This window comes from Saccharibacillus alkalitolerans (genome assembly GCF_011090185.1).
Classification (GTDB): domain Bacteria; phylum Bacillota; class Bacilli; order Paenibacillales; family Paenibacillaceae; genus Saccharibacillus; species Saccharibacillus alkalitolerans.
Genome location: NZ_JAAFGS010000003.1, coordinates 515,511 through 573,181, shown reverse-complemented (window position 1 = coordinate 573,181; position 57,671 = coordinate 515,511). Strand labels below are relative to the sequence as shown.

Below are 57,671 nucleotides of genomic sequence, written 5' to 3'. Positions count from 1 at the left end.
CGAAGCTCGGGAACGCCGTCCTCTGCTGCAGGGATTCGGGCGTCCGGCCGCTTATTCGCTGCTGGAAACGATGTCGGTCTATGCCCCTGCCGTGCTGCTTGCGCATTATCTGCTGAAACTGCCGGATCTGCTGCTGCTTCTGCCGCTGCTTGCGCTGCATCTCTGTGCCAGCCTGATCGGCTTGAGGCAGGCGGAAAATCGGCTGGCCGGCTGGGCGACCCTGCTGCCTTTCGCGGCCGCTCTGCTGCTTGGACTGTTTCTGCCGGGCGGCACGCTTGTTCGGGGGATCGGCGCCGCCGTGCTGCTGCTGGCGGCTTTGCGAGGGCTGATGACGGGGCGCAGGCAGCTGTGGGACAATATGCAGCTGCGGATTCCGCTGAGCGGGATTGCCGCCCTGCTGATCCTGTACGTATATGCGGGGAATACGCCGGATCTGGAAAATTATCGTCCGCTGCTCTATACGGTATCCGTTTTGCTGCTTGCGCTGACGCTGCTTCTGGTCAACGGCGACCGGGTCAGGGACGCCGCCGGACAGGAAACGTCCGCGCTCGGCAGCGTGCTGACGGCGAACCGGCGCCTCACCTGGATCGTAGCGGCGCTTGTCGTCGCAGCCGGCTTGGTCGGCGGCCCGACCGGCATCCTGAACGCCATTCGCGAATGGTGGATGTCGATCTTCGCCGGCCCGCCGGCCCAACCGGATTTTGCGCCGGATTCGCCGCTGCCGGCCGCGGACTATTCGCAGCTGGGGCAGCTTGGAGAGAGCGGAGAAACGCCGTTATGGCTGAAAGCGGTCGGGTACTCGCTTCGAATCCTGTTCTTCATTGTACTGGTGATCGTGATCGGCTGGCTGCTCTATCGGCTGTTCGGACGCTGGCTGCCGAACGGTCTGCGCAATCTCATTCGCAAGATTGCGGCAAGATTCGGACTGATGCGGGAAATTCGGGCTTCGCAGGACGGCAAGAATTATACCGATAAGGCGGAGAAGCTGGCCGAAGAGAAGACGGGATCGAAAAAGCGCCGCTTCCGTTTCGGCCGCCGCGAACCCGAATATGTCGGCGAAGACCCCAGACTGCGTTACCGCAGTGTCCTTATGAATGCGGCGAGGAAGGGATTTCCGTTTCTGCCGAGCCGCACGCCGGCAGAAAACGGCCGGGAGCTCTCCGCGGGGAAATACACCGAGCTTTCCGCGGAGGAACTGGACCGGTTGGTCGAGCGGTATAATCATGCGCGTTACGGACACGGGGAGAAGCGCGAATAGCGCTTCTCCTTTTTTGGTTTCGGACGCGTTCGGGATGTGGCATAAGCAAGCTTACATGCCTTTGCCAGTAGACCGGTTAGAAGGTTATAATGGAGAGATAAGGAAATAAAGGGCGATACATTGTCCCGACGAAAGAGGGGGAAGCTTTGGCTTTATTAGGAATGATTCTGGCCGGTGTGCTGCTGGCCGGCCTGCAGAGCGTAGTAATCGGCCGCGCCTCCATGCGCCGTATTCGCTACAACCGAAGCTTCAGCCGAGCTTCCTGCTATGCGGGCGAGGACTTGGAACTGATCGAAGTGATCGAGAACGATAAGCGGCTGCCGGTTCCCTGGCTTAAGCTGGAAGCGGAGTTTCCGGCCGTGTTCCGCTTTCGCGGCCGGAAAGGCGCGGAGACGCCCAAACTGAATTTGGGCAGCGTCTACCAGACGCATACCAGCGGGTTTGCGCTGATGCCCCGGCAGCGGGTGACGAGAAAACACTTCGTCGTATGCGAGAATCGGGGCATCTACCGGCTGTCCACCGTGTTCATGACTTCCGGCGACCTGCTCGGCTTTGTAATGCGCTCGAATTCGGTGCATGTGGAGAGCCCCCTGGTGGTATACCCGCGTCTGCTGCAGGAGATGAAGATGCCTTCGGATTGGCGCAGCTGGCAGGGAGAATTTTCGGTACGCCGCTGGATTTTGGAAGATCCCTTCCTGATCGAAGGGTCCCGGGAATACGCGCCCGGAGATCCGATGAACCGGATTCACTGGAAATCGAGCGCCCGCACCGGCACTCTGCAGGCGTACCGGCAAGGTCATTCCGCCGATCCGCAGGTTATGATCGTCCTTGACATCGGACGCGTCGTTCTCGGCCTTCAGGAGGGAAGCGGCGAAGAAGAAGCGGAACACGCAATCAGCGTGGCGGCCACCGGCGCCGAAGGACTGATCCGGCAGGGCATTCCCGTCGGACTGATCCATAACGCGCACACGCTGTCCGCGGAGCGGATTGCTCCGGCCGGCGGCGCGGCGCAGCGAGGGGCAATCATGGAGGCGCTGGCCGGAATACGATTGAAGTCTCGGCAATCGCTGGAGGAATGCCTCCTGCAAGAAAGCAGACGGACAGAAAGCCCGCGAGATTACGTGGTCATCAGCGCCGCCGGTTCGGCCGGGATCGGTCAGGCGGTCGACAGGTTGGAAAGCCGGGGGCACAAAGTGAGCGTTATTCATCCGGGAAGTCCGCCGCCCGCCCGGGGAATGGACGAACGACAAGCGGAAGACGCGGAACGCGAGAACCGCGCGGAGGAGGTGGGCGCATGAAAAAACAGTTGGCCGAATCGGCCGGTGCCGCCTTTCAAACGACGGTGATGAGCTATCCGCTGGTCTTGGCCTTTTCCGTATACGTTACGGAGATCCAACCTTACGTATCGGCTTTGCTGGTTTTTCTGTGTTTGTTCGCGGGCGACTATGCGGGGCGCCGTCTTCGCCGGGAGCCGGCTTATCTGGCGGGCGCGTTCCTGCCGGCCGCCGTGTCCATACTGGCGGTCGCGGCGGGCGGAATCGGAGCCCGCGGCATTCCGCTTTTGCTTCTGCTGCTGGCTGCGGGGGAGGCGGGCGCATACGGAGGCATGCGGGCGACCCGGAGCCGCCGCGAGACGTTTATCTTCTGCGTCTGGCTGCTGGCCGGACTTATTCTGTACGCGGTCTCCCTGCGTCCCGGCCCGCTGTATCCCTATTCGCTGTCTCTTTATGCCGCCGGCACGCTAACGGGCATGCTGCTGCTTCTGCGCTGGAACTCGCGAAGGCTGCGAGAGGCGGGGGGACTGGCGGAAGACGAACCGATTCCGAAAGACCGCCTTCGGCGTATCAATCGAGGCTTTATGTCCGGTCTGCTGCTTCTGATTCTGCTGGTCGGCGGGGCAAGCCGGCTGCCCGTCCTGCTCGCGGAATTGTTCCGGCTGCTGAAGCGGCTGCTTCAATGGGACGTTTCCGGGGACCGGGAAATGCCTCCGCCGTCTGTACCGGAATCATCGGACCCTGAATTAGCCGACGTTCCCAGCGAGCAGGGAGACGTCATTTCCCGCAATCAAGAATTGGTGGTCATCTGGCTCGTTCGGGTGGCAGTGATTCTGATGATCGCGGCCGCAGTAATTATCGTCCTGCGCATCTTGTACGTGCTGCTGGCGCGCTGGCTGCCCGACTGGTTCAAACGGCTGCTTGCGAATCTGCGGATTACGGCGCAGCCCCTGCGGCGCAAGGAACCTGAAGCTTATGTCGATATGACGGAGAAAATGGAGCATCGACCCAAGCGGATCCGGAAACGGGCGGTTCTGCCGCCCGAGCCGCCCGATGGGCCGAGAAAAGACTATGTTCGGTTGGTACGCGAAGCGGTGCGCCGCGGTTACCGGTTTCGTCCCGAGCTGACGCCGACCGAGACGGGAAGGGAAATCGCGTCCCGTCCTGCTTATCGCGAATACGATTCCGCCGAGGTGGACGAGTTGATCCGGGACTATAACCGAAGCCGTTACGCGAAAGACCGCGGAGCCGACCGCTAATAAGGAAAAGTTTCGATTTGCCCCGGCCGCGGCATGAACGGTCAAAACCCCGAAGTTCCGGCTGCCGGAGCTTCGGGGTTTTTGGGATGCCATCAATCTATCGGCCGGTCAGGCGCGGCGGCTTCGTATCGCTTCCAGCGCTTCCTCCGACAGGCCGGAAGCGCAGCCGGGACAGCCGGCGGGAGTCTGTCCGCCGGCTTGGACCGCACAGCCCGCGCAGGCGCCTCTTTTGCTTTTTTTCCAGAAACGAACGAGGACATAAACGGAATAAGCGAACGCCAGTCCGATGATAATCCAGTTGATCATAAGGAATCTTCCTTTCTGCCGGGATTCAGACGAGACCGACCAGTCTGCCGCCCTGGTAAATGATCAGCGCGACGATGTAAGCGAGCACCAGCGAATAGCCCATCGAGAAAAAGGTCCAGCGCCATGAAGCCGTTTCTTTACGGATTACGCCGACCGTCGCCAGGCAGGGGATGTACAGCAGAATGAAGGCGATGAAGCTGAACGCCTGCAGCGGAGTAAAAGCCATGGCGACCTGGTGTTCCAGCCCGGCCATGTCGGGAACCTGATAAATGATATTCATAGTGGAAACGACGACTTCTTTGGCCATGAATCCGGTAATAAGAGCCGCGCCCGCCTGCCACGTACCGAAGCCGATAGGCTTCAGCAGCCCGGCCAGCGCGCCGCCGATGGAGGCGAGAAAGCTCTCGTTCATATCGACGCCTACGCCGCCCGGCCCCGTATTCGAAAGGAACCAGATGATGATCGAGCCGGCCAGAATGATCGTGCCCGCCTTGCGGAGAAATCCTTTGACTTTCTCCCATGTCATGCGCAGCAGCGACAGCGGCTGCGGCATGCGGTAAGGAGGAAGTTCGACGATGAAGAGGGACGGTTCGCTTTTCAGCAGAGTGCGGGAAAACAGCTTGGCCAGCGCAAGAGCGAGTACCATGCCCAGCAAATACAGTCCCATGACGACAAGAGCGCGGTTCGAAGCGAAAAACACGCCGGCGAACAGCGCATATACCGGAAGCCGGGCGGAGCAGGACATGAGAGGCACGAGCATCGTCGTCAGCAGCCGGTCTTTGCGCTGTTCCATCGTTCGAGCGGCCATAATCGCGGGCACGTTGCAGCCGAAACCGATAATGAACGGAATGAACGCTTTGCCGCTGAGTCCGACGGCTTCCATCGTCCGGTCCATCAACAGCGTGATCCGGGCCATGTAGCCGGAGTCTTCGATGAATGAAATCAGCAGAAACAGAATGCAGATCTGCGGCAGGAACACCAGCACGCCGCCGACTCCGCCCACGATGCCGTCGACGACGAGCGCATGCGTGAACGGCGAAGCGCCAAGCCAGGTCAGCGCGGTTGAAATCGCGCCGCTGAGAGAGCCCGAAATAAAGCCGTCCAGCACGTCGGACAGCAGGCTGCCCAGCCAGTCGAACGTCAGCTTGAAGATCAGGAACATGAGAGCCAGAAAAAGAGGAATGCCGAGGATCCGGTGGGTCACGATCGCGTCGATCCGCTCGGTTGCCGTATGGAGACGCTGCCCGGAACGGTCCAGGGCGCTCCGGCAGATCTGCGCGATGCGTTCCGTGCGTATTCTGCGCAGATAGGAGGGGATGTCGCTTTCAAGGCCCGAAGATTCCAGTTCTTCCGCGGTCTGCTCCAGAATCGAATCGACTTCGGCCGGTCGAACGGCCGCCGGCAGCGAAGCGCGTACCGCTTCGTTGCCTTCCAGCAGCTGCAGCGCCGTCCAGCGGGGATCCGAAGCGGAGGCCGTCCCTCCTGAGCTCAGCAGAGCCGCAAGGCGCGCCGCTCCCGCTTCGACTGCGGGACCGTAGTCGATCCGGAAGCCGCCGCTTCGAGAAGCTTCGAGCCCGCCCAGAGCGTGCAGGACTTCGGCGCAGCCCGTTCCTTTGCGGGCGACGATGGGCACGACGGGAACGCCCAGTTCGCGCTGCAGCGCGCCCGCGTCGACCGCGATGTTTCGGCTGCGGGCCACGTCGACCATGTTGAGTCCGATCAGCATCGGACGCCCGCATTCCAGCAGTTGGATCGTCAAGTACAGATTGCGTTCCAACTGCGAGGCGTCAACGATATTAAGAATGGAAGAAGGCGTTTCTTCCATTAAAAAGCGAGCGGCTACGCCTTCGTCCGGGGTAAGCGGCAGCAGCGAATACAGTCCCGGCAGATCGATGAGCCGGCCGCCGCGTCCGCGCAGCGTGCCGACTCTTTTCTCGACCGTCACGCCCGACCAATTGCCTACCGTCTCGTACGAACGGGTAAGCGTGTTGAACAGCGAAGTTTTCCCGGTGTTGGGATTGCCGACGAGAGCGAATTGATTCATAGCGGGGCGACCTCCATGCGTCCGGCTTCTTCCCTGCGAATGCCGATATGCTGTCCGGCGCATTCGAAGGTCAGCGGACCGCCGAACGGTCCCAGGCGAAGCACCGTCAGCACGCTTCCCTCCGCAACGCCCAAATCGCGCAGCCGGCGGCGCAGCATAGGGCTGATGCCGTTCAATCCGCGGACTTCGGCGGAATCGCCGGGCTTTACGCTTGCCAGCGCCTGGCGCCGGCCTTCTACTGCCTGTTGTCGAAACATTGGATTCCTCCTATAAAATAGCGGTGTCCGATACCGGTCGATCCCGCGGTTGAATGAGAATGAATATCAGTTAGTTTTTTGTAATGTATCATTATATCCCGAAAAGCAGCTGTGATATTTGTCATACAAAAGCGGTATTTCCGCTTTACTTTGCAAGTTGCCTTAAGTATGATGAAAAAGCTAAAAAAACGGCCTTTTCCGCTCCGGGTCCGTCGGGCGGCGAACAAAGCATAAGCAGAGAAAACGGGTTCCGGAAGAGAAACCTGTTTCTCCGCGCATAAAAGAAATTTGTCTCATTTTGACGAAGCGCGGCAGGAGTTAGCTGGCCGGCGTAGAATCTAAACGAAGGTGAGAATGATCCGATTATATGACATCCCAGCAGGACGGAAGTGAATTCATGAACCCAACTTCAGCGACGCGTCAACTGACTCTCTATCTTCTTTCCGTCTTTGTTCTCGTCCTTGTATCCGAAGTGATCGAAACCGTTTATTATCCCGTGGGGGCGGGCAGCCGCTGGGCTTCGGCTCTGCTGCTGCTGACCGCCTGCTTCTCGGTTACGGCCTGTCTGACGGTCTATTTCCACGCGACGCCGCTGTTCGATCGAAGGATCGGAAGCTACAGCAAGCGAATGGTCAAACTGATGGGAGCCGCAGGTTCGATCGAGCTGCTCTATCTGCTGACCAACCTGCGGCATTTCGTAACGGCTTCGGCACCCGGCCGCGCCGGCAGCGAATGGCTGCTGTCGTTGGCCGCGCTCGTGTACGCGGCCGGCCTGCTGCTGCTGTTCCTCCTGCCGAACCGTCCGGGCCGCGTCCCGAATCCGCTGCTGTATTTCGGCCTTCCGCTGTCGACGGCCGCGCTGGCGGGCATTTTGTTCTTTGTGCGTGCCGAGCTGTCTGCCGCCGGGGCGGCCGGCGTCGAACTGGCGCTGAGCGTGCTTGCGCTCGGCGCGTCGTTGTTCGCCGCGGCGAATTTGTTTGTTCGTTACCGCCGCAAACGGATCAAAGCCCTCTGGGTCGCGTCGCAATCGCTGGGACTTGTTGCGGCCGGCCAGCTGCTGCTGCTCCAGGCCGGAAGCGTCTCGGGCGTTCCGCTGCTTTTGGCCTCGGGCCTGCACGCGCTGGCCTACGCCATTTTGGTAAGCCAGGGGCTGCGTATGGCGATTGCGGAGCCGCTGCGCGAACGGCGCGAAGCGGAGGACCGGATCGAGTTCCTGGCCTACAACGACGATCTGACCGGCCTGCCGAATCGCAGAAGCCTGCATGCGAAGCTGGATTCGCGTTTCGACAAAGCTTATTCCGGCAAGACGGCGCTTATGGTGCTGAACATCAACCGGTTCAAGACGATCAACGATTCGCTCGGGTACGAGGCGGGGGACCGTCTGCTGGGAATCGTCTCCGAAATGCTGCAGAACCATATGAAAGAACCCGAGGAAGTATTCCGTACCGGCGGAGACGAATTCGCGGTCGTGCTTCCCGACAGCGGCGGGGAAGAGGCCATGAAAAGGGCGCATGCGCTGCTCGAAGAATTCGAGCGTCCGGTCAATGTGGGCGGAATGGAGCATTATGTGGCTCTATCGGCCGGCATTGCGGTCTATCCCGAAGACGGGCTTGCCGCTGACGGCCTGCTGCAGAGCGCGGACGCAGCCGTGCATCTGGCCAAAGAACAGGGGGCCGAAGTCAAACGGTTCTCCAAGGGAATGACGACGATCGCCCGGGAAAAGCTGGTTCTTGAAAGCGATCTGCGCAAAGGGCTGGAACGGGGCGAATTTTACTTGGAATATCAGCCCAAAATGTCGATCGAAAACGGAGCGGTTCTGGGCATGGAAGCGCTCGTGCGCTGGAATCATCCGCAGCGCGGCCCCGTGTCTCCCGGCGAATTCATTCCTCTCGCGGAAGAAAGCGGCCTGATCGTGCCGCTCGGCGAATGGGTTTTGTACGAAGCCTGCCGCCAGAATAAGGAATGGCAGGACAAAGGGTACGCGCCGCTCTGCATGTCGGTCAACCTGTCGATCCGCCAGTTCCGCCAGCCGAGACTGGCCGAGCAGATCGGACATATGCTGGAACGGATCGGACTTGAGGCGAAATACGTGGAGCTGGAGATTACCGAAAGCATGACCGTGGATAAGGATGCCGCTTTCGAACAGCTGAAGCGGTTCAAGCAGCTCGGCCTGCATATCAGCATCGACGATTTCGGCACGGGCTACAGCTCGCTGCATTACTTGAAAAACATGCCGATCGACCGGCTGAAGATCGACCGCTCGTTCGTCAGCGAAGTCATGAACGGACAAAGCGACGCCGCGATCGTGTCCACGATCGCCTCTATGGCGCATCACCTGAAGCTGAAAGTAACGGCGGAAGGGGTAGAGAACGAAGAGCAGCTCGCATTTTTGCGCAGTCAGCGATGCCATGAAGCGCAGGGGTTCTTGTTCAGCAGGCCGGTGCCTGCGGAGCGCTTCGAACGAATGTTTTTGCGCAGGGAAAAGCTGGGCTAAAGCTCGGAAATCCGCGGACAGAAAAAGCGTTTTGCTTAAGTCGAACGGCGAAACGCTTTTTTTTTGAAATAATGCTTGCAATCTTTTTTGATACATGGTATATTATTTCTTGTCCTCAAGAGGACGCAGTAATCAAAAGGCAACATCTTCTGCACAATGTCGGGACGTAGCTCAGCTTGGTAGAGCACCTGGTTTGGGACCAGGGGGTCGCATGTTCAAATCGTGTCGTCCCGACCATTTTATTTTTCCACTTACATATGCGGGTGTAGTTCAATGGTAGAACTCCAGCCTTCCAAGCTGGTAGCGTGGGTTCGATTCCCATCACCCGCTTATCGAATGTTAAGAGAACCGCTGCGCTGCAGCGGTTCTTTTTTTGCGTTGGCTGCCCTTTCGAATCTTACGGCGGGATAACGGCAAGAAGCACTGGACGTTTGCTTGTTCGCTTGGTACAATGCAATTACCGAAAGAATCGGCCTTGCCCTGGGACATCAGGCAGGGCCGATTTTGCTTTGCGAGGAGGCTCGGACAGGAGGCGGAGTAAGGAATGAACGATACATATAGGGAGCTGCGCAGCGATGCGGACCTGCTGGCGGCCGCGCTGCTGCAGGTGCTCGTTTATGTCGTGGACGCGCATGATACCGATGAAGTGGTCGATTTTGGCGGAGTTGTCGAAGCGTATACGCTGCTGCAGGTGAAGATCAACGGCGAATGGCATGGACGTCACGATCATTCCTTCCGTGTCGATCTGTGAGCACAATTGAAAATGACGCAAAAATCCCGCCGGACACGCTGCCGGCGGGATTTTTTTGGCTTGCTGTGAAATTCGGAATCGGAGAACCGAACGCGTTAAGAAGGCGCGACGGCAGAGTGGCGAATGCCGAGCACGGCCTGTCCTCCCGCGGATACCGAACCTTCGCTCATGGGAACGACGTCCAGGACGGCATCGACGCCGTCAGGCACGAGAATCGGCGTAACGGACGACAAGCCCGCTGTCCGAATCGCGTCGAGGTCGCATTCCAGCAGCGTTTGACCCGCACGAACGCGGTCGCCCGTCTGCACGTGCGCGGTAAATCCTTCGCCTTTGAGCGATACGGTATTGATTCCGACGTGGATCAGCAGCTGGGCGCCGCTGTCGTGCTCCAGAATAACGGCGTGGCGGCTCTTGTCCATGACCAGCGCCACCGTGCCGTCGAACGGCGCGAGGACTCGTCCTTCCGAAGGCTCGATCGCGATTCCCCGGCCCATGTGCCCTTCCGCAAAGGCGGGGTCCGGCACTTCCGACAAAGGAACGACTCGTCCGCTCATCGGAGCCTGGACTTCCAAAAGTTCGGAAGCTTCGACGTCGACGAACGTTTCGGCCTTCCCGGGCGCGGCGGAAGTTTCCGGAGCGCTCTCGGCGGAAGAGGAAGTGAGGGCCGGAGCCGGAATTGCGGGCTGACGGGAAGCTTTCGCCGCATTTTCGGAAGCGCCGGCGGCGTTCTCGACTGTCGTCTGCTCGTCTTTATAACCGAACAGCCAGGTCAGGGCGAACGAGACGGCCGCGCCGGCGACGTTGCACAGGATGTACAGCGGCAGCTGGTTGTTCAGGTACAGCAGCGTGCCCGGGATAACGGTAACGGCCATGCCGGTACCGGCCAGGTGCAGCAGGGACGCCAGGAACCCGCCTACGCCGCCGCCGATCAGACCCATCACGAAAGGCTTCATATAACGCAGATTGACGCCGAAGATCGCCGGTTCGCTGATACCGAGGAAAGCGGACAGCGACGAAGGCAGCGCGAGCGCCTTCAGCTTGGTGTTTTTGGTCTTCAGTCCGACCGCGAGGCACGCCGCGCCTTGTGCCGCCATCGCGCATGTGATGATCGCGTTGAACGGGTTGGCGCCCGTTCGCTCAAGCAGCTGGATCTCCAGGAAGTTGAAGATATGATGCACGCCCGTCACGACGACGATCTGATGGAAGAATCCGATCAGCAGGCCCGCGATGCCGAACGGCAGATCCAGCAGGAAGGTCGTGCCGTGCAGGACGACGTTTTCCAGCGAGTGGAACACCGGCCCGATCGCGAACAATCCGAGCGTAATCATGACGAGCAGCGTAATGAACGGCGTCAGGATAAGGTCCAGCGCTTCGGGCACTCTTTTGCGCAGGAACTTCTCGAATTTGGCGCCGATCAGTCCCACGAAGAAGGCGGGCAGTACCGAACCTTGGTAGCCGACGACCGGAATAAAGCCGAACATCGTCAGCGCCTCGGCGCTGCCGTCTGCGACGCTGTAAGCGTTGGGAAGCGCCGGGTTGACGAGCATCAGGCCGAGCACGATGCCCAGCACCGGACTGCCGCCGAAGACGCGGAACGCGGACCAGGCGACGAGCGCGGGCAGGAAAGCGAACGCCGTGTCGGTGAGCACTTCCGTGAACAGCAGGAAGTTCGGCGAGATGCCGTCTTTGGTCATGCCGAACCAGGCCAGCACCTGATCCTGGGTCAGCAGGCCGCGCAGGCCCATGAACAGGCCGGTCGCGACGAGAACGGGGATAATCGGAACGAAGACGTCGCCGAACGTGCGGATGGCGCGTTGGAAGGCGTTGCCCTGTTTTTTGCCCTGGCTTTTGATGTCTTCCTTGGACGTGCTTTCGATGCCGAGCTTCTCGACTTCCTCGAAGATCCGGTTAACGGTGCCGGTGCCGAAGATGATCTGATACTGCCCGGAATTGAAAAAGGCGCCTTTGACCTTGTCGGTATTTTCGATGCGTTTCTGGTCGATCTTTTCGTTGTCGTGCACCATGATGCGGAGCCGGGTCGCGCAGTGCGCGAACGAGGCGATATTTTCGCGGCCGCCGATGGCTTCGACGACTTCGAGGGCGATATCGCGGTTTTCGGACATGTCGTTCATTCCTCTCTTTAATGGAAAATGCCGGTTAAGCCGGAGCGTGCTGCGAGTCCATGAGCTTTTGGATATCTTCGATGGTCGGAAGGGCGGAGATAGCCCCCTTTTTCGTGGTGGTCAGCGCTCCGCTCGCGTTGGCGAACCGGAGCATTTCGCCGTGATGCTGTTCCAGCACGGCCGTCAAATTATCCGGCGAAGCGCCCTGCTTCAGCAGATGGAACAGGAACCCGCCGACGAAGGCGTCGCCTGCGCCGGTCGTGTCTTGAACGTCGACTTTGTATCCCGGCGACACGCAACGGCCGTTAGCCGTGTACAGCTCGGCTCCGTCGCCGCCGCGCGTATAGACGACCGCTTTCACGTCGCCGCGCAGCAGGGAGTGGAGCGCCGTTTCGGGATCCGCGATGCCGGTCACGAATTCCAGCTCTTCGTCCGAGATCTTGACCAGATCCGCTTTCGGGAGAAACTCCAGGATGGCGCGCCGGCAGCTGTCGGCGTCGTCCCACAGCGGAAGGCGTACGTTCGGATCGAAGCTGACCAGGCCGCCGGCCGCTTTGACGGCGCGGATCGCTTTGCGGTGCGCCTGCTTCATCGGGCTGTCGACCAGATTGACCGAGCCGAAATGCAAAATGTCGCCGGCTTTGAACAGAGCCGGATCGATCTCCTCCTCGGACAGCAGCAGATCCGCCGACGGATTGCGATAGAAAGAAAAGTCGCGTTCCCCGTTCTCCTTGAGCGAGACGAAAGCGAGCCCCGTATTGGCGTCGTTCGTTCGCGGAATATGCGCCGTGTCGACGCCCGCCCGCTCCAACTCTTCCAGCAGGAAGTCGCCGAAGGCGTCGCGTCCCAGCTTGGTCAGCAGGGAGGAAGGAGCGCCGTATTTGGCGGCGGCCGCCGCCACGTTGGCGGGGGCTCCGCCCGGCGCCCGTTCGAACGCCGTAACGTCTTTGAGCGCGCAGCCTTTTTGCAGAGGGATAAAGTCGATCAGCACTTCGCCGATCGCATACAGCCGGTTCATGGCGTCACCTTCCCGTAATCGATAATGTCGGCCGGCAGTCCGCGCGGAATCGCGCCGCCGCCGTACGGCCAATATGAAGCTTCGAATGCCGCGCTCCCGCCGTCCGCGAAGAACGAAATTCCCGTGCTTGCGGGATCGGGGAAAATGCGGGCCGTAAACACTTCTTCGCCGTCTCCGACGAATACTTCGACCGACGATACGTCGACGAACAGCCGGAATTCGATCGTTCGGCCGTTATCGCCTTCGACGGCGCAGCTTCGGGTCGTGCCGTATTCCGGGGCGACGGGAGCTCCGGAGCGGGAGCGGTCCAGCGCAACCGCGCGCCGGCCGGCGACGTAGGTCAGCACGGTGCGCTCCGTTTCGCCGGTGCGGAATTCGATGCCGAAGACGCCGCCGCCGGAAGCTTCGGACGGCTCGATCGTGCAGCGCAGCTCGTAAGCGTTGCCCTCCGCGCCTTCGAAAGCGCGTCGTTCGTCGTTCAGCACGGCGGAGAAGGAACGTTCCTCCCCGCGCAGGCTTTCCAGGCCGGCCGCCGGCCGCTGAACCAGCCGGCCGGCGCGGACGGACAGCTCTCTCGGCAGCGTCAGGCAGTGCGCCCAGCCTTTGCCGTCCGTCGGATATTCCAGGTCGGGCAGTCCCATCCAGCCGACAAGCAGCCGCCTGCCGTCCGGACCTTCCGTCGTCTGAGGCGCATAGAAATCGAAGCCGCGGTCGAGCTCGACGAACTCGCCGTGTTCGAATTCTCGGGTCGCCGCGTTCAGCGGGCTGCCCAGCAGGAAGCCGGATTGGTAAACGTTGCGGAAGCGTTCGCCGTCCGGTTCCAGGCCCTGCGGACAGAGCAGCAGCACGCCCGCGCCGTTCAGCTCGAAGTAGTCCGGGCATTCCCACATATAGCCGAAATCCGGCAGGGAGGTGCTAATTTCGCCTTCGAACTTCCAGTCGACCAGGTCCGGCGAGCGGTACAGCACGGCCGCTCCCGTCAGGTCGGCGCGCTGCGCGCCGATCACGCACAGGTACGAATCGCCGTCGCGCCATACTTTCGGATCGCGGAAATGATCCGTATAACCTTCCGGCACTTCGGCGATAACGGGCAGTTCGCGCTTGACGATGCTGCCGTTTGCGTCCATCACCGCCAGGCACTGATACGGATGGCGAATCCACTCGCCGTCCCGCGTGTTGCCGGTGTACATCAGATGCAGCAGTCCGTCTTTTTCGATCGCGCTGCCCGAGTAGGCGCCGTGCGAATCGTAAGGGCCGCCCGGCTCCAGTCCGATTCCGGCGTCTCTCCAGTGCGCCAGATCGGAGGAGACGACATGGTACCAATATTTCATGCCGTGATCGGTACCGAGCGGAAACCATTGATAAAACAGATGGTATTCGCCGCCGTAGTAAGCGAAGCCGTTGGGATCGTTCAGCAGTCCGGCGTGCGGCTGGATATGGTAGGTCTGTCTCCAGGCGCAGCTGTCGGCAAGTTCGGCCAAACGCCGGAGCTCGCCGGGTTCCGCCTGCCGGATCAGCCGGTATTTTTGTTGTCGCGTCATGTTCATCAAACTGGCCTTCTTCCGGTCATTATTTTTCGGAACCGGTTCCGAAAAAGATTAAAAATAGGAACCGGTTCCAAAAGAATGCAAACAATAATCGTTCCGTCTGATCGGTCGTTCCCGGTTCCTTTGTCCGCTCCGTATCGGAGAACAAAAAGGAACCGGTTCCGATTGCATTATACCGAAGCTGTGTTCAAATTGTCAACGCTTTCTTGAGGCAGTAGCTCGACGTCGATGACCGTAAGCCGCTTCACTTCTTCGCCCGCCGTCAGCCTGAGCATGCTGCGCGCCGCAAGCCTTCCCGCCTCGTAATAAGGAAAGCGGACGGTCGTCAGCGCGGGGTGGATGATCCCTGTTACTTCGTAGCCGCCGAAGCCGGTGATCGACAGTTCCGACGGGACCGACAAGCCGCGCATATGGGCCGTTTTCATGACGCCGAGCGCGATATTGTCCGTGGCGCAGACGATCAGCGAAGGGAGGCATTCGTCCAGAATCCGCTCCGCGGCCAGGCGGGCGTCTTCGATCTTGAAGCTGCTCTCGTAATAAAATATTTCGCAATCTTCGCATTCCTGCGCGGCGGCCCGGAAGCCTTCCTTGCGCCGCAGGCCGACCGCCTCGTCCTCTTCGGTTACCCCGAGGTAGGCGATGCGCCGATGCCCCATATCCAGCACGTGGCGGCCCATCAGCAGTCCGGCGCGGTAATCGTCGTACACCAGGCTGTGCAGCGCCGGATTGCTCTGACCGATCAGCAGCACGGGAATGCCCGCGGCTTCGGCGGTCCGCAGATGCTCCTCCGTCACCTGGGCCGGCATCAGAATGATTCCCGATACTTTTTGCCGCGCCAGATCGGTCATCGCCTCGAGTTCCCGGGTTCGATCCTGCCCCGCGTTGTACACGAGCATGCGTCCGCCCGCTTCGCGCAGCTCTTCGTCGATTCCGGTCATCGTCTGGGCCGCGGCGAACGAGTCCAGCCGGGGTACGATAGTGCCGATCAGGTTGTTGCGCTTGGCTTTGAGGCTTTGGGCGAACGTGTTGGGCACATAGCCGGCTTCCCGGGTGATGCGTTCCAGTTTTTGCTTCGTTTTGGCGCTGACGGAGCCGCCGTTCAGGTAGCGGGACACCGTGCTTTTGGCGACGCCCGCCATCCGTGCGATATCCGATATGTTTTTGTTCATGTCCGCTGATTCTCCTTACGTTTCGCTACGCCGATTTTACCACGTTCACAGAACTTTTGCAGAAAAGGGTATCGGTAGAGCGAAGGGATGCCGATAAAGAAAAGGAAGGGCTTTTTAGCCGGGGAGAGAATCACAAGGCGAAAGCTCCATCGGAGAAACGGGGAGTGGTACCGGTATGGAAAACCGCATGCACGGAAAACGGGGAAACGGAATCGGATTGGCGCTGATCGCGGGGATCGGCCTGTTGACTTATCTGGCTTTTGTAGGGGGCGTGCTGGTTCTGGCGGGGACCGGACTGCATGCCGTATGGGGCTTTTTATTCGGCTGATCGGGAAAAAAGGGTTGTCCGGAGCTGGAAGTTCCGTTATACTGGCCGTGTCGGCAGAGTCCGGCCATTCTGTAGAATTCGAGAGGTAACCACTATACGATGGATAACAAGATGTACCACCTCATCTAACTCGGCATATCCGCGTTTTTTCGAACGATTCGAAGAAAGCGGACCACGACAGGCGGACGCTCGATCGTTCGGCTGCGGCATGAGTGCGAGAGGGATACGTCTGTCTTCCGTCGGGAGCCGGCTGCCTTTTTTTGCGTACCCGCTTATCGGGATACGATCGCAAGCTCCGACGCAACCATACGTTTCTTTTTCCATCCGACTCGAAGTCCGCAGCGGCGATTGCCGTCCTGCGGACTTTTTTTGTCTGCGACTTTATCGGATAGAGAGGATGAAGCGTGTATGCGTACATGGATCACGGTCAAAGATTTGCGGAAGGAATGGGACGGACGGCCCGTGTTCGAAAAGGTAAACCTGGAAGTGACGGAAGGCGAGCGGCTGGCGCTGTTCGGACGCAACGGCTGCGGGAAAACGACGCTGCTGCGCATTCTGGCCGGTATGGAGGAAGCGGGCGGCGGCACCGTCGAACGGATGCTGCCGCTCGAAGAATGGGGCATGATGAAGCAGCAGGAGGAAGTTCCGCAGGGGATGACCGCATTGGAGCGGGCTTACCTTGAAAACGGCAGGCTGCATGCGCTCAAGGAACGGCTGGACCGATTGACGGCGGAGATGAGCGCGGGCGACGGGCGCGCGGCGCAGGCGTTGGAAGCCTACGGACCGGCGCTGGAAGCTTACGAGGCGCAAGGCGGTTTCGGTTGGGAAAACGAGGTCGAGAAGCAGCTGCGGCGCATCGGCATGCCGCGGGAGGCGTGGGAGCTGCCGTATGCTTCGCTCAGCGGAGGGCAAAAGACGAGAGTGCGCCTCGCGGCGCTGCTCGCCAAGTCGCCGAAGCTGCTGATCCTCGACGAACCGACCAACCATTTGGACGAAGAAAGTCTGCATTGGCTGGAAGAGCAGCTTAAAAGCTATGCCGGCACGCTGCTGTTCGTCTCGCACGATCGGCAGTTTATCGACGAGGTGGCGACGGCGGTCTGCGAACTGAATCCGGACGGGATCGTCAAATACCGCGGCGGCTATACCGATTACAAAGGCCATAAGGAGCGGGAACTGCGGGAGCACGAAGCGCTGCACCGCAAGCAGGAGCAGCAGCGCAAAGCGCTGGAAGAATCGATCCGCAACTACCAGCAGTGGTTTCTTCAGGCCCACAATTCGGCGGCGCATCAAAGCGAAGTCAAGATCACGCAGAGCTACTACAAAGCCAAAGCGAAAAAGAACGTTTCCCGCTATCACGCCAAGCAGAAGCAGCTCGAGCGTCTGGAAGCCGAAAGCGTGGGCAGCGTGCGCAAAGCGCCGCGGATGAAAATGAATCTGAAAGACGAAGGGTTCGAAGCGCGGACGCTGCTGCGGTTCGAACATGCGGATTTTTGCTACGGGGAGCGGGTCATTCTGAAAGATGCGCATTTCCGGCTGGATCGCGGCGATCGGCTGGCGGTGCGCGGGCCGAACGGAAGCGGCAAAACGACTCTGCTGCGTCTGGCGACGCAGAGGCTTGAGCCGACCGACGGGCGGGTAACGCTGCATCCCGGCGTGAAGATCGGCTATTTTTCTCAGGAGTTGGAAGGGCTGCCGCTGGAAAAAACGCTGCTGGATACCCTGCTGGAGATGCCCAATATGACGCAGACGGAAGCGCGCACGCTGCTCGGCTGTTTCCTGTTCTCCCGCGAAGACGTGTTCAAGACGATCGGCGATCTGAGCATGGGCGAAAAATGCAGGGCGGCGTTTATCCGACTGTACTTCGGCGGCGCCAATCTGCTGGTGCTCGACGAGCCGAGCAACTACCTCGACATCGATACCCGCGAAGTGATGGAAGACGCGCTGACGGGATATCGGGGCGCGCTGCTGCTCGTCTCGCATGACCGGATGCTGGTGCGCAGGGCTGCCAACCGGATCGCGGAGCTGGACGGGCAGGGCGGATTGACGCTGTTCGAAGGAACGATGGCCGAGCAGGAGGAGAGACGCAGGCTGCGGGAAGAAGAGCCGGAGAGCCGCGAGGAGAACGAACGGCGGCTGAGACTGGAATTGAGGCTGGCGGAGCTGCTGCGGGGAGAAGCGGAGAATCGGGCGAACGAAGGCGAAGAGGAGCCGGCAGGCGGCGCGCTGCGCGGAGCGGTGTCCGCCGAAGTCATGGCCGAGATCCGCGAGGTGAAAAAGGAATTGGCGGAGCTGGCCGTGAAGCGATCGGACGGGAGCACATCCTTTGGTTGACGCCGCCGCCGATTTTTTAGTAGAATGGATAGGCATCTTGTATTCGATTGACCATATTGAACATCGCGATGATGGAGAAGAGTAAGCGACGCCGCCGTACAGGGAGAGAATGCCGTGGATTGAGAGCATTCCCACGATCACGCCGCCGCCGAAGTTCGCTCCGGAGCCGCTTTCTGAACCGGGCGCCTGCCGCTCCGCATTAGGGAAGCCGGATTGACGACCCGATATCCTCGTCTCCGAGAGAAGCCCGGCCGCTGCGGCCGCGTCGTTTCCCCTGCCTGCGGGCCGGAGGGAAGGTTTCTGAATTAGGGTGGTAACGCGATCTTTTCGTCCCTTGGGGCGGGAAGATCTTTTTGTTTTACGGAGAAAACCGAACCTGCAAGCCAACCATCAATACTTCCCCGGGCGGGAAAGGAGTCTGCGAACGATGAGAGAACGTTTGGAACAATTGAAAGCCGAAGCGCTCGAAGAACTTCAGGGCGTGACGGACGCGAAGCATCTCGACGAGCTGCGCGTTAAATATCAGGGCAAAAAGGGCAAACTGACCGAAATTCTGCGCGGCATGGGCGGACTGTCGGCCGAAGAGCGTCCGATCATCGGGCAGCTGGCGAACGAGGTGCGCGACGCGATCGACGCGGCCGTGACGGCGCACGCCGAACGGTTCGAACGCGAAGAGACGGAGCGCCGTCTGGCGTCCGAGACGATCGACGTGACGCTGCCGGGACGCAAGCTGCCGCGGGGCGCCGTGCATCCGCTGACGAGGGTCATCGAGGAGATCGAGCAGATCTTCATCGGCATGGGCTATCAGATCGCGGAGGGGCCGGAAGTGGAAACCGACTACCACAACTTCGAAGCGCTGAATCTTCCTAAGGATCATCCGGCGCGCGATATGCAGGATTCCTTCTATATTACGGAAGAACTGCTGCTGAGAACGCATACGTCTCCGGTTCAGGTGCGTACGATGCAGCGCATGGCCGGCGAAGTGCCGGTTAAAGTCATCTGCCCGGGCAAAGTGTACCGCCGCGACGACGACGACGCGACGCACTCGTTCCAGTTCCATCAGATCGAAGGACTGGTCATCGGCAAAAATATCCGCATGAGCGATCTCAAAGGCACGCTGCTGACCTTCATACAGAAGCTGTTTGGCGAAGAAGCACAGATCCGCATGCGGCCGAGCTTCTTCCCGTTCACCGAACCGAGCGCGGAAGTCGACGTGATGTACAAGAAAAAAGGCGCGACGGAGCCGAGTTGGCTCGAAATCCTCGGCTGCGGCATGGTGCATCCGCGCGTGCTGGAGATGAGCGGCTACGATCCCGAACAGTACAGCGGCTTCGCATTCGGCATGGGCGCCGAGCGGATCGCCATGCTGAAATACGGCATCGACGATATCCGGCATTTCTACAATAACGACGAGCGGTTCCTGGAACAGTTCGCGCGCCAATAACGATAAAAAACAATCCATAACGAATAAGGAAGTGAGCGGGCAGTGAAAGTATCTACGCAGTGGTTATCCGAATATGTAGGAATCGAAGACGTGACGCCTGAGCAGCTGGCGGAAAAAATCACGCGCGCCGGCATCGAGATCGACGAGATCGAACAGCGCAACCAGGGCGTGACCGGCGTGGTCGTCGGCTATGTCAAACACAAGGAGAAGCACCCGGACGCCGATAAGCTGAACGTCTGCACCGTCGACGTGGGATCGGGCGAAGATCTGCAGATCGTCTGCGGAGCGAAAAACGTCGATGCCGGCCAAAAAGTTCCCGTCGCGGTCGTCGGTGCCGTTCTGCCGGGCGATTTCAAGATCAAAAACGCCAAACTGCGCGGCGTGGCTTCGCAGGGCATGATCTGTTCGGCCAAAGAGCTGGGCATGAACGACAAGCTGCTGCCGAAGGATCAGCAGGAGGGCATTCTCGTGCTGCCGGAAAACACGGAAATCGGTCTTCCGATCGTGCAGGTGCTCGGACTGGACGACGCGGTGCTGGAATTCGATCTGACGCCTAACCGTTCCGACTGCCTCAGCATGATCGGCGCGGCTTACGAGACGGCGGCCATTCTCGGCCGCGACGTGAAGCTGCCTTCGATCGATCTGATCGAAGCCGGCGGAACCGCTTCGGAGCATGTCGGCGTCTCGATCGAAGACGGCGAACTGTGCTCGCATTACGCCATCCGCTACATTTCCGGCGTCAAGATCGGACCGTCGCCGCAGTGGATGCAGAACCGCCTGATGGCGGCAGGCATTCGCCCGACCAACAACGTGGTCGACATCACGAACTACGTGATGCTGGAATGCGGCCAGCCGCTGCACGCGTTCGATGCCGACAAGCTGGGCAAAGAAATCGGCGTGCGTCCGGCGCGCGAAGGCGAAACGCTGACGACGCTCGACGGCCAGGAGCGCAAGCTCGATCCGTCGATGCTGCTCATCACCGGCGACGACCGTCCGGCCGCCTTGGCCGGCGTGATGGGCGGACTGGAGACCGAAGTCACGGAAACCACGGTCAACATCGCGCTCGAATCCGCCAAGTTCTCCGGCTCTTCGGTACGCAAGACGTCGAGAAAGCTCGGCCTTCGTTCCGAAGCGAGCCTGCGCTTCGAAAAAGAAGTCGATCCTTCGGCGGTCATCGCCGCGCTTGACCGCGCCGCGCTGCTGCTCTCCCGCCATGCCGGAGGTTCCGTCGCGCACGGCATCGCCGAGCAGGGCGGCGGCAAAATTCAGGAGAAGACTATTCCGCTGTCGCTGACGAAGCTGAACGCCTACCTCGGCACGGACATCTCGATGCTGGAACTCAAAGCGATCTTCGCGCGCCTGAACTTCAAATGCGCGGACAGCGCGCAGGGTATGCTGGACGTGCAGGTTCCGACGCGGCGCGGCGACATCACTCGCGACGTCGACCTGATCGAGGAAGCGGCGCGCATTCACGGTTACGACAACATCCCGACGACGGTCATCGAAGGACCGACGACGCCGGGCTCTTATACGAAATCCCAGGCGGTCCGGCATGCGATCCGCCGTACGCTGACCCGCGGCGGCTTCCACGAAGCGATTACCTACTCGTTCACCCGTCCGGAAAACACGCGCAATTTCACGTCGTTCTCGGCCGGCACGCATGCGGTGCCGCTTGCGATGCCGATGAGCGAGGAACGCAGCGTGCTGCGCACCAGCCTGGTGCCGCTGCTGCTTGAATCGGCGCAGTACAACCTCAACCGCAAAAACGCCGACCTGTCGCTGTTCGAGATCGGCAAAGTCTTCCATGCCAGCGAACAGAAAGTGACCGTGCAGCCGGTGGAGCTGACGATGCTGGGTCTGCTGCTGACCGGAAGCCGCGCGGACGGCGCGATCGGTTCCGCCGCTCGCAAAGTCGACTTCTTCGATCTGAAAGGCGCGGTCGAAAGCGTGCTCGAGGATCTGGGGCTGGAAGCCGAATTCCGCGCCGATTCGCCGGACGGCTTCCATCCGGGACGCTCCGCGTCGCTCTATCTGGCGAGCGCGCCGGATAAACGGATCGGGGCGCTGGGTCAGCTGCATCCGCAGCTTCAGCGCGATTACGATCTCGACGACACGTACGCGGCCGAGATTTTGCTGGACGAATTGTACGCGGGCGCGGCGCCGGAGATCGAATACCGGGATCTTCCGCGCTATCCGTCCGCGCAGCGCGATATCGCCGTCGTGGTCGACCTGGCGGTCGAAGCCGGGGCGCTGATCCGCGTCGTGCGGGAATCCGCCGGCGAACTGCTGGAAGACGTCCGCGTCTTCGACGTGTATACGGGAGACCGGGTCGAGGAAGGCAAGAAGAGCGTGGCGCTTGCGCTGACTTACCGTCATCCGGAACGTACGCTGACGGACGAAGAAGTCGCCGCGGCCCATCAAAGCGCCGTCTCGCGTCTTGAACAAACTTTCGCCGCGGAATTGAGAAAGTAAGCAGATTCCGGCAGGAGATGGGCAAAACCGCATCGAATTCTTTAGGACACCGGTCCGCTCGGCGGACCGGACTCCTGAAGAGGGATGCGGTTTTTGGGCGTAGACCCGAAGAATGCGGAGCAGAAGCGACGAAAGAGCAACTTTCCGGTTCGGAAGGCGTCAAAACCGAATAGGCGCGCTTTGGAAGAAAAATATGCCGGCAGCCTGTTTTCGAACTTTTATTCGCAACGGCAGGGAAGGAACGGCTCGATGCCGCAGCGAACCCACATAACGACTTGAACATGCGACTGAACGCACGGGCGACGGCATAAGCCGAAGCCGAATAGATGATTTATTTATGGAGAGGAGCGGGCGAACATGGCTGAAGAACGGAAAACAGTCAGCGTGGAGATATACGGAACGTCCTATAAAATTTTCGGAAGCAGCCAGGAATACGTGAAGCGGGTAGCCCGGCTCGTCGACGAGCGCATGACGGCGATCGCGACCGGACATCCGCGTCTGGATACGGTACGGATCGCGGTCCTCGCCGCGGTGAACATGGCGGAGATCAATGTATCCAACCAGGATCTGCAGCGGCAGTTGGACGAAGCGTCGATGCGCTCTCTCGCGTTGGAAGCGGAAATGGCCGAGCTTCGGAAGCGCGGCGAGGCTCAGGAAGCCGCGGAGGCCGAACTTCGCGCGGAAAATGCCAGACTGGCCGAAGCGGAGAAAGAACTGGCCGCTCGGCGCGAGGAGTTGAAGCGGGCAAGCGGCGAACTGGAACGGCTCGGCGGACAGAAGAAGCAGCTCGAAGCGAAGCTGGCGGAGTCCGAGAAATCCGGCGGCGAAACCCGCAGCGCGCTGAAGGAAACTTCGCGGCGTCTGGATTCGGAGCGCGCGGCGAACGAAGAACTGACCGGCGAACTGGAAGCCGTGCGCCTGGAACTGCGCCGCGGCGAAGAAGCGCTGGCCGAGAGCCGGGAACATGCGGGCAAGCTGGACGCTGAAGGCGTCGAGCTGCGCGCAAAGCTGGAAGAGAGCGAATCGAAACGGGAAGAGCTTCAAATGGAGCTGGACCTGCTGCGCGAAGAAGAAACCCGCCTGAACGATCTGAGAAGCGGATTGGAAGCCCGCGCCGCTGAGCTGGAGCAGGCGTCCGAGCGGACGGCGGAGCAGAACCGTACGCTCGGCGAAGAATTCGCCGCCTTGAAGACGCGCGAAGCGAAGCTGCGCGAAGATCTGTCGGAGGCGCAAAGCCATGCGGCGGTGCTGGAAGAGAACGGCCGGACGCTGGCGGAGCTGCGCGCGAAGCTCGAAGCGCGCGTGAGCGAGCTGGAGGAAAGCGAAGGGATCTGGAGCGAGGAAAATACCCGCTTGGAATCGGAACTGAGCGAGACCCGGCAGCGCGAACACGAACTGTCGGAACGCTACGAGGATGCCCGCGCGCTGCTGGAGGAGCTGCGCGGCCGCGAGGCCGAGCAAGAAGAGCGGCGCGGCGCTCTGGAAGCCGAGCTGTCGGACGTGCGCGAGACGGAACGCGATCTGCGCGAGGAGCGGGAGCGTCTGCGCCTTGCGATCGAAGGCCAGCGCGAAGAGCAGGCGGCGCTGGAGCGTCGAATGGAGGAGCTGGCGGAGACGGAATCGTTCCGCGCCGCGGAAAACGCCGAGCTGTCCGCCGAACTGGAAGCCTGGACGGAGCGCGAACGCGGCTGGCGGGAAGAGAAGGGGACGTTCGAATCGCTGCTCGAAGACGCGGAAGCGGTCCGAGTTCAATTGAACGGAACGCTGGCGGAACGCGAAGCGGAGATCGCCCGCCTGGGCGGCGAGCTGGAATCGCTCGGAGCCGTCAAGGCGAGCCTGGAAGGCGAACTGGAACGCGCCGCGGAAGAAAAGCTGCGGCTTGAAGCGGAGCTGGAAGCGGCGGCTGAGACGAAGCGGCGCCTTGAAGCCGAATCGGTAGCGGCCGGCGAGGAAAGAGCCGGCCTGCAGGGCGAGCTGGAATCCGCATCGGCGGAGCGGCTTCGTTTAACCGGCGAGCTGGATGCCGTGACGGCGGAGAAATCCCGCCTGGAAAGCGAGTTTGCGTCCGCTTCCGAGCAGCGGGAACGACTGGAAGGCGAACTGCGCAGCGCTTCCGCCGAGCGGGAACGTTTGGCGGCGGAAGCCGAGGCGCTCGCCCGTGACAAGCGCCGCCTGGAGAGCGAACTGGAATCGCTCGCGGGCGAGAAAGCCGCACTGGAGGGCGAGCTGTCCGGACTGCGGACAAGCTTGTCGGATCTGGAAGCGCGAAGCTCCGAATCGGACAAGGTTCGCGCCGGATTGGAAGAGCGCGTCCGCGAACTGAGCGGCAGCGAGGAGTATTTGACCGGCGAAGCGGTCCGCCTGGAAGAAGAGCTGACCGAGCTGATGGGGCGCGAACGCGAACTGGAAAGCGAGCTGCGGCAGCAGGTCCAGGCGGCGGGCGAGCTGCGCGCCCGGATCGAAAATCTGGAGAGCGAGCGCGGAACGCTGCGAAGCGAGCTGGACGGCGAGCGCGAGAAAGCGGCGGCGCTGGGCGCGGATAAGGCCGAACTGGAAGCCGGACTGGAGTCGGCGCGCGCCGAAGGCGAGTCTTTGAAGGCGGACAATGACGGACTGGCCGCCGAGCTGGCCGCGGCGCGAGAGGAAAGCGCGCGGCATGCGGAAGCGGAAGCTTCGCTGGAGCTGCGTCTTGCGGCGCTGACCGAAAGCGCCGAAGCTCTGCAGGCCGAGAAGGAGGCGCTGGAGACCGGATTGGAGGCTCTTCGGCGGGAGGCCGCGTCGCTGGCGGACGCCAAAGCCGGGCTGGAATCCGGATTGGAACGCTCGGCCGCCGAGATCGAATCGCTGCGCGGCGGGACGGATTCGCTTGAAGCGCAGCTTGCCGCCCGAAGCGGAGAACTGGAAGAAACGCGTTCCCGTCTGGAAGGCCGCGTGCGCGAATTGAGCGACAGCGAACAATATCTGACGAGCGAGGCGATCCGGCTGGAGGAAGAGAAAGCGCGGCTGGAAGCCGAGCTGTCTTCGGCCCGGGACAGTTTGGATGCGGCCGAACGGGCGCGGCAGGAGGCGGCAAACGAGCTGCGCACGCTGCGCGAACGGGCGGCGGCTTCGGAGTCGGAGCGCGAATCCCTCGCCGGCCGTCTGGGAGAAGCGGAAGAACGCGAACGGGAACTGGGCGCGCTGCGGGGAAGTCTGCAGTCCGAGCTGGAGCTGGCGCGCGGCGAACACGATTCCGCCGTTCGGCAAAACGGCGAGCTGAGCGCGGAACGGGACCGGCTGCGGAGCCGGCTGGGCGAACTGGAAGGCCGGTTGTCGGAACTGTCCGCCGAACTGGACGGTTACGCGCGGCGCGAAAAGGAATGGAACGGCGAGCGCGAACGCCAGGAACGTCTGGTGGCGGATCTGGAGGAACAGGCTCGCGGCCTGCGGGGCCAAAAAGAAGAGCTGGAAAGCGGCCTCGAAGCGCTGACCGCCGGCCAGGAAGAGCGCGCCCGGGAATACGCGCGGCTCGAAAACGAGCTTGCCGCCGCCGTCGTCAGGGAAGAGGAAGCCGAGACGCGTGCGGCAGAGCTGCTGGCTCAGCTTGAAGAGGCACGCCGCGCCGCGGATGAACGGAACGAACGCGCGGGTGCGCTCGAAGCGCGGCTTGCCGCTCTAGAAGCCGAACTGGAAGAGACGCAGCGCCGTCAGATTCAGGCCGTCGAGGCGCTGAACGAGGCGGAGAGCGAAGCCGAGCGTCTGCGCGGCGCGGAAGCCGAATGGCAGGCCGAGCGCGACAGGATGTTCTCCCGCGTGGCGGAATTCGGCGGACGCGAAGCCTCCTGGCGGATCGAGACGGCGCGCCAGCGCCGCGAACTGGAAGAAGCCGGAGAACGAGAGCGGGCATTGACCAAGTCCAAAAATGCCGCGGAGCGCAAACTGGAAGAAGCCGCGGCGCGCGAGGCGCGGATATCGGAAGAAAACGGGAACCTGCACAGCGAGCTGCGCGCCGCGCAGGAAGCGAGCCGAGAATTCGAGATGCGCAGCGTCCGCTTGAACGCCGAACTGAACGCTCTTCAGGAGCGCCGACGTTCCTGGGAAGCGGAAAAAGCGCAGCTTGAGGAACGTCTGACGGCCGCGGAACACGCAAGCCCGAAAGAAGATTCGGCAGCAGAAAAACTGCAGGACGAATTGAGGCAGGTGACGGAGCAATATGAAGTTCTTTCCCACCAGCTCCGCATCCTTCATGTCGAGAGGGAAATGGAGAAGGATAAGCGCGAAGAGACCGACCGGGAATACTCGCGCCTTCGGGAACAATACGCCGCGCTCCAGAAGGAATACAATGAATGGATGGAAATGCTGGAGCAGGAACAGAGGCACTAGGGTGAGCCATGGGTAATGTCGACTACCTGAACCGGCAAATTTTATACGCCTATTGGATCGTGGCGGGAATGGTGTTCGCGGTCGAACTCTCCTATTTTCTGTTCGACAGCGAAGACCATCGCCAGACGCTTTCTTCTCTGGCGGGCAGAAGCCTGCTGGTTATTGCGATAGCGGGACTGGGAGAAGTGCTGTACGCCTCGTTCCGCCGCTACGGTCGTCAGATCGTCGTCGGCGTGAGCTTGACTTTGGCTTACGTCAATTATTTGAATATGGGATTGTATACCGAGAACGCCCCCGGCATTCTGCTGATTTTTCCGATGTTCGTGCCTTTGATTTATTTTGACCGAAAGCTGCTGGACCTGTTCGGCGCTTTGAATATCGGGCTCTACGCCGCTTTTTACTTTGCGGTCGAGCGCGTGTTTTACGGCCGGGAGATCGAGGACTTCCTGCTGATGGAGTTCATGCTGGCGGCCTCGATGCTGCTTGGACGGACCGTGCTGATCCGCGCGATCGAGATCGGGCGGCAGGTGGAACACTTGACGCAGTCCCAGCAGGACTTGATCGTCGACAAAGCGGTGTCGCAGCGCCTGCTCAAGACCGACGCGCTCACGCAGCTGTACAATCACGGAACGTTCTACGAGTACCTGGAAGACCTGGTCGACCAATGCCGGCGCAACGGCCTGCAAATTCAGGTGGCGGTGCTCGATATCGACAATTTCAAAAAGATTAACGATACCTACGGCCATCTGATCGGCGACCTGGTACTGAAAGAAGTGTCGATCCGCGTGGGGATGACGATTTCGCCGAACGATTTTGCCGCGCGCTACGGAGGCGAAGAATTCGCGATCATCTTCACCGAGAAAACGATCGAAGAAGCCGCGGAATATGCCGAACGTATCCGGGCCGCCGTGGAAGGGGCCAATTATTCTTATATGGGCAACCACCCGGTGACCGTCAGCGCGGGATTGAGCGGCTTCGAGCCGGACGATACGGCGGAGACGCTGTTCGGCAAAGCCGACGCCGCGCTGTACCGCGCCAAGCGTTCGGGAAAAAACCGGGTCGAGCGGTTCGACGGAAACCGGGATGCCGTCAAGCTGCGCAAATAAGCGTTTGCCGGCGCAAGGCCGCTCCTGCGGCATGTTCGAGAAAACGGAGACCGCCTTCCCGAACCGGGCTGCAAACGTACCGGTCCCGGGAAGGCTTTTCGTCTGCCGATCCCCCGAGATCATCGGATGCGAACATGGTTTCCCTTTCGGAAATCCGGTATAATTAAGGGACGGAGCGCCGCAGCGGCCTCCAGAACCGATAAGGAGTTGTCACGTTCTTGAACGATAAAATATTTGAAATTTTACAATATGCGAGCATCTCGAACGCGCTGGCCGATCAGGCGCAGACGTCGCTCGGCAAGGAGGCGGCGCGGGCGCTCAAGCCCGATACCGATCTTTCGTCGGTGCAGCGCCTGCTTCAAGCCACGCACGAGGCGTTCGACGTCGATCGGCTGAAAGGCTCGCCGCCGTTCGGCGGCATCGTCGATATCCGCCCTGCTGTGCAGCGTGCGCGGATCGGCGGCATGCTGAATCCGCACGAGCTGCTGGGCATCGCGACGACGCTGTACGGATCGCGGCGGTTGAAGCGGTTTATCCAGACGCTGCACGAAGACCATCCGATCGAGCTGCTGGACGGCCTGGCCGACCTGATCTCGGACCAGAAGGACCTGGAGCGCCTGATCAATTCCTGCATCGGCGAATCCGCCGAAGTGATGGATTCCGCCAGCCCGACGCTGGCGTCGATCCGGCGCGAGCTGCGAGGGGGCGAATCCCGCATCCGCGAAAAACTGGAGTCGATGATCCGTTCCTCCAGCGTGGCCAAGATGCTGCAGGATCAGCTGATCACGATTCGGGGAGACCGCTTCGTCATTCCGGTCAAATCGGAATACCGTTCGCACTTCGGCGGTATCGTGCACGATCAGTCCAGCTCCGGGGCGACGATGTTCATCGAACCGGAAGCGATCGTGGCGATGAACAACAAGCTTCGCGAAACGAAGCTGCGCGAGACACGGGAGATCGAAATCATCCTGCAGAAGCTGACGGCGGCCGTCGGCGAGCAGGCGGAACTGCTGGGATACGACGTGGACGTGCTCGCGCAGCTCGACTTCATCTTCGCCAAGGGGCGATTGGCCCACCGTATGAAGGCGACGGAGCCCAAAATGAACGACCGGGGCTACCTGCGCATCCGCAAGGGGCGCCATCCGCTGATCGACCAGAAGTCCGTCGTGCCGCTCGACGTCGAACTCGGCGGCGAGTTTTCCAGCATTATCGTGACCGGTCCGAATACGGGCGGCAAGACGGTGACGCTGAAAACGATCGGGCTGCTCAGCATGATGGCGATGTCGGGCCTGTTCGTGCCGGCCGACGAGGGCTGCGAGCTGTGCGTGTTCGACGGCATTTATGCCGACATCGGCGACGAGCAGAGCATCGAGCAGAGCCTCAGTACGTTTTCGAGCCATATGACGAACATCATTCGCATTCTGAGAGACATGACGCCGAAAAGTCTCGTGCTGCTCGACGAAGTCGGAGCGGGCACGGACCCGGCCGAAGGCTCGGCGCTGGCAATCGCGATTCTGGAGTATATCCATCAGTTCGGCTGCCGCATGGTGGCGACGACCCACTACAGCGAGCTGAAGGCGTACGCTTACGAGCGCGCGGGCGTGATCAACGCCAGCATGGAGTTCGACGTGGCGACGCTGAGCCCGACTTACCGGCTTCTCGTCGGCGTGCCGGGACGAAGCAACGCGTTCGCGATCGCGGAACGGCTCGGTCTGCCGGGCACCATTCTCAGCTTCGCACGCGGCGAAGTCAAGGAAGAGGACCTGCGCGTCGAGAACATGATCAGCGCGCTGGAAGAGAACCGGATCGGCGCCGAGGCGGAACGCGAAGAAGCGGAGCGGCTGCGCCGCGAGATGGAAGAGCTTCGCGCGCGGCACGAACGCGAGCTCGAGAAGCTGGAGTCGCAGCGCGACTCCAGGCTCGAAAAAGCCGAGAACGAAGCCCGCGAGATTATTGCGAAGGCGCGCAAGGAAGCCGACGAAGTCGTATCCGAACTGCGCCGTCTGGCGATGGAAGAGGGAGCTTCGGTCAAGGAGCATAAGCTCATCGCGGCCCGCCGCCAGCTGGACGAAGCGGAACCGGCCGCCCGCGCCAAAAAGCCCAAGAAGACGGCGGCCAAATCGCCGCAAAAAATCGAGCCGGGCGACGAAGTGATTCTGTCGAATCTCGGCCAGCGGGGCCATGTGATCGAATTGGACGGCAAAGAAGCGCTCGTCCAGGTCGGCATCATGAAAATGAAAGTGCGGCTCGATTCCCTGGAGCGCGTGCAGACGGCTCCCGTGACCGCGCCGAAGCAGAAGCCGGTGACGGCGGTCAAGCGCACCAAGGACGACAGCACCCGCTCCGAACTCGATCTGCGCGGCGCGAACCTCGAAGAGGCGCTCATCGAGACGGACCGCTTCATCGATGAAGCTTTCCTGTCGAATCTCGGCCAGATCTATATCATTCACGGCAAAGGAACGGGCATCCTCCGTACGGGCATTCAGGAACATCTGCGCCGGCACAAGCTGATCAAGTCATACCGCCTGGGCAACTACGGCGAGGGCGGCAACGGCGTAACCGTGGCCGAACTGAAGTAACGGAAGGAGCGAGCTCGAAAAAAGATGAATACGGTAATCGATCCTTTGCTTGAGACCCCGATCGGTTCGGCTGTCGCTTATTTTTCGGTGGCCGTCCTGGAACTGGTCGTCTTCTTGGCCATTTTCGAAGCCATTACCCGCTACAAATGCTGGGACGAGATCCGCAGGGGCAATCTGTCGGTCGCGATGGCAACCGGCGGGAAGATTTTCGGAATCTGCAATATTTTGCGTTTTTGCATCGAATCCGGTTCTACCATCTACGAAAGCATGCTGTGGTCGCTGGTCGGATTCGTGCTGCTGCTGTTGGCTTACTTCCTGTTCGAGTTCGTCACGCCGTTCTTCAAGGTGGACGAAGAGATCGGGAGGGATAACCGTGCGGTAGGCTTGATTTCGATGGTGCTGTCGGTCGCCCTCTCTTACGTCGTCGGGGTTTCGGTGCTTTAAAATCCAACGGCCGTTCGGCTTTGACCGCATTGTCCTTTTTGCGTCTTTCCACCCCCGCTTCCGGCAGAAGCGGGGGTTTTAAGCATGAAGAAGGTCGGAGCGAAGAGAGCGCCCAAAGCCGCCCCAAGGTCTTTTTCGTGCGCCGGCGGTATGCTCGGATTGCCCGGGAGCGGTAGCACACTGACGTTTTTTCGGGTAAGATGGGGTACAATAAAGCAAGTCGAAGCTGACTCAACGAGTCGCTTATCAAGCGAATCTTCTGGAGGCCTGCCAAGTGAAAGAAACGAACAAACTCAAGTTGGACATTCTCGAACTGCTCGAGGAAGACGCGCGCCGGACGCCCGAGCTGCTGTCGACCATGCTCGGCGCGCCGGAACAGGAAGTGCGCGAAGCGGTCGAAGAGCTCGAAAAAGACCGCGTGATCGTCAAATATGCGACCGTCGTCAACGAGAGCAAAGTGAACGACGAGAAAGTAACGGCGCTGATCGAAGTACAGATTACTCCCGAACGGGGACGCGGCTTCGAAGGCATCGCCGAGCGTATCTATCTGTATCCCCAGGTCAAGTCGGTGTTCCTGATGTCGGGCGCTTACGATCTGCTGGTCGAGGTGGACGGTCTGAGCCTGAAGGAAGTGGCCAGCTTCGTTTCCGACAAGCTGTCGCCGATCGAGTCCGTTCTGTCCACGAAAACGCACTTTATTCTCAAAAAATACAAACAGAACGGGATCATCTTCGAAGAGCACGAAGAAGACCGCCGTCTGATGATCTCGCCGTAAAGGATGCGAAACGATGATTACTAACCGGGAAGTCAACGAAAACAGTAACCTCCAGCCTTCGGATTCCGAGCACGGTTCGATGGAACGCTACCTGTCGCCTCTGGTGCGGGATATCAAGCCTTCGGGCATTCGCAAGTTTTTCGACCTCGTCAGCGCGAGCAAAGACATTATTACGCTCGGCGTCGGCGAACCGGACTTCGTGACGCCGTGGCATGTGCGCGAAGCGTGCGTTTATTCGCTGGAGCGCGGCTATACCCGGTACACGTCCAACGCCGGCATGCCGGAGCTGCGCGAAGCGATCTCCTCCTACTTGGCGGGATCGTTCGGCACGTCGTACGATCCCGAGAAAGAAGTGCTGGTTACGGTAGGCGGCAGCGAAGCGATCGACCTGGCGCTGCGGGCGCTGGTCCGTCCGGGCGACGAGGTGCTCGTGCCCGAGCCCTGCTACATTTCGTATTCGCCGATCACTTCGATCGGAGGCGGTGTGCCGGTCGGCATCGAGACGTTCGCGAAAGACGGCTTCAAGCTGACGGCCGAAGCGCTCGAAGCCAGCATCACGCCGAAGTCGAAAGTGCTGATTCTCTGCTATCCGAGCAACCCGACGGGCGCGACGATGACGGCCGAGGATTGGCTGCCGATCGCCAAAGTCGTCGAAAAGCACGACCTGATCGTCATCTCCGACGAAATCTATGCGGAACTGAGCTACGGTCAGAGCAAGCACGCCAGCTTCGCCGCCGCGCCGGGCATGAAGGACCGCACGATTCTCGTCAGCGGCTTTTCCAAAGCGTTCGCGATGACCGGTTGGCGGATGGGCTACGCCTGCGGTCATCCGGAGCTGATCTCCGCGATGCTGAAAATTCATCAGTACACGGTCATGTGCGCGCCGGTTATGGGCCAGATCGCCGCGCTCGAAGCGCTGACGAACGGTCTGGGCGAAAAGGACAAAATGGTCGAGTCCTACAACCGCCGCCGCCGGCTAGTCGTGCAAGGGCTGCGCGACGCCGGGCTGGAATGCCATGAGCCGGAAGGCGCGTTCTACGCGTTCCCGAGCATCCAGTCCACGGGTCTGACTTCGGAAATTTTCGCGCAGCGTCTGCTGGTCGAAGGCAAGGTGGCCGCCGTTCCCGGCGACGTATTCGGGCTGGGCGGAGAAGGCTTCATGCGCTGTTCTTACGCGACTTCGGTCGCCCAATTGAACGAGGCGCTGGACCGGATCGGCCAATTTGTTTACAAAGTGAAGCGGGAAGGCGCATAACGGCGCAAAGGCAAGTAAAGATTCGGAAAAGGGGAACATTCCTCTTCCTTGAAGAATTTGCTTTTAATGAGGACCTTTTATATAATGGGGACTCAAAACAGGGAATTTTTTCAAGGAGGAATGCTTTTTGGCGGCTGCTTCGTTCCAACGGCCGATCCATGAACACGCGGCTGTACGGTCAGGTTCGCAGCGAGGTTCCGACGTTCCCGGCCATGCGGCGGATCGCGAGCGGCTTCTGCAGGAAGAGATTCGCGCTTTGCGCGCTCTGATGGAAGAGACGTTCAGGCGGGAACGGTCGTTCACCGCGGCCGCCGTCGTCGATATCAGCAGCCGGCTGGATCTGAAGATCAACGAATATATGCAGCTGTCCAGATCGTGACCCTCATACGGATACGGAATCGCATACAAGCGGAAAAGGAAGAGACTTCGCGGGAGAAGCTCTTCCTTTTTTGTTTTCCGCGCAAGGCGCGCGGAGGGAAATGCTTGCGGCAGGCGAGTATGATATATTGGAGAGGAGACTTTTATTACGGGCACTCATGCGGAGTCGAGATCGGCGCAGCCGACGGGCCTGCATAAATGCCGGGGGAAACGTTCAAGGAGGAATAAGAAGTGAAGGGGAAAAAAGCGGGGATCTGGATGCTGCTGATCGCGACGATCATGCTGCTGGCCGGATGCGGCAAAGGCGATGACAACGTTTTGATCTTTATGTCGGACAAGGCATCCGCCAGCCGGGAAGCGATCGACCAGATTCAGGAAAAGCTGAAGACGGATTCGCCGGATTTGAAAGCGGAATTCAATTACTCGCCGCTGTTCGACCTGCAAAAAGTGCTGGTCGAATACGCGGCGGGGGGAAACGCGATCGTGATTCTGCCGGAAGATACGATCAAGACGTACGGCAAGGACGGCGCTCATATCGTGCTTGACGATTATTTCGACAAATCCGAGTATCCGGAAGGCGTATTCGAGAACGGCGTGCTGAAAGACGGCGAGAAAGATCCGGTCACCGAAGAGCATCTGTTCGGGATCCCGGTCAAGGACATGAAGATGTTCCGGGATGCCGGTTATGCGCCGGAAGGCCTGCTCGCCTGCGTGCTCGTGAACGCTCCGGACAAGGACGCGGCGATCAAGGTGCTGCAGAAGCTGACGGAAGGCTGAGTCTGCGCTTTTTAACGGAATACAGAATGGGAAGGGGGCGCGGACATGCGCATTTATACGAAAACGGGAGACGGCGGACAAACGTCGGTGATCGGGGGAAGGGTGCGCAAAGACGATGCCCGCGTCGAGGCTTACGGAACGATCGACGAGCTGAACAGTTTTGTCGGTCAGGCTTCCGCGCTGCTGCAGGACGATCGGTTCAAAGACCTGCGCGAGCAGCTGTCCGTCATCGGCCAGGAGCTGTTCGACTGCGGGTCCGATCTTGCTTATACGCCCGCGGCCCAACAGCCGTACAAGACGCACGCGGCGATGACGGAGCGGCTGGAGCTGTGGATCGACAGGCTGGAGGCGGACAATCCGCCGCTCGAGCGGTTTATTTTGCCCGGCGGAAGTCCGCCGGCCGCCGCGCTGCATGTCTGCCGCACCGTCTGCCGGCGAGCGGAACGGCGCGTCGTGGCGCTGACGGACGAGGCGGAGATCAATCCCGAGGTGCTGCGCTATCTCAATCGGCTGTCCGATTATTTTTTCAGCGCCGCCCGAACGGCCAATCTCATATTGAGAGTGGACGACGTGGAATACGTGCGCGGAGCCCGGGTGTTTTCCGGAGACAAAGACCGTCAAAATGAACAAGAGCAGGGTGAATGAAAAATCGAACCGACAGAAAACAGACCTCATCATTTTCCGACAGAAAAAGGAATCGATCCGGAGTACGGCTACTGCGATCCGATCGTGTATACCGTGTCCGAACGCGAAAACGGCTGGACGCTGAAGACGCTGCTGCATAATCGGCTCGGCGTCTCGCGCAAACTGACTTCGCGGCTCAAAATGACCGAACGCGGCATTATGCTGAACGGCAAGCGCGTCTACATCAGCGTGCATCTCAAACCCGGGGATATCGTCGAACTCCGGATGGAAAGGGAAGTGTCGGACGACATTTTGCCGGAAAAGATGCCGCTGGATATTCTGTACGAGGATCGCGATCTCTTGATCGTCAACAAAGCGGCTGGGGTGATCGTTCATCCCACGCACGGCCATTACACCGGCACGCTGGCGAACGGGGTCGTGCATCACTGGCGGGAGCGGGGCGAGCAGGTCCGCTTCCGTCCGGTGCACCGGCTGGACCGCGAGACGTCGGGCGTGCTGGCGATCGCCAAAAACCCTTACGTGCATCAGCATATCTCCGAGCAGATGATCGCGGGCACCGTCGACAAGACGTACCGCGCGTTCGTCCACGGCTATCCGCAGCCGGAGAACGGCCGCGTCGAAGGACCGATCGACCGCGATCCGGACAATCCGCATATACGGATCGTGACGTCGTCGGGTTATTCCGCCGCGACGCGCTATCGGACGCTGGAACGCTATCTTCAGGCCCGCGCTTCGCTGATCGAATTGGAACTGGAGAGCGGACGCACGCATCAGATTCGGGTGCATATGACCCATATCGGCTGTCCGCTGCTCGGCGACGAGATGTATAAATACGCGCCGGACGCGCCGCTGACGCCGGACGAATTCGCTTCGTCCCAAACGTTGGACGAAAAGATCGGCCGGCAGGCGCTCCATGCGTTCCGCCTGGCGTTCGTCCATCCGCTCTCGGGCGAACGGCTGACGTTCGAAGCTCCTTTTCCGCCCGACTTGGAAGAACTGGAGCGGACGTTGAGCGCCGGCGCGCGAGGCAGTGAAGCTTAAACGAAGAAACGCCGTCATGAAAACGAAGAACCGAAGAAAGAGATGTGAGCGACACCGATGACTACACTGAACGTTTATCATTATGCCAAATGCAGCACCTGCCGCAACGCCATCAAATGGCTGCAAAACGAAGGGTACGAGCTGGAGCTGATTCCGATCGTGGAACAGCCGCCTTCCAAAGAAGAAGTGCTGGACCTTATCGCCAAAAGCGGATTGGAATCGAAGAAATTTTTCAACGTCAGCGGCGAAGTCTATAAAGAGCTGGGGCTGAAAGACAAGCTGGCCGCCCTGAACGAAGAAGAACGCGCGGAGCTGCTGGCTTCGAACGGGAAACTGATCAAGCGTCCGGTCGTGACCGACGGGCGTCGCGTCACGCTCGGCTTCAAACCGGAGACGTACGAACAAAGCTGGGGCAAAAAGGAGGAAGGCGAATGAGCGAACACGGCGGTATCGAAGGGCTTCCGGAAAACGTGCTGGCGCGCAAACCGACGCTGATGCTGGTCGACGGCATGGCGCTGCTGTTCCGGGCCTATTACGCGACGGCGCTCAAAGGCTATATTCGCCGCACCGAAGCGGGCGTTCCGACCAACGGCATTTACGGCTTCGTCCGTTATTTGTGGGACGCGATTCGGCAGTTCGATCCGACGCACGTCGCCTGCTGCTGGGACATGGGCGGCCGCACGTTCCGGACGGAACAGTTCGAATCGTACAAAGGCAACCGTTCCGCCGCGCCCGACGACCTGATCCCGCAGTTCGATCTCGTCAAGGAGGTCGTCGAAGCGATGGACATCCCGAACATCGGCATGCCGGGTTACGAAGCGGACGACTGCATCGGCACGATCGCCAAACGCTGCGCCCGCGAGTCCCATATGGACGTGCAGATTCTGTCCGGCGACAACGATCTGCTGCAGCTGACCGACGAACGGATCAAGGTCATCATCATGAAAAAAGGCTACGGCAACTACCAGGTGTACACGCCGGAATTCCTGATGGAAGAAAAAGGCCTGAAGCCTTCCCAGGTCGTAGACATGAAAGGCTTAATGGGCGACAGCAGCGATAACTATCCGGGCGTCAAAGGCATCGGGGAAAAAACCGCGATCAAGCTCGTACAGGAATTCGGCGACGTGGACGGCATTCTCGCCAACCTCGACAAGCTGACCAAGTCCGTGCGGACCAAGATCGAAAACGACCTCGACATGCTGCATATGTCCCGCTCCCTGGCCGAGATTCACTGCGAAGTTCCGGTGGAGTGCCCGATCGACCTGTGCAAGTTCCAGATCGACGACTCGAAAGTGTCCGCGAAATTCGAGGAACTGGAGATGAGCAGCCTGGGCAAGATGATGGGCGTGGACGTGTTCGGCTAAGACCGCATATCGGCTTTATAGTCAGGTCGTCGATCTATATTGCTTCCTTAATCGAAGGGAGGCCCCTGCAAAGCGCTCGCTGTGCAGGGGCCTCCTTCTCTATGTCCCAACAACAAAAAAGCGGCCGCTTTTTTGTGCTTTGGGACCGGAAAAAGCTTCCCTCCCGCGCGGCACGCACCAGCGGAGGGAAAAGGAGCCGAAGGAAGCGGAGCGTTCGCATTTAAAATCCGGTTCCTTACCGACAGCGTGTTTTATACAATGAGAAGGAATCGGATTTTAACGGCGATCCGCAGGCCCTTTTCCCGCAGCGCCTCCTTGTACCCCGCGTGCCCCACATGCCCCTCCGCAGCGCCGGAACCTTTTTCCTCCGAAAAGCAGGAAAAAGCGCCCGCGATCGCCAAATAAAGAAAGCAGGCAGCCGAGGAAAACAGGCGCAAAAAAACAAGTTAGGGGAGAAGCGTTCGTGATGAAAAGCAAAAAATGGGGGACGATGCTGCTGGCGGGGGTGCTGGCGGTATCGGGCGTGTTCGGTCTGGCGGGGGAAAAGCAGGCCGACGCGGCGGCGTCGATCACGACAGCCGTACGCAAAGTATCGGCGGCGGGACGCACGTTTACCGTGCAGACGGTGACGATTCCGAAAGGAACGAAAGCGGCGCTGGGTTTGGCCCAGGGGCAGGTCGGTCAGACGCAGAACTTCGCTTCGATCGTGAAAAACAGCAAGGCGACGGCGGCGATCAACGGGGCCTTCTTCAATTCGTACGGCGGCCCGGCCGATCCGTACGGAACGCTGATCTCGAAAGGCCAAGTCGTGCACACCGGCTATTACGGCACCAGCATCGGGTTCAAAAAGGACGGAACCGTGCTGATGGATTCGCTCCGCGCGAACATCGCGGGCATGGTCACCGGCAAGCCGGATAAGTCCGGCCGGAGCAAATCCGCCAGCTGGTACGCCACGTTCGTCAACCGGACTCCGGATACCGGACAGAACGTCGTGTTGATGTACAATTCGGCGCGCGGAACCAACGTCGGATTCAGCGGCGGAATCGCCGTCACCGTGCGCAAAGACAAAGTCGTGAAAAAAGAAGCGAACCGGAACGCGGCTATTCCGAGCGACGGATACGTGCTGGTCTATCACGGTTCGGAGCAAACCAATGCAGGACGGTTCGAAGTGGGCTCGACGGTCGAGATGAACATTACTTATCTGGACGTCAACAAGAAACCTATTCCTTGGGACGATGTCGTGACCGCCGTCGGAGCGGGACCGCGTCTGGTCAAAGACGGCAAGGTGGCGCTGGATCCCGCGGGCGAAGGCTTCAGCGATCCCAAAATCTTGACCGCTTCCGGAGCGCGCAGCGGAATCGCCATCATGCCGGACGGCTCGGTCATGCTGGCGACGGTAGGCGGCGCAACGATGAAGCAGTGGGCGCAGGTCATGCAAAAAATGGGCGCCAAGCAGGCGATGAACCTGGACGGCGGAGCGTCGTCGGCCATGTACGCCAACGGACGCACGCTGACGAACGCAGGCCGCTCCTTGAGCAACACGCTGGTATTCGGCCAGTGGGTATCGATGCAGTAAGCGGATAGGGGCAGCCGCATGAGCGGTGCCGGAAAGGGAGGGATAAACAGTGAAGGAGACGACCATCGCGTCCGTTAACGTCGGCCTGCCGAAAGTCGTGCCGCACGGCCGAAAAGAAGTGGAAACGGGCCTCTTCAAATACCCGGTCGACGGCCCCGTTTATTTGAGCAGGCTCGGCTTCGAAGGAGACGGACAGGCGGATCTCAAAAATCACGGGGGCGCGGACAAAGCGGCCTGCGCGTATTCGGCAGACCGCTTCCCGTTCTGGGAAAAGGCGCTGCTGCCCAAGCTGGAGCCGGGCGCTTTCGGCGAAAATCTGTCGATCGAAGGCGGAGCGGAAGAGGACTTTTGCATCGGCGACACGTTCGAAATCGGCGAAGCCGTCGTGCAGCTCAGCCAGCCGAGGCAGCCGTGTTTCAAGCTGTCGGTCCGCTACGGCGTGCCCGAACTTCCGGCGATGGTGCAGGAAACGGGCTACAGCGGCTTTTACTTTCGGGTACTCCGGGAAGGGAAGGTCTCGGCCGGCGACCGGGTGAAGCTGCTGGAGCGGCATCCGGCGGGCATGACCGTCATGCGCGCCAACGAGATCAAGTATCGGCTGAAGGACGACGCCGACGCGATTCGCAGCCTGCTTGCCGTCGAAGAGCTGGCCATGGCCTGGCGCGGATCGCTTGAAAAAAGGTTGGCGGAGCTGGAAGACAGGTATTGAAGGGCCGGCCGCGCGGAACGAAGCGGACGCGAAAATGTCCAAAATCGTCTTGACGCTTATTCCATATAAAGGGTATTATAAGGTCAGCAGCATACAAGCGCGGAGGAAGCACCTCTCTTACATGTCCATGTAGGAGAGGTGCTTTTTTGCGTTTCGGCTGACATTTTCGCGATAAGGCGGGGGGAAGCAGAATGACGATCGTATTTTTGAACCGGATGGAGATTGAGCACGGGAACGAAGTCGAGGCCGCTCAAGTATGGATCGAGGAAGAAGGCGGGCTGTGGAGCAGCGGATGGAGTCGGGAAGAAGGACTGGCCGGCCCCGACCGGGAAATTTGGTACGAAGGATCGGTCTGGAACGAAATGCTGGCCGTCTATCGGCATCAGCTGGCGGCGAAGCTGGCCGAGGGCTACCGTCCGATCATCCGGGATACGTTTCAGGAGTTTCTGGAGTCCGGACAGCGCGGACGCTTCACGCAGAAGCTGATCTGCTACAGCGAGCTGCATGCGGATGAAGAACTGTACAAACGAATGGCCGCCTGGCGGAGAGCTCGGGCGACCGAGGATCGCCGGGCTCCATATCTGATTGCCACCAATCGCGCGCTGAAGCTGATCTGCACGTTCCTGCCGCAGACGCTCGACGAACTCCGCGAACTGCCGGGCATCGGCGAGAATACCGTGCAGCGGTACGGAGAGGCGCTGCTGGAACATACGAAGAACGCGGAACGGGCCCATACTTTCCCGCTGGATTGGGTGGAGCGGCGTCTGGACGAAGAAGAGTTCGAAGCCTGGACGTACAAAGGAAAAGAACGGAAGTTCAAGCGGGAAGCCGAACGCGTCCGCGCAACCCGGCTGCTGCTGGAAGCTTCCCGGTCCGAAGGGGCCACCGTTTCGCTGGCGCAAATCGGCCAGGACAGCGGACTGGAGCGCCGGGAACTGATCGAGATGATGGAATCGCTGGAGAAGAGCGGCTACAATATGGAGACGGTTATCGAACACGAGATCCAGCTGATGCCGCAGGAACAGCGCGACGCCGTCATGCAGGCCTATGCGGAGCTGGGCGATTCGTTCCTGAAGCCCGTGCTGAAAAAAATTTACGGCGAAGAGCCGCCCAGCGAGCCGGGACTCGACATTTTGTACGAACAGCTGCGCCTGCTTCGCATTCGCTACCGCCGGGAGAATGAACGAGCCGAAGCCGGAGGAAATGCGGCGTCCGAGGCCGGTCTTCCGAGAGCCGATTCGCCCGAAGTCGTGATCGCGCCCGGCGGAGTGAAGCAGCCAAACCGGCAGCGTAAGACCGGCACCGATTGACGGCAGCGCCGGCGCATTACGCACAAAGGGCTGTTCCGCGCTTCCGGAGACGGAAGCCTGGAACAGCCCTTTTCGGTTAACGGCTTAAGCCCGCGGAAGCGAGCGCGGCTTACAGCCAGCCTTTTTTGCGGAACAGGAGATACATCGTGACGCCGAGCACGATCATGAGCAGAATGACCATCGGATAGCCGAAAGTCCAGTGCAGCTCGGGCATATGGTCGAAGTTCATGCCGTAGATGCCCGTTACCACGGTGAGCGGCATGAAGATGGTCGTGATGACCGTAAACACCTTCATGATCTCGTTCGCGCGGTTGGAAATGCTCGACTGGTAGGCTTCTCGAAGGTTGCCCATCAGGTCGCGGTACGTATCGAATGCTTCCGAGACTTTGACCGCGTTTTCGTAGATGTCGCTGAAGTATTTTTGCAGCTCGTCGTCGATCAGGCGCAGATCTTTTTTGTTGAGGATGTTGATGACTTCGCGCTGAGGAACAAGCACCTTTTTGAGCCAGAGAATTTCCGCTCTGAGACCGATGATATCGTTCAGATGCGTCCGTTTCGTATTCATCAGGATATCTTCTTCAAGCTGTTCGATCTGGTCCTCGATCCGGTCGCCGACGGCGAAGAAGTTGTCGATGACGCGGTCGATCAGCAGATACATGAAGCGGTCCGGCGTATTGACTTCTTCTTCCCACATGATGGGTTTGACCGTGCGAAGCTCGTGGATCTTCTGCCGGGTCACCGTGATGATGAAATGCCGGCCCAGGAAAATGTTGAGGGCCCGCATAAAGATTTCTTCGTTGTCGAAGCGGATGCTGTTGACGACGGTAAAGTAATGGTTTTCGTAAATTTCGATCTTCGGCCGCTGTTCTTCCTCGCCGAGCATATCCTCGACCGCCAGATCGTGCAGCCCGAAGGTGAGCTGAAGCAGCGTAATATCGTCAAGGTCGGCGTCGATCCAGTAAAAGCCTTCCTCCGGTGGAGTCAGGGTGTCGGCCAGATTCTCATTTTCGATCAGCGTAAAAACGCCGTATTTGACATGCCGGATTTTCATGCGGTTCACTCCTTCGAAATAGGACGCTAACGTCCGTCAAAATAGTCTCGAATTTGCGGGAGAACGCAGGAAAAAACAGGCCGGCGCCGCAATGCGGACATCGTCCTCGAGCGGCTGAAGCGGTCAGACGCCGGAAGGCCTCCGGTCAGTGAACTTCCGAAATGGAGGTTATGACGCCGTACGGCCGTTTTTTCTGCTGTTGAACCAGGATCCGCGTTCTCTCACGCTTAGGCCTCGGGTCGCCGTCCATCTGAAATTCACCCCTTGTTTTCATTGTCGTTTTCATAAAACCCTCGTTAAGTATAACGCGCGTCCCAGAGCCTTTCAAGGGCTTGTTTGTGACGACTTACACTTCTATTATCGGCTTTGGGCGGGGGAAGCTGTATGATGAAAAGAAATAATCGGGCAGGGCGCGGAAGAGGCTCGCTCCGAAGACCGGAAAGGAAGAGAGAAATGAAGATTCGCACGGCCCGCGCGATACGCGAAACGCTTGGCGGACTGCTAGTGCCTCTAGGATTTTGCCTGGAAGGAAGATGGCCTCTTTGGACCTGGGAGCGGCAGATCGAGGGTCAAGCCGAGAAAGTGGAGCTTCTGGTCGAAACTTCCCGTGCGGGCGGCGGCGCTCTCGCCGAGCGGGAAGCGGAAGAAACGCAGGCTTTGGAAAATGTCCGCATTCGGCGGATGAACGTCAACTTTGCCGTCCGCCGCACGGAAGCCGGCATAGACCGATGGATGAACCGTCCCATGGAAGAATGGTTCGAGTACGAAGACGAGAACTCGCTCGAAAGACAGCTGCAAGCATGCGTCTGGAGAATCGAAAGCGAAGTGCTGCCGTGGATGAAGACGATGCGGACGCGGGCGCATTAAGCCGGCGATGCACGGGCGAATTACGATCGGCACGACGTTAATCTAAAATTGCGATCGCGCCCTGTAAGCTGCTTCTTGCCTGAATGCATAATTCGTGTATAATTGATCTAAAGTTACCTCGGTCAGACGACCGGCAATCCGACAATTGAATAGTTCTTCCGACGCTCAGACGCCGGAAGAAAAGTGGAATCTTATCAAGAGCAGGTGGAGGGACTAGCCCGATGAAACCCGGCAACCGGCGACTCTGTCGTACGGTGCTAATTCTTGCAATTACCATGCGATCATAGACGAGGCACGATTCGTCAGGCGACAGCCGCGCGGGCATAATGCCCATGCCGAGCTTCTCGCCGGTGCGAATCCCTCTTCCTTTCGTATATCGCGGTAATTGGCAGATGAGAGAGGAGCTAGCTTTGTATAGACCTTTCTCGGCCTGCCCGGAAAGGTCTTTTTTGTACCCATTTGCACGCAAATAACCTTTCCGGCTGCCGAACGCTCGATAAATCGACGGCCCGGATCCATAGGCAAACCGACAAAAAGCAAACCGACAAGAGGAGTGAATGCGAGATGCCGATTAAAGTGCCCGACAACTTGCCCGCGAAGGAAGTGCTGCTGCAGGAAAATATTTTCGTCATGGACGAAAGCCGGGCTTACAGCCAGGATATCCGTCCGCTGCGCATCGCCATTTTGAACCTGATGCCGACCAAGGAAACGACGGAGACGCAGCTCCTTCGCCTGATCGGCAATACGCCGCTGCAGGTCGACGTGGTGCTGCTTTATCCGAGCTCCCATACGTCCAAAAACACGTCGGAAGAGTACCTCAACACGTTTTACAAGACGTTCGACGAGGTCAAGCATCTGCGCTTCGACGGCATGATCATTACCGGAGCGCCGGTGGAGCAGCTCGATTTCGAACAGGTCAGCTACTGGGAGGAGATCCGGCAGATCTTCGACTGGAGCAAGCAGAACGTCACTTCGACGATGCATATCTGCTGGGCTTCGCAGGCGGGACTGTATCACCACTTCGGGGTAAGCAAAATTCCGCTGGAAGAAAAATGTTTCGGCGTATTCCCGCATACGATGAACAAGACCAACGTGCAGCTGCTGCGCGGATTCGACGAATGGTTCTTCGTGCCGCACTCCCGGCATACCGACGTGCGGCGGGAAGATATTCTGAAAAGCACGGAGCTGGAAATTTTGGCGGAATCCGAAGAAGCCGGCGTCTATCTGGTGGCGACGAAGGACGGCAGGCAGATCTTCGCCACGGGCCATTCCGAATACGATCCGCTGTCGCTGAAATGGGAGTACGATCGCGATATCGCGAAAGGCTTGGAGGTCGCCGTTCCCAAAAATTATTTCCCGGGTGATGACCCGACGAAAAAGCCGCTGTCCTCATGGAGAGCGCACGCCAATCTGCTGTTTTCCAACTGGCTCAACTATTATGTCTATCAAGAAACGCCTTTCGATCAGGTGGATTCTTCGAAAGAAGCCGAGTTCAGCGACTTCGGAGCCGGCATTTAAAAAAGCAGGGAAGGCCCGGAAACTTGATGGTTTCCTGCGTCCTTCCTGCCCCTATTCGCAGCATTTGCTGTTCGCGGCTGTGCGTATATCTTCATAATTCAGGGATGTGCAGCATCGCAGCGGCGTTTGAATACTTTAACTTAGCCAGGAGGAATATACATGAAGGACGACAGACAGCTCAAAATCGAAAGCGCGCTGGCGCAGATCGGCTCGCTCGAGGACCCGGATACCGGCGCGGTCAATTTCCCGATCTACCATTCGACCGCTTATCGTCATCCGGGGCTCGGACGCAGCACGGGCTTCGACTATACGCGTACCAAGAACCCGACCCGCGCCGTGCTGGAGGAAGCTTCGGCGAAGCTGGAATCCGGCGATGCCGGATTCGCGTGCAGCTCGGGCATGGCGGCGCTGCAAACGGTATTCGCCCTGTTCGGCCAAGGCGATCACCTGATCGTCTCGCTCGACCTGTACGGCGGCACGTATCGCCTGCTTGAGCGCGTGCTGTCGAGGTTCGGCGTAACGGCTTCGTATGTCGACACGAACGACCTCGGGGCGATCGAAAAGCTGCGCACGCCGAATACGAAGGCGATCTTCATCGAGACGCCGACCAATCCGCTGATGATGATTACGGACATCAAGGCGGTGGCCGATTGGGCCAAGCCGCACGGCATTCTCACCATTGTCGACAATACGCTGCTGACGCCGTTCTTCCAGCGCCCGATCGAATTGGGAGCCGATATCGTCGTGCACAGCGCGACCAAATACCTGGGCGGCCACAACGACGTTCTGGCCGGCCTGATCGTCACGAAGGGCCAAGAGCTGTCCGAAGAAATGTTTTTCCTGCACAATTCGATCGGAGCGGTACTGAGCCCGGCCGATTCTTATCAGCTGATGCGCGGCATGAAGACGCTGGCGCTGCGGATGGAGCGGCACGAGAGCAACGCGCTTGCGATCGCCCGCTTCCTGCAGAACCATCCGCAGATCGAAGCCGTGTACCATCCGGGCCTGCCGGAGCATCCGGGACACGACGTGCAGAACCGGCAGTCGAGCGGCAATACCGGCATCTTTTCTTTCAAAGTGAAGGACGCGCGCTGGATCGAGCCGATTCTGCGTCATATCAAGCTGATCGCTTTCGCGGAAAGCTTGGGCGGGGTCGAATCGCTGATGACCTATCCGTCGGTGCAGACGCATGCGGATATTCCGCCGGAAATTCGCGACGCGATCGGCGTCGACGACAAGCTGCTGCGTTTCTCGGTCGGCATCGAGCATATCGACGATCTGATCGGCGACCTGGACGGCGCGCTGCGGGCGGCGCTGCGCGAGACGGAAGGAGCGGGAGCTTAAGATGACGAACGAACATAACGGAGAACGCGGCGAAAGCCTGGAAACGGGAACGGAAAAAGCGGCTCAGCCGCAGGGCAGAACGCCCGAGCAGACGGAAGCTGCGCCTCGTCAGCTGCAAACGCCGGAGGAGGCGGCCGAAGCTTTGAAAAACCGCCATTTCGACACGAAGCTGATTCATTTCGGCGCGGAGATCGATCCGGCGACCGGCGCTTCCAGCGTGCCGATCTATCAGGCGTCGACGTTCCATCATTTCGACATTTACAATCCGCCGCAGTACGATTACAGCCGCTCGGGCAGCCCGACGAGGCAGGCGCTCGAAGATTACATCTCTTTATTGGAGGGAGGAGCCGGCGGCTATGCTTTCGCTTCGGGAATGGCGGCCATTTCGGCGGCGCTGATGATCTTCTCGGCCGGCGATCATCTGATCGTGACCGAAGACGTATACGGCGGCACCTATCGGCTGCTGACGACCATTTTGAGCCGGATGAACATCGAGACGACGTTCGTCGACATGACCGATCTGGAACAGATCAAGGCGGCGCTGCGTCCCAACACGAAGGGCGTGTTCATGGAGACGCCGTCCAATCCGACGCTCAAAATTACCGATTTGGGCGCCGTGACGGCCTGGGCGAAGCAGCACGATCTGCTGACGCTGGTCGACAACACATTTATGACGCCGTATTATCAGCGCCCGATCGAGCAGGGCGTCGATATCATCCTGCATAGCGCGACCAAATTCCTCGGCGGGCACAGCGACGTATTGGCCGGTCTTGCGGTGGCGCGCACCCCGGAGCTGGCGGCGGAGCTCAAAAAGCTGCAGAACGGCCTCGGCACGGTGCTCGGCCCGCAGGACAGCTGGCTGCTGATCCGCGGCATGAAGACGCTCGGGGCGCGGATGGAGCGCAGCGAACACAGCGCCCGCCGGCTGGCGCTGTGGCTGTCGGAACGAAACGATATCGAGACCGTCTATTATCCGGGGTTGAAGGACCATCCGGGCCGCGAGATTCAGGAAAAGCAGTCGACGGGCTTCGGCGCGGTCGTCTCGTTCGACGTCGGCTCCGAAGAGCGGGCCAAGCGCCTGCTGAACCGGGTCAAGCTTCCGCTCGTCGCGGTAAGCCTGGGCGCGGTGGAGAGCATCCTGTCCTATCCGCCGATGATGTCGCATGCGGCGATGCCGCGCGAAGTACGGTTGGAACGCGGCATCGGCGACGGACTGCTGCGCTTCTCGGTCGGTCTCGAGAACGTCGAGGACCTGATCGCCGATCTCGAACAAGCGCTTGCCGACTGACTTTTCCGTGCTAAAGGGAGCTGCCGCTTTTTTCTGGTACAATGAGGGACGGAATCGGACCTTACAGGAAAATGAGGGATGGCAATGGAGTGGATAGCGAACATCCTGGTTGCGCTGATCGCGCTGCTGCATGTTTACATTTTGGTGCTCGAAATGTTTCTGTGGAACAAGCCGCGCGGGATGAAGGCATTCGGGCTGGAGCAGAAGTTTGCCGACGCGACGGTATCGCTGGCGGGCAATCAAGGATTATACAACGGATTTTTGGCTGCGGGTTTGGTCTTCGGGTTGGTGTATCCGCAGGCGGAAGCGGCGGCGCATATCCAGATTTTCTTCCTGATCTGCGTAATGATCGCGGGTATTTACGGCGCGGCGACCGCCAAATTCAAAATTTTGTTCATTCAGACCGTTCCGGCGCTGATCGCGCTGGCGGCCGTTCTGATCGCTTAGAACGCGTTCGTCTTCGCATGCCGACGTCTGAGGACTTGGACAGGGCGTCTTTCGGCGCCGAAACGGCACATCGAAAGCAACCGGTTCGCTTCGGCGGGCCGGTCTTTTGGTTTTTTGGGCCGCGGGAAGGTTGACGAATATTTAAATCTCAAGTGAAGTGTGATAGGATGAATTGTATTGCAGTGCCCTTTACAATTTTAGCTTTTTAAAATAGAGATTTTGCAGCGGGAACCAAAAGGATTCGATCGACTTTACTTGAACCTATTTTCACAAAGGAGGCTGCATGAAATGAGTGCGGTTGACACGATATTGGATAAAGCTTTGAGCGGAGGACGCCTGGACGTGGAAGATACCATCGCCCTGTACGAATCCGACGAAATCGAAAAACTGGGGCATGTGGCGAATCAGATGATGATGCGCAAAAATCCCGATCCGATCACGACGTTCGTGATCGGCCGGAACGTGAACTACACGAACGTCTGCGACGTGTTCTGCCGCTTCTGCGCCTTCTATCGCCGTCCGGGTTCGCCGGAAGGATACGTGCTTCCGGACGAAGTCATCTTGCAGAAGATCCAGGAGACCGAAGATGTGGGCGGTACGGAAATTCTGATGCAGGGCGGGGTAAACCCGGATCTGCCGTTCGAATATTATCTGAACATCCTGCGCAAGATCAAGCAGCATTTCCCGAATATCACGATGCACTCGTTCTCCCCGGCGGAGATCATGAAGATGCAGAAGCTGTCGGGGATGTCGATGGAGGACACCATCCGCGCCATTCACGAAGCGGGGCTCGATTCCCTGCCGGGCGGCGGCGGCGAAATTCTCGACGACCGTACCCGCCGCAAGATCAGCCGGCTCAAAGGCTCGTGGCGCGATTGGATGGACGTCATGCAGACGGCGCATAAGGTCGGCATGAATACGACGGCCACGATGGTCATCGGTTTCGGCGAATCGTACGAAGAGCGCGCCCTGCATATGATGAGAGTGCGCGAGGCGCAGGACGAATGCATCCGTAACGGCTATAATTCCGAAGGCTTCCTGGCATTCATCTCGTGGACGTTCCAGCCGGACAACACGAACATGAAGGTGGAGAAGCAGACGCCGGAACAGTATCTCAAAAACGTGGCCATCAGCCGCATCGTGCTGGACAACATCAAGCACTTCCAGTCGTCGTGGGTCACGATGGGACCGGAAGTGGGCAAGCTGTCGCTGCAGTACGGCTGCGACGACTTCGGCAGCACGATGATGGAAGAGAACGTCGTGTCGGCAGCCGGCACGACGCACAAGGTCAACATCGAGCAGACGCTGGACATCATCCGCGCGGCGGGCAAAATTCCGGCACAGCGCGACACGAAATACAATATTCTCAAAGTATTCGACGACGAAAGCTTCAAAGTTCAGCGCGACTTCATCATGCAGAACTAAGCCGCGTCGTCCCGACGATCCCCTATGCATATGCTTCTATGCCAAAAGCCCTGTCCGAGTTTTCGGACAGGGCTTTTTTTGCGATCATGCCGTCAGCGCAGAGCGGCCGAAGCGCGGAAGGACACAGACGTCCGACAAGCCGCTCGGCCGGCCGCGCTTTTACGACCGCACGCCTGCGGGCGCTTCTTGAATCGCTTTTTCCAGAAACTCCAGCACGGCGCGGTAGACCCGCATCTCGTTTTCCTTTTTCGAGAATCCGTGCCCTTCGTCCTCAAGCACGATATACTCGACGTTCGCGCCTTTGTCGGTCAGCGCCTTAACGATCTGATCCGATTCGGCCTTGACGACCCGGGGATCGTTGGCGCCCTGGATGACGAGCATCGGTTTGGTCATGCCGTCCAGATAGGTGATCGGCGAGTAGGCGGTCAGCTTGTCCTTGTCCGCGACCGGATCGCCGACCCATTTGTTCATGATCGGCTTCCAATGTTCCGGTACCGATTCGATAAACGAGAACAGGTCGCTCGGACCGAAAATGTCGACCACGGCTTTGAAATAATCGGCATGACGCCCGTGCAGCAGCAGCGCCATATAGCCGCCGAAGCTTCCGCCCATCAGCAGCAGCTTGTCGCGGTCGGCGTAGCCGTTTTCCGCGATCCAGTCGAGTCCGGCGATGTTGTCCAGTCTCGGGCCGTCGCCCCAGTCGCCTTCGACAAGCTTGCAGAACGACAGACCGTAGCCTGTCGAACCGCGGAAGTTCGGCGCGAAAATGTTGAAGCCGCGATTGACGAGGAACTGGAACAGCGACCGGAACGCGAGCCGTTCCGCCGCCTGCGGTCCGCCGTGCGGCCACAGAATCGTATGCCCGTTGGACGACTCCTCGGAAGCGCGGAAGAACAGCGCCTCGATCTCCAGTCCGTCGAACGACGGATAGGTCAGCACTTCGGGGCGGACAAGTTCTTCTTCCGCGATGCCCGGCACGACGTAATGGGTGCAGCTCGTCCACTCTTCGGCGAGCCGATCCTTTTTGTAGAGATTGGTCGGGCTGACGGAGCTGCGCCCGAGCACATACAGATTGCCGCTCTCCGCCACCTTCAGCGAAGTCACGACATCGACCGGAAGCGGAACGCCGCCGAGCGAGCCGGAATCCAGGTCGTACGTATAGAGATGATCGGAAACGCCTTTGCTCGCCGTCAGATACAGCTGGCCGCGCTCCTTGTCGTAGGAAACGGAAGTGAAATCGATGCCTTCGAGCTCAAGCAGCTTCGTCTTGGTCTCGGTCTCGATATCGAATTTGGCCAAATACGTGAAGTCGCCGCCCGCATTGGACAGGAAATACAACTCGCTGTCGCCCGTAAAGACGCAGTCGTTCACGGTGTATTCGCCTTCGGCTTCCGGGTCGAGCGAGACGTGCTTGTCGCCGACGCAGACGTATCCCGGCGCGTGCGTATTGGCAAAATGTTTGACGTATACGAGATATTCTTCTTTGGGGCTGACGTCGACGAGAAAAATGGAGGCGTCGCCCGAGCCTTGAAGCACGGAAACTTCCTGACCCGTCTTCAAGTCGCAGCAGAGCGCGCTGAGATAGGTCGGATCCTCTTTGGTCGACGTATAATAGAGGCGCTTGCCGTCCTCCGACAAGATCGGATTCATATGCCGGTGGCCTTCCTTCACGCACAGCGGAAGCAGTTCGCCTCCCTGCGTCTGGAGCGCGTACAGCTGCGAATTCTCGTCGCCGTCCCGATCGAACCCCGCCACGAGGAAGCGGCCGTGCTTGTCGTACCGAATGGCCTGGCAGCTCTGGCCGTTAAAAGTAAGCGGATACGGAAAATGGTTCGGAAGATCCATGGCCCACAGATCAAACTTGCCGCTGAGGTTGGTGCTGAACACAAGCTGTCCTTCGTCCGGGCTGACCGCGAAATCTTCGATCGCGAACGTGCGGAAGAACTGCTCGACATCAGGTTTTTTGAACGATAGCATGGAATCCTCCTTAATGTCGGCCTGTCGCCGTTTATTGGATGATGCAGGTCGTACAAAGCTAACTATTCGCCGTCCCCGGTCGAACTCCTGCCGATTCTTATGAAAAACCGATTTTTCTAAATTAAGGAAACCAACCGGAGTACCGCCTGTATGCCGCAAGCTTCAACAATTCGCATATTCGGGTATATGAAACGATAGGCACGGGTTATCGAGCATAAAAAACGGAAGGATGCGAAAAATGGAAAATAAAAAAGAATTGAACACGGCAAACATCGGGGTGATCGCATTCGACCTGGACGGCACGCTGATCGACACGTCGGAAGCGATGCTGGACGTGTATCGTCAAGTATTCGAAGAGGCGATCGAAAACGGCGACGCGGAGAAACAGCCTTCCCGAGAAGATATTTATTCGACCTTCGGCATGGTAGGGGAAGAAGCCTGGAAAAAGGTCGCCCCGGACATGTCCGAAGACAAGCACCGAAAATACAAAAAGCTGCACGGCGACCTGCTGGGCGAGCGAATGAAGGCAAAGTCTTTTGCCCTGCCCGGCGTTCCCGAGATGCTGCGGAAACTGTGCAAAGAGTACGAGCTTGCCACGGCGAGCAACTGCGGCGAAGAATATCTGGACCATGTACTGAGCCAGGACGGCCTGAACGAATGCGTCGCCTATCAGCTGTGCGCCGGCGGAGTCGGCGCGCAGCGCAAAAGCGAGGTGCTCGAGGAACTGAAGAAGAGAGCGGGGGACCGGGGCATCTTGATGGTCGGCGACCGGAAATCCGATATCGACGCGGCGAAAGAAGCGGGAATTCCCGTCGTCGGAGTCCGTTCGGAATTTGCCGCATCCGGCGAGCTGGACGAAGCGGACGCGACGATCGACAAAATCACCGATCTGCCGAAGCTGTTGGACCGGTAAGCTTCGCGGCATTCCGACGGCGTTTGTCCCGCCCGTATTGACGGTTGGCGCGGGCGCCCGTATAATAAACAGCAGCAAAAGCGACGACGAAGACATGAATGCGAGGCATTCGGCACCGCTCCAGAGAGAGGAAACACGGCTGCAATTTCCTCCGGACCGGCCCGCGTTTACCCCTTCCGAGCTGCGTTTTCGAACTCCTGCCTCCGCGCGGGCAAGTAGAGAACGCCGGAACCGCACTTCCGTTATTGACGTGCTCAACGAGGGCTTTTTGTCCCGCTTCGGCCGAACCGGCCGCTTGGCGGACCGGAGCCGAATCAGGGTGGAACCACGGGTATAACGCTCGTCCCTTCGCGGGGCGGGCGTTTTTTGCGTTTCGTTCCGTATTTATCTTTTCACATTCGAAGGAGGAATTCTCATCATGGCTATTTCCATCAGCCTGCCGGACGGCTCCGTTCGGGAATACGCGGAAGGCAGCACGATCGAAGACGTTGCGGCTTCCATCAGCAGCAGCCTCAGAAAGAACGCCCTTGCGGGCAAGCAGAACGGCATCGTGGTCGATCTGAACACCAAGCTCGAAAACGGAGCAAGCATCGAAATCGTCATGCCGGGTTCGCCGGAAGGGCTCGAAGTGGTCCGCCACAGCACGGCGCACCTGACGGCGCAGGCGGTCCGCCGCCTGTTCGGTACGAAAGAAGTTCATTTGGGCGTCGGACCGGTCATCGAGGAAGGGTTCTACTACGACATGGACCTCGAGCACGGCCTCAATCCGGAAGATCTGCAGAAGATCGAGAAGGAAATGGAGCGCATCGTGAACGAGAACCTGCCGATCACCCGCCGCGAAGTGAGCCGCGACGAGGCGCTGAAGATTTTCGGCGAACTCGGCGACCCTTACAAGCTGGAGTTGATCAACGATCTGCCGGAAGACTCGATCATCACGATCTACGATCAGGGCGAATTCTTCGACCTGTGCCGCGGGCCGCACGTGCCTTCGACGGGCAAGCTCAAGGTATTCAAGCTGCTGAGCGTGGCCGGCGCTTACTGGCGCGGCGACAGCAAGAACAAGATGCTTCAGCGCATCTACGGCACGGCGTTCTTCAAGAAAGCCGAGCTGGACGAGCATCTGCACTTCCTCGAGGAAGCGAAGAAGCGCGATCACCGCAAACTGGGCAAGGACCTGAAGATGTTCACGTTCAACAACCTGGTCGGGCAGGGTCTGCCGATCTGGCTGCCGAACGGCGCCAAGCTGCGCCGCACGCTGGAGCGTTACATCGTCGATCTGGAAGAAAGCCTCGGCTACCAACACGTCTACACGCCGGTTATGGGCAACGTGGAGCTGTATAAAACGTCGGGACACTGGGAGCATTACCAGGAAGACATGTTCCCTCCGATGGAGCTCGACAACGAAGCGCTCGTGCTGCGTCCGATGAACTGCCCGCACCACATGATGGTGTACAAGAGCGACATGCACAGCTACCGCGAACTTCCGATCCGTATTGCCGAGCTCGGCCTGATGCACCGCTACGAAATGTCCGGCGCGCTGACCGGTTTCCACCGTGTTCGCGCGATGACGCTGAACGACGCGCACATCTTCTGCCGTCCGGACCAGATCAAGGAAGAATTCGGCCGCGTCGTGAAGCTGATCGCCAAGGTGTACGAAGACTTCGGCATCGACAGCTACCGGTTCCGCCTGTCCTACCGCGATCCGCAGGACACGGAGAAGTATTTCCAGAACGACGAGATGTGGGAAATGTCCCAGCGCATGCTGCGCGAAGTCGTGGAAGAGTTGGAACTGCCGTTCTACGAAGCGGAAGGCGAAGCGGCGTTCTACGGACCGAAGCTCGACGTACAGATCAAGACGGCGCTCGGCAAGGAAGAAACGCTGTCGACCGCGCAGCTCGACTTCCTGCTGCCTGAGCGCTTCGAGCTGGAATATGTCGGCGACGACGGCCAAAAGCACCGTCCGGTCGTCATTCACCGCGGCATCATCAGCACGATGGAGCGCTTCACGGCGTTCCTGCTCGAGAACTTCGCGGGCAATCTGCCGCTGTGGCTGTCGCCGATGCAGGCGAAGATCATCCCGGTATCGGGCAACTACAGCGAATACGCCGAAGAAGTGGCCGACAAGCTGAGAGCGGCCGGCATCCGCGTGGAGACGGACGTGCGCAACGAAAAGCTGGGCTACAAGATTCGCGAAGCGCAGCTCGAAAAAGCGCCTTACATGTTCGTCGTGGGCGAGAACGAGAAGGAAGCCGGCGGCGTGTCCGTGCGCAAGCGCGGCGAAGGCGACCTCGGCGCCAAACCGCTGGACGAAGTGATCTCGCTGCTGCAGGAAGAAATCCGCACGCGCAAAATTTAACGCTGTCCAGATCAGCCGCTCCCGATAAGGGAGCGGCTTTTTGCTTCCCTGTTTCGGCCTGTCCGAGCTGCCGCGGCATTCGTGCGCCGCGTTCGGCCCGCCGATGCGCCTCCGTCCCGGGACCGGGGCGCCTCCGCTTCCGGAACGGCAGAAAGTTCGCTCCGCAGCCGTAAAAGCAAATCGTCCCCGCGCCGCTTAAGGCGGAGCGTTATTTCCCGCATACTGAAAAAAACGAAGAGGAGGCACGGAACAATGAAAAAAAACAAAGCGATCAAACTGCTGAAAGAAGCGTACGGCCGGCTGTTCGGTCAAAGGGACGGGGCAAGGGCGGGACGCGGGGCGGCGGGAGCCTCCGGCCGGCTGGAAAGATTCGCGAAGCCCGGAGGTCCGGATTTCGCGAAGGGACTGAACGAAGAATGGGCTGCCGGTTCCTTACGGGCGCGTTCGTGAGCGACGGTCGGTCAAGCCGTCTCGGTCTCGAGACCGAGACGGTTTTCATTCCCGCGCCGCTAGTTCCGGGCAAGCCGTTCCGGTAAAATGAAGTCAAGCTTACGAGAATACCCGGCTGCGCCAAACGGGCTTGTCCGGTTCCATACACGAAGGAGGAAAACGCAATGAAAAAAAGCGGAGCGTTATGGTTGATCGCCATCGGCGGCTTCTTTCTCGCCTATCAGCTCGGTTACATCAGCTACGGCATCGGAGATTTGATTCGCACATTCTGGCCGAGCATCCTGATCCTGATCGGCGTTTCGCAGATGATGGGGATGAAAAAGCACAGTTCGAGCGCGGTCGGCAACCTGATTCTGATCGCGGTAGGCGGCTATTTCCAGGCCCGGAACCTGAATATCATCGATGTCAGTCCCGGGGAATTTTTCAAGTTCCTCATTCCGGCGGCGTTTATCGCCGGAGGCCTTTACGTTCTGCTGAAGCCGAAGCGGTCGCCCGATTATCCGTCGGCCAAGCATGAAGCGCCCGCTCCTTTTTACGATCGGAAAGAGTCGCCGAATCCGTACCCTCCCGTTCCTCCGGCTCCGATCGAGCCGCTGGAATCGCCGCTTGACCGCATGTTCGTGAATCTGGACAAGGACGAAACGAATCGGGAGAAGGATCGCGAACAGGACCGCAAACGGCGTGACAGGGAATCCGGGGCGGACCCGGATCGCGGGATGAAAAGGGACCCCCGCGAGCAAAGTTCTTCGGAATTCCATAAAATCGGCGACATGGCGCGTGAGATCGGCAGGCAGACCGCCGACCAGGTGCGCAAAATCGATTTTTCCCGGATTGCGGACGAAGTGAAAAGCGAAGTGGACAGCGCCATGAAAGACCTGAAAAAATCGATGAAGCATGATCAAGGGGATTCCCGCAGAGGCGAAGCCGGCAAGGTTTCTCTGGAAAAAGATCCTTTTCAGGACGATTTTATGGGCGGCGGCAGGTTTTACGAGAACTGCGGCGAAGAAGATAAGCATGCGTTCGGCAGCTACGACCGCGAAGAAATGAGAAAAGCCCGCCAAAAAGCGGACAAAGGCAAAAAAGAAAAAACGGTGAACGAGTCGAGCTTTATCGGCGATTATTACATCGGTCAGGATTATTTCCGTCTCAAGCCGCTGAACGTTTCGCATTTTATCGGCGATACCGTCATCGACTTGACCAAAGCGCAGATTCCTTACGGCACGACGAAGATCAACGTATCCAGCTTCATCGGGGACGTCGTGATTTACATGCCGAACGACCCGGAAGTCGGAGTGAAAGTGCACAGCAGCTCTTTCCTCGGCGACCACAACGTCATGGGGAATCGCCGGTCCGGGATGGTCGGCGGAGTGAACGAGACGTACAACTACGAAGAATGCGCGAAACGTATCAAGATCAACGTCAGTTCGTTTATCTCGGACGTGAACGTCAACATCGTAGGGTAAAGGCGGTCGATCATGGGAAAGTTATTGAAAAACACCAAATGGGAGCTCTTGTTTTACTTCTTGCTGAGCGGCGGGATTCTCGCCGCTTTGTTATATTGGTTCAGCCTGTACGGTTTCGTACAGGTTTTTCCGCCGCGGATCTGGATCTTTTACGTGCTGGCGGCCGTGCTGGTGGCGGTCGTGACCGGTTACTTGGCGGGTCGGCGCATCCAGCGGCGAATTGACGTGCTGCACTACAGCATGCTGCAGGTGTCGCAGGGCAATCTGTCGCTTCGTCTGGGCGATACGGACGATCAGTCGTTTACCCGCGTCTATCGGGAATTCAACGTGATGATGGAATCGATCGAGAGCAAAACGAAGCTGCTGCAGAAGCTCGGGGAGAGCGAAGCGGTCGGCAAGGAACAGCTGATCGACAGCGCCGTGCGCGAAGAACGGAGGCGGATGGCAAGGGATCTGCACGACTCGGTCAGCCAGCAGCTGTTCGCCATTCATATGTCGGCGGCTTCGCTGCCGAAAGTGCTGGAGCTCAATCCCGACGCCGCGGTGCCGGTCATGCAGCAGTTGATCCAGATGTCCAATCTGGCCCAGCGGCAGATGCGCGCGCTCATTGCGCAGCTTCGGCCGGTCGAACTGGAAGGTATCGCGCTTCCGGCGGCGCTGGACCGTTGGTTCCCGGATTACTGCATCCAAAACGGATTGAAGGGCGTGAAGGATGTCGAGCTGTGCGACGAGCTCTCCGAGGCAATCGAACAGCAGCTGTTCCTGATCGTTCAGGAAGCGATGGCGAACATCGTCAAGCATGCGCAGGCGAGCATGGTCAGCCTGTCTCTGCGGGAAAACGAACGGCAGGTGCTGCTGTCGATCAGCGACGACGGCAAAGGCTTTTCCGGCAGCGCGGCGCAGAAGCAGGGCTCTTACGGGCTGATGACCATGAGAGAGCGGGCCGAGAAGCTGGGCGGCCGGGCCGAAATTCTGTCGAAGCCGGGAGCGGGGACGACCATTCGGGTACATATTCCAAAATTCACAGAAGGAAAGGCAGTGGAAGAGCATGGAGAAGATCAAGATCCTGCTGGCGGACGATCACGACATGGTGAGGATGGGGCTGAAGACGTACTTGATGCTGGAGCCCGGGTTTGAAGTGATCGGGGAGGCGGCGAACGGACGCGAAGTGCTTGAGCGGCTGCGCGCCGCGTCCGCCGAAGGAGCCGGAATGCCGGATCTGATCCTCATGGATTTGATGATGCCGGAGATGAACGGAACGGAAGCGACGCGTCTTGTCGTTTCCGAATTTCCGGCCGTCCGGGTCGTGATGCTGACCAGCTTTCTGGAAGACAAGCTGGTCATGGAAGCGATCGAAGCGGGCGCGGTCAGCTACGTGCTGAAGACCGTCACGGCCGAAGAGCTGATCTATGCGCTCAAAGGAGCCTACCGCGGCATGCCGGTCATGACCGGCGACGTGTCCCAGGCGCTGACGCGCGGCATCCGGCAGCGGACGGTCGAAGCCGATTCGTCGCCGCTGACCGAACGCGAGAAAGAAGTGCTGCTGCTGATCGCCGAAGGGATGGGCAACAAAGAGATCGGCGAAGAACTGCATATCAGCATCAAGACGGTCAAGACGCATGTCAGCAACCTGCTGATGAAATGCGAACTGGAAGACCGGACGCAGCTCGCGATCTACGCCCATCGGCAGGGGATGGCCCGCTCGTAGCGGTCCCATTCAGAAGCGGCGGGCTCCTTCCGACGGAAGGGGCCGCTTTTTTGCGGACATTTAGGGAAGCGTTATCAATCCGATAAGAGCGCAATTTCTTTTTCTTATCAATCTTTATACCTCTTTTAATGTGCAATTAAGGTTGTTGGGCGAAAATAACTTCAGAAGCAAACGACGCACCCTTCGCAGGGCGCTTCACTTTTCGGGTTATCGGCATGCACAATCAAATTTACGTTGTTCGGCACAGTCCGAAAGCGAGGAGGACAATAGAGATGGATGAAAAGAAATACGGCAGCAGCTTTGAAGGAAACCACGCGGCAGGCGGCAGCGATGCCCGCAATCACGACAGTCACGAAGATAGCGCCAAGACAAGCTCCTCCGAGCAGGCGCGGAGCAACGACGGCTCGTCTTATTACTACTCTTACGGCCCGTTTCAGTCGGTCGGATCTTCCGATCCGGAAACGAAAA

Annotated in this window: 46 protein-coding genes, 2 tRNA genes and 1 riboswitch (2 of these 49 cut by a window edge); of the genes, 39 read left to right on the top strand and 9 right to left on the bottom strand. The window is 59.4% G+C overall.

The window, feature by feature from the left end:
• From GYN08_RS11345 to GYN08_RS11335, 3 genes are all read left to right on the top strand, one after another.
• Positions 1-1,258, top strand: partial view of a DUF4129 domain-containing protein gene (locus GYN08_RS11345; protein WP_166274304.1) — the 3' portion only. It extends 14 nt beyond the left edge of the window; 1,258 of the gene's 1,272 nt are visible here — the last part of the coding sequence; its start codon lies beyond the left edge, outside the window; it ends in the stop codon at positions 1,256-1,258.
• Positions 1,259-1,404: 146 nt separating this feature from the next.
• Positions 1,405-2,556, top strand: coding sequence for a DUF58 domain-containing protein (locus tag GYN08_RS11340; protein ID WP_166274303.1), 1,152 nt, complete (start codon positions 1,405-1,407; stop codon positions 2,554-2,556).
• Positions 2,553-3,791: a DUF4129 domain-containing protein gene (locus tag GYN08_RS11335; RefSeq protein WP_166274302.1), complete on the top strand. Its 1,239-nt coding sequence runs from the start codon at positions 2,553-2,555 to the stop codon at positions 3,789-3,791. Before GYN08_RS11340 ends, GYN08_RS11335 begins: the two co-directional genes overlap by 4 nt.
• A gap of 108 nt (positions 3,792-3,899) precedes the next feature.
• Here the strand turns inward: GYN08_RS11335 and GYN08_RS11330 are convergent, their stop codons facing one another.
• The 3 genes from GYN08_RS11330 to GYN08_RS11320 are packed head-to-tail and all read right to left on the bottom strand — an operon-like array spanning position 3,900 to position 6,398.
• The gene (locus GYN08_RS11330; RefSeq protein WP_166274301.1) at positions 3,900-4,097 is read right to left on the bottom strand and encodes a FeoB-associated Cys-rich membrane protein; all 198 of its coding nucleotides are present in this window, start codon (positions 4,095-4,097) and stop codon (positions 3,900-3,902) included.
• Positions 4,098-4,122: 25 nt separating this feature from the next.
• Positions 4,123-6,141 carry a ferrous iron transport protein B gene (gene feoB, locus GYN08_RS11325; RefSeq protein ID WP_166274300.1) on the bottom strand — a complete coding sequence of 673 codons (2,019 nt, stop codon included), beginning with the start codon at positions 6,139-6,141 and terminating at the stop codon, positions 4,123-4,125.
• Entirely contained in the window at positions 6,138-6,398 is a 261-nt protein-coding gene (locus tag GYN08_RS11320; protein WP_166274299.1) for a FeoA family protein, read from the bottom strand. Before GYN08_RS11320 ends, feoB begins: the two co-directional genes overlap by 4 nt.
• A gap of 397 nt (positions 6,399-6,795) precedes the next feature.
• Here GYN08_RS11320 and GYN08_RS11315 point away from each other — a divergent pair, with 397 nt between their 5' ends.
• The 4 genes from GYN08_RS11315 to GYN08_RS11300 all read left to right on the top strand — a co-directional run bounded on the left by GYN08_RS11315 (position 6,796) and on the right by GYN08_RS11300 (position 9,643).
• Positions 6,796-8,892 (top strand): putative bifunctional diguanylate cyclase/phosphodiesterase, encoded by a 2,097-nt coding sequence (locus tag GYN08_RS11315; RefSeq protein ID WP_166274298.1) that lies wholly within the window; start codon positions 6,796-6,798, stop codon positions 8,890-8,892.
• Between the two features lie 160 nt (positions 8,893-9,052).
• Positions 9,053-9,129, top strand: a tRNA-Pro gene (locus tag GYN08_RS11310).
• A 22-nt stretch (positions 9,130-9,151) separates the two neighbouring features.
• Positions 9,152-9,222 (top strand) — tRNA-Gly (locus GYN08_RS11305).
• 214 nt (positions 9,223-9,436) lie between these two features.
• On the top strand, positions 9,437-9,643 hold the full coding sequence (locus GYN08_RS11300; RefSeq protein WP_166274297.1) for a hypothetical protein: 207 nt from the start codon (positions 9,437-9,439) through the stop codon (positions 9,641-9,643).
• 95 nt (positions 9,644-9,738) lie between these two features.
• Here the strand turns inward: GYN08_RS11300 and GYN08_RS11295 are convergent, their stop codons facing one another.
• From GYN08_RS11295 to GYN08_RS11280, 4 genes are all read right to left on the bottom strand, one after another.
• Complete coding sequence (locus GYN08_RS11295; protein ID WP_166274296.1) at positions 9,739-11,766, bottom strand: sucrose-specific PTS transporter subunit IIBC; 2,028 nt, start codon at positions 11,764-11,766, stop codon at positions 9,739-9,741.
• 34 nt (positions 11,767-11,800) lie between these two features.
• Entirely contained in the window at positions 11,801-12,784 is a 984-nt protein-coding gene (locus tag GYN08_RS11290) for a carbohydrate kinase family protein (protein ID WP_166274295.1), read from the bottom strand.
• On the bottom strand, positions 12,781-14,331 hold the full coding sequence (locus GYN08_RS11285) for a glycoside hydrolase family 32 protein (RefSeq protein WP_166274294.1): 1,551 nt from the start codon (positions 14,329-14,331) through the stop codon (positions 12,781-12,783). The genes GYN08_RS11290 and GYN08_RS11285 overlap by 4 nt, the downstream gene beginning before the upstream one ends.
• Before the next feature lie 170 nt (positions 14,332-14,501).
• Positions 14,502-15,500: a LacI family DNA-binding transcriptional regulator gene (locus GYN08_RS11280; protein ID WP_166274293.1), complete on the bottom strand. Its 999-nt coding sequence runs from the start codon at positions 15,498-15,500 to the stop codon at positions 14,502-14,504.
• A 175-nt stretch (positions 15,501-15,675) separates the two neighbouring features.
• Between GYN08_RS11280 and GYN08_RS11275 the strand changes: the two genes are divergently transcribed.
• The 19 genes from GYN08_RS11275 to GYN08_RS11185 all read left to right on the top strand — a co-directional run bounded on the left by GYN08_RS11275 (position 15,676) and on the right by GYN08_RS11185 (position 40,396).
• Positions 15,676-15,828 carry a hypothetical protein gene (locus tag GYN08_RS11275; RefSeq protein ID WP_166274292.1) on the top strand — a complete coding sequence of 51 codons (153 nt, stop codon included), beginning with the start codon at positions 15,676-15,678 and terminating at the stop codon, positions 15,826-15,828.
• 408 nt (positions 15,829-16,236) lie between these two features.
• On the top strand, positions 16,237-18,159 hold the full coding sequence (gene abc-f, locus GYN08_RS11270) for a ribosomal protection-like ABC-F family protein (protein WP_166274291.1): 1,923 nt from the start codon (positions 16,237-16,239) through the stop codon (positions 18,157-18,159).
• Positions 18,160-18,586: 427 nt separating this feature from the next.
• Positions 18,587-19,603: a phenylalanine--tRNA ligase subunit alpha gene (gene pheS, locus GYN08_RS11265; RefSeq protein WP_166274290.1), complete on the top strand. Its 1,017-nt coding sequence runs from the start codon at positions 18,587-18,589 to the stop codon at positions 19,601-19,603.
• 42 nt (positions 19,604-19,645) lie between these two features.
• A complete protein-coding gene (gene pheT / locus GYN08_RS11260; RefSeq protein WP_166274289.1) occupies positions 19,646-22,075 on the top strand; it encodes a phenylalanine--tRNA ligase subunit beta in 2,430 nt (809 codons plus the stop codon).
• Between the two features lie 357 nt (positions 22,076-22,432).
• Positions 22,433-26,437: a cell division protein ZapA gene (gene zapA, locus GYN08_RS11255; protein WP_166274288.1), complete on the top strand. Its 4,005-nt coding sequence runs from the start codon at positions 22,433-22,435 to the stop codon at positions 26,435-26,437.
• Positions 26,438-26,445: 8 nt separating this feature from the next.
• The gene (locus tag GYN08_RS11250) at positions 26,446-27,543 is read left to right on the top strand and encodes a GGDEF domain-containing protein (RefSeq protein WP_166274287.1); all 1,098 of its coding nucleotides are present in this window, start codon (positions 26,446-26,448) and stop codon (positions 27,541-27,543) included.
• A 218-nt stretch (positions 27,544-27,761) separates the two neighbouring features.
• The gene (locus GYN08_RS11245; protein ID WP_166274286.1) at positions 27,762-30,122 is read left to right on the top strand and encodes an endonuclease MutS2; all 2,361 of its coding nucleotides are present in this window, start codon (positions 27,762-27,764) and stop codon (positions 30,120-30,122) included.
• Positions 30,123-30,146: 24 nt separating this feature from the next.
• A complete protein-coding gene (locus GYN08_RS11240; RefSeq protein WP_166274285.1) occupies positions 30,147-30,566 on the top strand; it encodes a DUF350 domain-containing protein in 420 nt (139 codons plus the stop codon).
• 274 nt (positions 30,567-30,840) lie between these two features.
• Positions 30,841-31,341 carry an Lrp/AsnC family transcriptional regulator gene (locus tag GYN08_RS11235; RefSeq protein ID WP_166274284.1) on the top strand — a complete coding sequence of 167 codons (501 nt, stop codon included), beginning with the start codon at positions 30,841-30,843 and terminating at the stop codon, positions 31,339-31,341.
• Positions 31,342-31,354: 13 nt separating this feature from the next.
• On the top strand, positions 31,355-32,596 hold the full coding sequence (locus GYN08_RS11230; RefSeq protein WP_408015061.1) for an aminotransferase class I/II-fold pyridoxal phosphate-dependent enzyme: 1,242 nt from the start codon (positions 31,355-31,357) through the stop codon (positions 32,594-32,596).
• A gap of 127 nt (positions 32,597-32,723) precedes the next feature.
• Entirely contained in the window at positions 32,724-32,975 is a 252-nt protein-coding gene (locus GYN08_RS23690; RefSeq protein ID WP_235946141.1) for an aspartyl-phosphate phosphatase Spo0E family protein, read from the top strand.
• Positions 32,976-33,205: 230 nt separating this feature from the next.
• Positions 33,206-33,751, top strand: coding sequence for a hypothetical protein (locus GYN08_RS11220; RefSeq protein ID WP_166274283.1), 546 nt, complete (start codon positions 33,206-33,208; stop codon positions 33,749-33,751).
• Positions 33,752-33,796: 45 nt separating this feature from the next.
• Positions 33,797-34,396, top strand: a complete 600-nt coding sequence (locus GYN08_RS11215) for a cob(I)yrinic acid a,c-diamide adenosyltransferase (protein WP_166274282.1) — start codon at positions 33,797-33,799, stop codon at positions 34,394-34,396.
• Between the two features lie 93 nt (positions 34,397-34,489).
• Positions 34,490-35,437 carry an RluA family pseudouridine synthase gene (locus tag GYN08_RS11210; RefSeq protein ID WP_328802927.1) on the top strand — a complete coding sequence of 316 codons (948 nt, stop codon included), beginning with the start codon at positions 34,490-34,492 and terminating at the stop codon, positions 35,435-35,437.
• 57 nt (positions 35,438-35,494) lie between these two features.
• On the top strand, positions 35,495-35,872 hold the full coding sequence (locus GYN08_RS11205) for an arsenate reductase family protein (RefSeq protein WP_166274281.1): 378 nt from the start codon (positions 35,495-35,497) through the stop codon (positions 35,870-35,872).
• Entirely contained in the window at positions 35,869-36,801 is a 933-nt protein-coding gene (locus GYN08_RS11200; RefSeq protein ID WP_166274280.1) for a 5'-3' exonuclease, read from the top strand. The genes GYN08_RS11205 and GYN08_RS11200 overlap by 4 nt, the downstream gene beginning before the upstream one ends.
• Before the next feature lie 466 nt (positions 36,802-37,267).
• Positions 37,268-38,377: a phosphodiester glycosidase family protein gene (locus tag GYN08_RS11195; RefSeq protein WP_166274468.1), complete on the top strand. Its 1,110-nt coding sequence runs from the start codon at positions 37,268-37,270 to the stop codon at positions 38,375-38,377.
• A 49-nt stretch (positions 38,378-38,426) separates the two neighbouring features.
• A complete protein-coding gene (locus GYN08_RS11190; RefSeq protein ID WP_166274279.1) occupies positions 38,427-39,086 on the top strand; it encodes an MOSC domain-containing protein in 660 nt (219 codons plus the stop codon).
• 191 nt (positions 39,087-39,277) lie between these two features.
• Positions 39,278-40,396 carry an HRDC domain-containing protein gene (locus GYN08_RS11185; protein ID WP_166274278.1) on the top strand — a complete coding sequence of 373 codons (1,119 nt, stop codon included), beginning with the start codon at positions 39,278-39,280 and terminating at the stop codon, positions 40,394-40,396.
• A gap of 109 nt (positions 40,397-40,505) precedes the next feature.
• On the opposite strand, the gene corA is transcribed toward GYN08_RS11185, so the two are convergent.
• A complete protein-coding gene (gene corA / locus GYN08_RS11180; RefSeq protein WP_166274277.1) occupies positions 40,506-41,447 on the bottom strand; it encodes a magnesium/cobalt transporter CorA in 942 nt (313 codons plus the stop codon).
• A gap of 453 nt (positions 41,448-41,900) precedes the next feature.
• Here corA and GYN08_RS11175 point away from each other — a divergent pair, with 453 nt between their 5' ends.
• The 6 genes from GYN08_RS11175 to mqnC all read left to right on the top strand — a co-directional run bounded on the left by GYN08_RS11175 (position 41,901) and on the right by mqnC (position 48,336).
• Positions 41,901-42,314 (top strand): hypothetical protein, encoded by a 414-nt coding sequence (locus GYN08_RS11175; protein ID WP_166274276.1) that lies wholly within the window; start codon positions 41,901-41,903, stop codon positions 42,312-42,314.
• Between the two features lie 188 nt (positions 42,315-42,502).
• A riboswitch (SAM riboswitch) is annotated at positions 42,503-42,608 on the top strand.
• 270 nt (positions 42,609-42,878) lie between these two features.
• Entirely contained in the window at positions 42,879-43,832 is a 954-nt protein-coding gene (gene metA, locus GYN08_RS11170; RefSeq protein ID WP_166274275.1) for a homoserine O-acetyltransferase MetA, read from the top strand.
• A gap of 159 nt (positions 43,833-43,991) precedes the next feature.
• Positions 43,992-45,176: a PLP-dependent transferase gene (locus GYN08_RS11165; protein WP_166274274.1), complete on the top strand. Its 1,185-nt coding sequence runs from the start codon at positions 43,992-43,994 to the stop codon at positions 45,174-45,176.
• 1 nt (position 45,177) lies between these two features.
• Positions 45,178-46,464, top strand: a complete 1,287-nt coding sequence (locus GYN08_RS11160) for a trans-sulfuration enzyme family protein (protein WP_235946140.1) — start codon at positions 45,178-45,180, stop codon at positions 46,462-46,464.
• 84 nt (positions 46,465-46,548) lie between these two features.
• Positions 46,549-46,911: a DUF1304 domain-containing protein gene (locus tag GYN08_RS11155; protein WP_166274466.1), complete on the top strand. Its 363-nt coding sequence runs from the start codon at positions 46,549-46,551 to the stop codon at positions 46,909-46,911.
• A gap of 288 nt (positions 46,912-47,199) precedes the next feature.
• Complete coding sequence (gene mqnC, locus GYN08_RS11150) at positions 47,200-48,336, top strand: cyclic dehypoxanthinyl futalosine synthase (RefSeq protein WP_166274273.1); 1,137 nt, start codon at positions 47,200-47,202, stop codon at positions 48,334-48,336.
• Between the two features lie 159 nt (positions 48,337-48,495).
• Here the strand turns inward: mqnC and GYN08_RS11145 are convergent, their stop codons facing one another.
• Positions 48,496-50,313, bottom strand: coding sequence for a S9 family peptidase (locus GYN08_RS11145; protein WP_166274272.1), 1,818 nt, complete (start codon positions 50,311-50,313; stop codon positions 48,496-48,498).
• Positions 50,314-50,551: 238 nt separating this feature from the next.
• Here GYN08_RS11145 and GYN08_RS11140 point away from each other — a divergent pair, with 238 nt between their 5' ends.
• The 7 genes from GYN08_RS11140 to GYN08_RS11110 all read left to right on the top strand — a co-directional run.
• Positions 50,552-51,226: an HAD family hydrolase gene (locus GYN08_RS11140; protein WP_166274271.1), complete on the top strand. Its 675-nt coding sequence runs from the start codon at positions 50,552-50,554 to the stop codon at positions 51,224-51,226.
• 418 nt (positions 51,227-51,644) lie between these two features.
• The gene (gene thrS / locus GYN08_RS11135) at positions 51,645-53,582 is read left to right on the top strand and encodes a threonine--tRNA ligase (RefSeq protein ID WP_166274270.1); all 1,938 of its coding nucleotides are present in this window, start codon (positions 51,645-51,647) and stop codon (positions 53,580-53,582) included.
• A 252-nt stretch (positions 53,583-53,834) separates the two neighbouring features.
• Complete coding sequence (locus tag GYN08_RS11130; RefSeq protein ID WP_166274269.1) at positions 53,835-54,032, top strand: hypothetical protein; 198 nt, start codon at positions 53,835-53,837, stop codon at positions 54,030-54,032.
• Between the two features lie 164 nt (positions 54,033-54,196).
• On the top strand, positions 54,197-55,495 hold the full coding sequence (gene liaF, locus GYN08_RS11125) for a cell wall-active antibiotics response protein LiaF (protein ID WP_235946130.1): 1,299 nt from the start codon (positions 54,197-54,199) through the stop codon (positions 55,493-55,495).
• 12 nt (positions 55,496-55,507) lie between these two features.
• Positions 55,508-56,632, top strand: a complete 1,125-nt coding sequence (locus GYN08_RS11120; protein WP_206023691.1) for a HAMP domain-containing sensor histidine kinase — start codon at positions 55,508-55,510, stop codon at positions 56,630-56,632.
• On the top strand, positions 56,544-57,203 hold the full coding sequence (locus tag GYN08_RS11115) for a response regulator (protein WP_166274268.1): 660 nt from the start codon (positions 56,544-56,546) through the stop codon (positions 57,201-57,203). Before GYN08_RS11120 ends, GYN08_RS11115 begins: the two co-directional genes overlap by 89 nt.
• 272 nt (positions 57,204-57,475) lie before the next feature.
• Positions 57,476-57,671 carry the 5' end (the start) of a S1C family serine protease gene (locus GYN08_RS11110; RefSeq protein ID WP_166274267.1) on the top strand. 1,469 nt of this gene lie beyond the right edge of the window, so the window shows 196 of its 1,665 coding nt (coding positions 1-196); it begins with the start codon at positions 57,476-57,478; its stop codon lies beyond the right edge, outside the window.

Excerpts from the sequence above, each read along its gene's own strand:
- GYN08_RS11335 (WP_166274302.1), top strand. The coding sequence starts at position 2,553 with ATGAAAAAACAGTTGGCCGAATCGGCCGGTGCCGCCTTTCAAACGACG.
- GYN08_RS11330 (WP_166274301.1), bottom strand. The coding sequence starts at position 4,097 with ATGATCAACTGGATTATCATCGGACTGGCGTTCGCTTATTCCGTTTAT.
- feoB (WP_166274300.1), bottom strand. The coding sequence starts at position 6,141 with ATGAATCAATTCGCTCTCGTCGGCAATCCCAACACCGGGAAAACTTCG.
- GYN08_RS11320 (WP_166274299.1), bottom strand. The coding sequence starts at position 6,398 with ATGTTTCGACAACAGGCAGTAGAAGGCCGGCGCCAGGCGCTGGCAAGC.
- GYN08_RS11315 (WP_166274298.1), top strand. The coding sequence starts at position 6,796 with ATGAACCCAACTTCAGCGACGCGTCAACTGACTCTCTATCTTCTTTCC.
- GYN08_RS11300 (WP_166274297.1), top strand. The coding sequence starts at position 9,437 with ATGAACGATACATATAGGGAGCTGCGCAGCGATGCGGACCTGCTGGCG.
- GYN08_RS11295 (WP_166274296.1), bottom strand. The coding sequence starts at position 11,766 with ATGTCCGAAAACCGCGATATCGCCCTCGAAGTCGTCGAAGCCATCGGC.
- GYN08_RS11290 (WP_166274295.1), bottom strand. The coding sequence starts at position 12,784 with ATGAACCGGCTGTATGCGATCGGCGAAGTGCTGATCGACTTTATCCCT.
- GYN08_RS11285 (WP_166274294.1), bottom strand. The coding sequence starts at position 14,331 with ATGAACATGACGCGACAACAAAAATACCGGCTGATCCGGCAGGCGGAA.
- GYN08_RS11280 (WP_166274293.1), bottom strand. The coding sequence starts at position 15,500 with ATGAACAAAAACATATCGGATATCGCACGGATGGCGGGCGTCGCCAAA.
- GYN08_RS11275 (WP_166274292.1), top strand. The coding sequence starts at position 15,676 with ATGGAAAACCGCATGCACGGAAAACGGGGAAACGGAATCGGATTGGCG.
- abc-f (WP_166274291.1), top strand. The coding sequence starts at position 16,237 with ATGCGTACATGGATCACGGTCAAAGATTTGCGGAAGGAATGGGACGGA.
- pheS (WP_166274290.1), top strand. The coding sequence starts at position 18,587 with ATGAGAGAACGTTTGGAACAATTGAAAGCCGAAGCGCTCGAAGAACTT.
- zapA (WP_166274288.1), top strand. The coding sequence starts at position 22,433 with ATGGCTGAAGAACGGAAAACAGTCAGCGTGGAGATATACGGAACGTCC.
- GYN08_RS11250 (WP_166274287.1), top strand. The coding sequence starts at position 26,446 with ATGGGTAATGTCGACTACCTGAACCGGCAAATTTTATACGCCTATTGG.
- GYN08_RS11240 (WP_166274285.1), top strand. The coding sequence starts at position 30,147 with ATGAATACGGTAATCGATCCTTTGCTTGAGACCCCGATCGGTTCGGCT.
- GYN08_RS11230 (WP_408015061.1), top strand. The coding sequence starts at position 31,355 with ATGATTACTAACCGGGAAGTCAACGAAAACAGTAACCTCCAGCCTTCG.
- GYN08_RS11215 (WP_166274282.1), top strand. The coding sequence starts at position 33,797 with ATGCGCATTTATACGAAAACGGGAGACGGCGGACAAACGTCGGTGATC.
- GYN08_RS11205 (WP_166274281.1), top strand. The coding sequence starts at position 35,495 with ATGACTACACTGAACGTTTATCATTATGCCAAATGCAGCACCTGCCGC.
- GYN08_RS11200 (WP_166274280.1), top strand. The coding sequence starts at position 35,869 with ATGAGCGAACACGGCGGTATCGAAGGGCTTCCGGAAAACGTGCTGGCG.
- GYN08_RS11195 (WP_166274468.1), top strand. The coding sequence starts at position 37,268 with ATGAAAAGCAAAAAATGGGGGACGATGCTGCTGGCGGGGGTGCTGGCG.
- GYN08_RS11185 (WP_166274278.1), top strand. The coding sequence starts at position 39,278 with ATGACGATCGTATTTTTGAACCGGATGGAGATTGAGCACGGGAACGAA.
- corA (WP_166274277.1), bottom strand. The coding sequence starts at position 41,447 with ATGAAAATCCGGCATGTCAAATACGGCGTTTTTACGCTGATCGAAAAT.
- GYN08_RS11175 (WP_166274276.1), top strand. The coding sequence starts at position 41,901 with ATGAAGATTCGCACGGCCCGCGCGATACGCGAAACGCTTGGCGGACTG.
- metA (WP_166274275.1), top strand. The coding sequence starts at position 42,879 with ATGCCGATTAAAGTGCCCGACAACTTGCCCGCGAAGGAAGTGCTGCTG.
- GYN08_RS11165 (WP_166274274.1), top strand. The coding sequence starts at position 43,992 with ATGAAGGACGACAGACAGCTCAAAATCGAAAGCGCGCTGGCGCAGATC.
- GYN08_RS11160 (WP_235946140.1), top strand. The coding sequence starts at position 45,178 with ATGACGAACGAACATAACGGAGAACGCGGCGAAAGCCTGGAAACGGGA.
- GYN08_RS11155 (WP_166274466.1), top strand. The coding sequence starts at position 46,549 with ATGGAGTGGATAGCGAACATCCTGGTTGCGCTGATCGCGCTGCTGCAT.
- mqnC (WP_166274273.1), top strand. The coding sequence starts at position 47,200 with ATGAGTGCGGTTGACACGATATTGGATAAAGCTTTGAGCGGAGGACGC.
- GYN08_RS11145 (WP_166274272.1), bottom strand. The coding sequence starts at position 50,313 with ATGCTATCGTTCAAAAAACCTGATGTCGAGCAGTTCTTCCGCACGTTC.
- GYN08_RS11140 (WP_166274271.1), top strand. The coding sequence starts at position 50,552 with ATGGAAAATAAAAAAGAATTGAACACGGCAAACATCGGGGTGATCGCA.
- thrS (WP_166274270.1), top strand. The coding sequence starts at position 51,645 with ATGGCTATTTCCATCAGCCTGCCGGACGGCTCCGTTCGGGAATACGCG.
- GYN08_RS11130 (WP_166274269.1), top strand. The coding sequence starts at position 53,835 with ATGAAAAAAAACAAAGCGATCAAACTGCTGAAAGAAGCGTACGGCCGG.
- liaF (WP_235946130.1), top strand. The coding sequence starts at position 54,197 with ATGAAAAAAAGCGGAGCGTTATGGTTGATCGCCATCGGCGGCTTCTTT.
- GYN08_RS11120 (WP_206023691.1), top strand. The coding sequence starts at position 55,508 with ATGGGAAAGTTATTGAAAAACACCAAATGGGAGCTCTTGTTTTACTTC.
- GYN08_RS11115 (WP_166274268.1), top strand. The coding sequence starts at position 56,544 with ATGGAGAAGATCAAGATCCTGCTGGCGGACGATCACGACATGGTGAGG.